Raw genomic sequence first — 55,725 nt, forward strand, 5'->3', positions numbered from 1 at the left:
GCAGGGGCAGGGGTTGGCGGCGAGCACCATCTGGAAGCGGGCGGGGAGTCGGACGACTCCGGCGCTGCGGGCGATGACGACGTGTCCGGATTCGAGTGGCTGGCGCAGGGCGTCGAGGGCTTTGCCGGTGAATTCGGGGGCTTCGTCGAGGAAGAGCACTCCTCGGTGGGCGACGGAGACCGCGCCGGGGCGGGGGAGGCCGTTGCCGCCGCCGACCAGGGATTGCATGGTGGCGGAGTGGTGTGGGGCGCAGTAGGGGGCGCGGCGGACGAGGGGTTCGCCGGGCGGGAGGATGCCGGCGACGGAGTGGACGGCGGTCACTTCGAGGGATTCCTGGCGGGTGAGGGGCGGCAGGATGCCGGGCAGGCGTTCGGCGAGCATGGTTTTTCCGGCGCCCGGGGGGCCGGAGAGGAGCAGGTGGTGGCCGCCTGCGGCGGCGATTTCGAGGGCGGCGCGGGCGGCGTGTTGGCCGGCGACGTCGGTGAGGTCGTGGTCGTGGTCGCCCAGGCCCGCGCTCAGGCCGGTGCCGGCTCCCGCGCCGGGCACCATGAGGCCGGCGAGCATGGCGTCGGGGCGGCCTTCTTCGGCGGGTTCTTCTTCGGGTACGGGTTCGTCGGTGAGGACGGCGACGAGTTGGCGCAGGCTGCGGACGCCGAGGACGGAGATGCCGGGGACGAGGGAGGCTTCTGCGGCGGTTTGTTCGGGCACGACGACGTGTTCGTAGCCCGCTTCGGCGGCGGCGAGTACGGCGGGCAGGATGCCGCGGACGGGCCGTACGCGTCCGTCCAGGCCGAGTTCGCCGATCATGACGAGGTCGGCGAGTTGTCGTGGGTCGATGCGTTCGGCGGCGCCGAGTACGGCGCAGGCGACAGCGAGGTCGAAGCCTGAGCCGCTTTTGGGGACGGAGGCGGGGCTGAGTCCGACGGTGAGTTTCTTCTGGGGCCAGGCGTCGCCGGAGTTCACGACGGCGGCGCGGACGCGGTCGCGGCTTTCGATGAGGCTTTTGTCGGGGAGTCCGACGAGGGTGAAGGCGGCGACGCCGGGTTCGAGGTCGGCCTGGACTTCGACGACGACTCCTTCGACGCCGACCAGGGCGACCGAGCAGGTGCGGGCGAATCCCATGTCAGGCCACCCCTCGCACGTGTTCGGCCTGGGGGGCGCCCTTGCGGGGCAGGACGACGCCGACGAGGTCGATGCGTACGCCGCCGGGCGGTGGTCCTCCGTGGTCGGCGAGCCAGTGGCCGGCGAGGCGTTTGAGCCGGTCGGCCTTGGCGGGGGTGATGGCGGCCATGGGGTGTTCGTAGGCGCCGGATCTGCGGGTCTTGACTTCGCAGAGTACGAGCACGGGTCCGCTGGGGGATGTGTCGTGGGCGACGATGTCGATCTCGCCGGTCCTGCCGCATCGCCAGTTGCGTTCCAGGACTGTCATTCCGGCTGCTTCCAGCAGTCGTACCGCCAGGTCTTCGCCGTATTTTCCGAGTGCTCCGCGAGCGTTCATCCGGCACCACCTCCGGCACCGACTGTCACGCATCGGCCGCCCGGAAGTGGATCTTGGTGGACAACTCCGGTGGTGTGGAAAACCCCGTCACCCGAAGGGGCCGTTCCGCCCCCGCCGCTCCTTGGAGCCCAGCCACTCCCCGGGGTTCAGCCGCTCCTGCGGGTTCAGCCGCCCGGCAGTTCGAGGTCGCTCTTGTTGAGCTCCTCGATGTTCACGTCCTTGAATGTGAGGACGCGTACCTGCTTGACGAACCGTGCCGGGCGGTACATGTCCCACACCCAGGCGTCCGCCATCGACACCTCGAAGAACACCTCACCCTGGACCGAGTGCACCTGCATCTCGTAGTCGTTCGTGAGGTAGAAACGACGCTCGGTCTCGATCACGTATTTGAACAGACCGACGACGTCGCGGTACTCCCGGTAGAGCTTCAGCTCCATCTCGGTCTCGTACTTTTCGAGGTCCTCGGCGCTCATGGCATGTTCCCCTTCAGCCGTGCGTCCCCCTATTGTGCGTCAGTCCCCCGGGCCCCTAGACGATTTCCGGGGCCAGGATCACCGGCGTATGCGGAGGACCGTCGTCGAGCAGCGTGCGCAGCAGCTCGGCGAGCTTGGTCGGGTACACCGTCTCACGCGCCGCCGACAGTTCGGCGGAGGTCCACCACCTCAGGCCCGTGGTACTGCGCAGCTCCAGCTCCGTCAGGTTGGTCGGGGCGGCCTCGGTCTGGGTGGTACGTGCCAGGTAGTACCACTCGTCCTGGTCCCAGCGGCGCCCGTCGAAGGGGAACGAACACTGGCGCTGCCACAGCACCGGGCCGAGTTCGACCTCTGTGATCCCGGTCTCCTCCGCGAGCTCGCGCAGGGCCGCCTCGGCGCGGGTCTCATCGCCCTCAAGACCGCCGCCCGGCGTGAACCACCAGCTGTCGGCGGGGTCTTCCGGCTCGTATCCGTGCATGAGCAGGATGCGGTCCTCAGGGTCCAGCAGTACGACTCGGGCAACCTTGCGCGGCTGGGTCACCGGCTCACCTCCCGGCGGGCACCGCGGCCCGGACCCGGCGACGGCGGGCGAGGGAGGCGATCGGCCCGTAGGCCGCGCCTGCCAGGATCAGCACCGCGCCGGCCACCACGGCGCCCACGACCAGTTTCAGCGGGCCGGGTTGCGAGGTGCCACCCGGCAGCGCCTCGAAGCCCGAGGGGCGCGCCAGCATGCCGCCCATGGGCCAGGCGATGGCGTCGACCCGGGCGGACACGGCGGACAGCGGGACGGAGCCGTGGGCGGCGTCCTCCATGTGGACGCGGGAGTCGAGCGAGACGAGGCGGTCGTCACCGAGGAGGAAGACCTGCCCGGCCGGGACCTTCGCGTCGAAGGGGGTGCCGGAGGCCGGGTTCGTGCCGTGCAGATACGGTTCGTCAACTGGAGTGCCGTTGACGGTCAGGCGGCCGTCCTTGCCGCAGCAGGCGACGCGGTCGCCGCCGATGCCGACGACCCGCTTGACCATGGGCACGTTGCCCCAGGCGTCGTCCTGGAAGACCACGACGTCGCCGCGCCGGACATCGCCCCCGGATATGCGCTGGGCCAGCACCCGGTCCCCGGCCTTGACGGTCGGCGACATGGACTGGGTGGGCACCGTGTACGGCTTGTACTGCACGGCGCCCCAGGCGAAGCCGCCGAGGAAGAGCACACAGCCGACGGCCACGGCCAGCCCCGACAGCACACTGCCGAGTCCGCGGCCGTGGCCGTCGTGGTCCAGTCCGTTACCGCTCATCGCTGCGCTCCCTTTCCGGCAGCGCCCCGGTGCGCGACGCACCCGGGCTCCGGAGATCGACGATCCGGGACCGCACCCTACCCGGCGGTACGGCCGCCGGTCAGCCCTTGGCGACCGGGCTTTCCGCCTTGACCTGGGCTTGAAGGAGCTTGCGGCGGCGCCACAGCACCATCGGCACCGCGCCGACGAGGCCCAGGGCCGCGGGCGCGGCCGTGCCCATGGCGCTCAGGCCCGGCTGGCCGAAGGTGTCGGGAACGCCGAGCCAGTCCATGCGGTTGAGCGGCCAGGCGATGGTGAAGGCGCGGCCGACGACCTCGTTGGTGGAGACCGTGCCGCCGCCGGTCAGTTCCTGGTGGTAGCGGGAGTCGAGCGAGTTCTGGCGGTGGTCGCCCATCACCCAGATCCGCCCGTCCGGCACCTTCAGCGGCCCGAACGGCATGTCGTCGCAGGCGCTGTCGCCGGGGAAGATGTACGGCTCCTTGAGGGCGTGGCCGTTGACCGTGACGGGCCCGCCCTTCTTGCACTCCACGGTGTCGCCGCCGACCGCGATGACGCGCTTGATCAGGTCCTTCTCCTCGGCCGATGGCATGAGGCCGATGAAGCTGAGGAACTTCTGCGCCGCGTTCGGGTTCGGCGTGGGCTCGCCGTCGAGCCAGCCGCCCGGGTCGTGGAAGACGACGACCTCGCCGCGCTGCGGCTCGGCGCCGAACCACGGGGTCAGCTTGTCGACGAGCACCCGGTCGCCGCGCTGCAGGGTGTCCTGCATCGAGTCCGAGGGGATGGAGAAGGCCTGCACCAGGAACGTCTTGATCAGCAGGGCCAGGACCAGGGCGATGCCGATGAGGAGCGGCAATTCCTTCCAGAACGAGCGCGGCGCCCTGGGGGCCCGGCGCTCCCCCTCACCGGTTGTGTCGCCGCCGGATCCACCGCCGCCCGGACCGCTGTCCTGCGTCGGCACCACGGGCGGAGTTCCGTCCGAGGGGCTGCTCGCGGGTGCCGCGACCGGGGCCGGGGAGGGATCGGCGAGCCCGCTCTCCGGCCGCTCCTCCGGCTCTTCGCGTCCGGATCGTGCGCCGACCGCCAAATCCCCCACATCCACTCCTTACTCTGTGCCACCGCCTGGCCCGTACGAGGCTCAGGCCCACCACTCCCATAACGAGCGGGAGTTCCGCAGGGCTCGGGGGCTGGGTCGCTCGGTCCGGCTCCACCGCCGGATCCCGGGACGACACCCTATTCGACGCGGGCAGGGCCGAACCGCCCGCCGCGGCGGGCACCGAGTCGAACGCGGGTGGCTCCTGGAGCCTGCGCCAGTGCGAGAAAGGCCAGGCTATGACCACTGCGCGGCCCACCACGCCCCCCTCCGAGACGGTGCCCTGATGGCCGTCGTCGAGGTGGTACCGGGAGTCCGCTGAGTTGGACCGGTGGTCGCCCATGACGAAGAGCCGGCCCCGGGGAACCTTTACCTCGAATTGGATAACGCCGGGCGGATCGCCGGGCGCCGTAAAGACATAGGGCTCGTCAAGGGGCACGCCGTTGACGCTGACCCTGCCCTTCGCGTCGCAGCACTTCACGGTGTCGCCGCCGACCCCTATGACGCGCTTGATCAGGTCCTGCTCGTCGTTGGAGGGCAGCAGCCCGATGAAGGTCAGCCCCTGTTTGACCTGTTTGACGACGACGGGGTCCTGGCCGGAGGCCGTCTTGTGCTCGTCCTTGAGCCAGCCGCCGGGGTCCTTGAACACCACGACATCGCCCCGCTGCGGCGTGGATCCGAACCAGGGGGTGAGCTTGTCGACGAGCACCCGGTCGCCGATGGTGATCGTCTGCTGCATCGAGCCGGAGGGGATCACGAAAGCCTGCACGAGGAAGGTCTTCAGTACGAGGGCGATGAGCACCGCCACCGTGATCAGGAGCGGTATTTCGCGGACCGCGGATCTGCGTCTGCGCCGCTTGACCTTGCGGGCGAGCCTGCGCCGCTCGGCGCGGCCGGTCTGGCCGCGCCTGCCAGGCGCGGGTGCGGTGCTCGTGGGGCGGGTGCCGGTGGGCAGCGGCTGGTCGGGGGCGGGGGCGCTGGAACGCGACCGCCCGCGGTTACCCATGGCCCCCGACCGGGCCGCGTACGCCTGCGAAGGCGTCGGAGGTGCCCACCGAGGTCCACCGGCCCAGCGGCCAGCCGATCCAGTCGGCGCGCCCGATCACCCGGTCCACCGGCACCATGCCGCCGCCCGGCTCACCGAGGTGGTCGCGGGAGTCGCTGGAGCGGGAGCGGTGGTCGCCGAGGACCCACAGGGTGCCGTCCGGTACCACGATGTCGAAGGGCACCTGAGAGGGGGCGTCGCCGGGGTGCAGATAGGGCTCGTCGACCGGCGTGCCGTTCACCTCGATCCTCCCCCGCTTGTCGCAGCAGACCACCCGGTCCCCGCCGACGCCGACTACGCGTTTGACGTAGTCGGTCTCGGCGGGCTCGGTCAGCCCTAGGGCTGCTCCTGCTGAACGCACGGCACGCCCCAGCGGGTTCCCCTCGTCGCCTTCCTGTACGAAGGAGCCGCGGCCGTCGAAGACGACGACGTCGCCGCGCCGCGGGGTGCCGCCGAGGTGGTAGGCGAGTTTGTTGACCAGGACCCGGTCGCCGACCTGGAGGGTGGGTTCCATGGAGCCGCTGGGGATGAGGAAGGGCTGTACGACGAAGTGGCTGAGCAGCAACAGGAAGACCACGCAGAGCGTGAGCAGCGCCGCCGCTTTGCGCCAGGGCCCTTCGAGGTGGCGGTAAAGGGCGGTCGAACGCGCGAAGCGCGACCTTTCCGCGGGCCCCGGCTGGGGGGTGGCGGAAGGGTCGCGCTCCGTGTGTTGTGCTTCGGTGTCCATCGGGGCCAGAGCTTATCCGGCCGCCGTGGGACCCGTACGCGGGTGTGAGCCGGGGCTCAGCGGTCGCGCTTCTCCTTGATCTTCGCGGCCTTGCCGCGCAGCTCACGGAGGTAGTAGAGCTTGGCGCGACGGACGTCACCGCGGGTCACAACCTCGATCTTCTCGAAGATCGGGGAGTTCACCGGGAAGGTGCGCTCGACGCCGACGGAGAAGGAGACCTTGCGGACCGTGAAGGTCTCGGAGACACCGGCGCCCTGGCGGCGGATGACTACGCCCTTGAACTGCTGGATACGGGAGCGGTTGCCCTCGATCACGCGGACGTGGACGTTGACGGTGTCACCCGGGCGGAAGGACGGGACGTCGCTGCGCAGCGTCGCGGCGTTGACGGAGTCGAGCAGGCTTGCCATGACTGACTACTTCCTCACTGATGCCACAGGTCATCAGCGGAATTCGAGATGAATGGGGTGCTGGGCGCGGAGGGCGGGCGTCGTTCCCCCTGTGGCAGGGGCGCCGGCTGGGCGTACAGCAGCGGCCTATTCTTCCACGGCCTTGGGCCTGCGCCAAAATCGGCCGCCGGGCTCGGGGGCCCAGCCGAGGATGGACAGGGTCTCGCGGTCCTTCTTGTCGAACGCCGAGGCGTCGCAGCGTTCGATCAGGTCCGGCCTGTTGAGGGCAGTGCGCTTGAACGCCTCGTCGCGCCGCCAGCGGGCGATCTTGCCGTGGTGACCGCTGAGGAGGACGTCCGGGATGCCGTGGCCGCGCCACTCGGGGGGCTTGGTGTAGACGGGCCCTTCGAGGAGGTTTGCCATGGCGCCGGGCGCGAAGGAGTCGTCGCGGTGGGACTCGGCGTTGCCGAGGACGCCGGGCAGCAGCCGGGCCACTGCTTCGGTGATCACGAGGACGGCCGCTTCGCCTCCGGCCAGGACGTAGTCGCCGATGGAGACCTCGTACACGGGCAGTCGGGTCGCGTACTCGTCCATGACGCGGCGGTCGATGCCCTCGTAACGGGCGGGCGTGAAGATCAGCCAGGGCCGCTGGGAGAGTTCGACGGCGAGTTCCTGGGTGAAGGGGCGGCCGCTGGGTGTGGGGACGACGAGGACCGGGCCGTGGGCTCCGGCTTCGTATCCGTCCGCGAGTGCGTCGTCCAGGCAGGCGCCCCACGGCTCGGTCTTCATGACCATGCCGGGCCCGCCGCCGTAGGGGGTGTCGTCGACCGTGTTGTGCCGGTCGTACGTCCAGTCCCGCAGGTCGTGAACGTGCACGTCCAACTGGCCGCGGGCCCTGGCCTTGCCGACCAGGGAGACGTTCAGCGGTTCGAGGTACTCGGGGAAGATCGTGACGACGTCGAGCCGCATCAGCCGGCGTCCTCGGCGTCGCGGCCGGAGGCGGTTTCGGCCTCGCCGGTCCCGTCGGCGTCTTCGGTGTCGCGCGCGGAGGCGATCACGGCCTCGCTGTCGTCGATGAGGCCGGGCGGCGGGTCGATGACCGCGCGCTGCTGCTCCAGGTCGATCTCGGTGACGATCTGCCCGACGAAGGGGATCATGACCTCGCTGCCGTCGGGCCGCTCCACGATGAAGAGGTCCTGCGAGGGCAGGTGGGTGATCTCCGTGATGCGGCCGATCTCGGTGCCGTCGGCGAGCACCACGTCGAGGTCCATGAGCTGGTGGTCGTAGTACTCGTCGGGTTCTTCCGGCAGTTCGGCCGGGTCGACGTCGGCGATGAGGAGGGTGTTGCGCAGGGCCTCGGCGGCGGTGCGGTCGCGTACGCCTTCGAAGCGCAGCAGCAGCCTGCCGCTGTGCACCCGGCCGGTCTCGATGGTCAGCGGGCCCGCCGACGCCGGGTCGGTGGTGAGGACGGCGCCGGGGCCGAGCCTCAGCTCCGGCTCGTCGGTGCGCACCTCGACGGTGACCTCGCCCTTGATGCCGTGGGCGCGGCCGATCCGCGCGACTACCAACTGCACGCTTGTTTCTCCTTCAGACAGCTGCGGCCTTGGTTCAACTATGGCCCGGGATACGACTGCGGGCCGGGGAGGGCCACTGGCCCTCCCCGGCCCGAGCCGGCGCATCCAACTAAAACGACCAACTGGTCAGCGGACCTGGTCCACGTCGACGAGGTCGACGCGGATGCCGCGGCCGCCGATGGCGCCCACGACGGTACGCAGGGCGCGGGCGGTGCGGCCACTGCGGCCGATCACCTTGCCGAGGTCGTCGGGGTGGACCCGGACCTCCAGCACGCGCCCCCGGCGCAGGTTGCGCGAGGCGACCTGCACGTCGTCGGGGTTGTCGACGATGCCCTTCACGAGGTGCTCGAGAGCCTCCTCGAGCATGCTCAGGCCTCGGTCGACTCGGCGGCGGCCTCGGCCTCGTCCGCCTTCTTCTCGGTCTTCTTCGCCTTCTGGGTGATGGCCTCGCCCTTGGCGTCGTCGCCCTCAAGAGTCTTGGCGAACGCCTCGAAGGTGGCGCGCTTGTCTTCCTTCGTCTCCGGCTGGAGCAGCGGCGCGGGGGCCGGGAGGCCCTTGTGCGCCTGCCAGTCGCCGGTGAGCTTCAGGATGGCGAGGACGGCCTCGGTCGGCTGGGCGCCGACGGAAAGCCAGTACTGCGCACGCTCGGCGTTGACCTCGATGCGCGAGGGGTTGTACGTCGGGTGGTACAGACCGATTTCCTCGATCGCGCGACCGTCACGGCGAGTGCGGGCGTCGGCGACGACGATGCGGTAGTGCGGCTGGCGAATCTTGCCGAGGCGCTTGAGCTTGATCTTGACTGCCACTGGAGTGGTGTCTCCTGGTCTTGACGTGGTTGGGCACATGAGATGCCACGTGGGGTTGCGGTACTCGGAGTGCCCGATGGACGCGTCAGCCGGAGGCGAGAGGGTTCCTGTGCGGCTGTCGAGTACAGCTAGCCATTGTGCCACACGCCCGGAGTGCGCACGCCGGGGGCCCGTGGGGCGCCCCCGGTGGGCGTCGCTCCCCCCGGGACCTGCGCCACCCCCGTCGGCGGCGGGTCCCGGGGCGGCTACGCCACGGCGACCACTTCCGCCCCCTCCGGGATGCGGAACGGCTTTCCGCAGCCGCCGCAGACGATCGGCGCCTGGGCGAGCACGGAGGGCACGACGCGCACGTTGCGCCCGCAGTCGCAGACGGCCTTGACCCGCACGCCGCCCCCGGAGGAGCCGTGCCGGGCGGCAGGTCCGCGGAAGGAGCGCTTGGTGTCGGCGGCCGTGGCGACCGTGTGCGCCTTGAGCGCGCGGTGCAGCCGTTCGATGGTGGGCCGGTAGCGGCGCCTTGCCTCGGCGTTCAGCGCGACCAGGGAGAAGCCGCTGCTGGGATGCGGTTCCTCCGTATGGTCGAGGCCGAGCTCCTCGGCGATCGCCAGGAATCTCCGGTTGTGGTAGCGGCCGGCGCGGGAGGTGTCGCGGACACCGCGGGCGGCGGCAATGCCGTGGACTGCCTCATGGAGCAGTCGCTCGAAGGAGAGCTCGGCGCCGCAGGCGGACGAGGACTCTCCGATCAGGGACTCGGGCGCGGCTAGGTCCGGCAGCTCGGGGTGGTACCGCTGAATGTCGGCCCACGCCTGTGCCAGCTCTGCGGCGAGAACAGGTGGTGTCGTGCTCACGTCGTGACAACGAGCCGCGGTGCCGCTGTGTTCCTATTCCGGGGCATCCCAAATAATTTGCTCGTACCCGTCAGTTGGCATTGATGCGTGCGGACGAGGGCGGGTGCGCTGATCTGCGGAGAAGGCTCACAGCTCACACCAAGGTATGACGTAGCGGCGCGTACGCCCCGGCGTGTAGAGGAAGTCTGCGCGCCGGGGCTGGTGATGTCAGCGCATGCGCAAGAGGTGTTTCGGCCGACTACGGGTGGCTGGTGCGCCACCTGCGCCGATACGGGATTGCCGTCAGTAGGCGCGGGCCACGATGGCGACCGTACCGGGTGCGTCGTCGGTGTCGGGCACCGACCCGTCCTCGGCGACCAGACACCGTACGGACACGGCCTGTTCGGCGAGCTTGGCCTCGCCCTCGGGGCCGAGCTCGGCCCACGGGATGCGTGCCCAGCCGCCGGCGACGGCCGCCTCGGCCGCTTCGGCGAGGGTGGCGACATCACTCGTACGGGACTCGCGCCGCTCGCGAGACTGCCGAAGGAGCGTCGCCTGGTCCTCTTCGAGGATGGTGGGCAGCAGTTCGGCGAGCGTGGCGGCGTCACTGGACACGGGCTCCTTGCCGCCGGGGATGCGGCGGGCCAGCATCGCGGTGCCGGCCTCCAGGTCGCGCGGGCCGATCTCGATGCGTACCGGTACGCCCTTGAGCTCCCAGTCCACGGCACGGCGGCCGAAGGGGGTGTCCACCCGGTCGTCCACCTGGACGCGCAGACCGGCGGCCTTGAGGCGGTCGCCCAGTTCGCGGACCTTGACGACGGCCTCGTCGCCCTTGATCGCCATGACGACGACCTGGACGGCGGCGAGTCGCGGCGGCACCCGCAGGCCGCTGTCGTCGCCGTGCGACATGATCAGGCCGCCGACCATGCGGGTGGAGACGCCCCAGGAGGTCTGCCAGACGAGTTCCTGCTTGCCGTCCTTGGAGAGGTACTGGGTGTTGAAGGCCTTGGCGAAGTTGGTGCCGAGCTCGTGGCTCGTGCCCATCTGGAGGGCCTTGCCGTCGCCCATCATCCCTTCGAGGGTAAGGGTGTTGATGGCTCCGGCGAAGCGCTCCCTGGCGGTCTTGCGGCCGAGCACCACGTCGATGCCGAGCACGTTGATCATGAAGTCGGCGTAGACGTCGCGGTGGATGCGCGCCGCGTAGTCGCGGGCGTCCTCGTAGGTGGCGTGGGCGGTGTGCCCTTCCTGCCACAGGAATTCGCTCGTACGGAGGAAGACCCGCGGGCGCATCTCCCAACGGACCACGTTGGCCCACTGGTTGATGAGCAGCGGCAGGTCGCGATAGCTCTGGACCCACTTCGAGAAGTAGTCGTTGATGATCGTCTCGGAGGTCGGGCGGACCACGACGGGCTCTTCGAGCTCCTTGCCGCCACCGTGCGTGACCACCGCGAGTTCGGGTGCGAAGCCCTCGACGTGCTGAGCTTCGCGAGTCAGGTAAGACTGGGGGATGAAGAGCGGGAAGTAGGCGTTCTGGGCGCCTGCGTCCTTGATACGTGCATCCATCTCCTGCTGCATCCGTTCCCAGAGGCCGTAGCCGTACGGTCGGATCACCATGGTGCCGCGCACCGGACCGTTGTCCGCGAGTTCGGCCTTGTTGATCAGGTCCTGGTACCAGCGGGGAAAGTCTTCCGCCCGGGGCGTGAGAACGGGTGCCTTAGCCATGGCGCGAATGGTACGGCGCAGGGGTGGCGGAGCGTGAATCGCCTTCCGGCCGCCCCGGTTCCGCATTTGCCATGGTTGCCGCGGTTCGTTTCGTTCCTTGCCTCCGCCCTCTGGACGCGGGGCGGGATGCGGAGTTCCCTGGCATACGGGGGAAGTGCGTACGGACATTCACGGGGGCTGTCAATCAGGGCACAGCTGACCTCTCGGCGGATTGGGGCGCTTTCCATGACACCAACGCTCGTCCGGCATCAGTCCCGTACGGCCTCGGCCCCCTTCGGGGACACGCCCGTGCGCGCGCGGGACTGGGCGGAGATCCAGGAACGGATGCTGGTCCCTCTCTTCGAGGCGGCGTACGAGCGCCTCGACGTGGGGCCGGCCACCCATCTGCTCGGCCTGGGCTGCGGCTCGGGTCTGGCGCTGCTGATGGCCGCCTCGCGCGGGGCCTCGGTGACCGGGGTCGACCGCCCCGAGCGCGCCGCGCGCCTGGCGCTCGCGAGGCAGCGGCTGCTACCCGAGTCCGGCAGGGGCGGTTCTGCGGGGATGGGCGCGAGGCGGCTGGTGGCCGGCGGGCCCGCGGACACCGCCGGGCCGGGCCGGGCCCCGTACGACTTGATCACGGCGTTCGAGCCGGTCGGCTGTGCGGCCGGTGATACGGAGTACCTGGTGTCCTCGCTGGAGTCGGCGAAGGCGCTCGCGGAGCGCGGCAGTGCGGTGGTGCTCGTCGGCTGGGGCCCACCGGAGCGGTGTGCCACGTCGGCGGTGCTGCGGGTGGCGACCCGGTTGACCGGCCGGGTGGGCGACGCGGCGCACTGGCGGCCAAGCGGGCGCGACGATCTGGAGGACGTGGCCGCGCGCGCCGGGCTCAAGCCGGACGGCTCGGGCCGGGTGGCGTGCCCCTTCGGCTACGCGGACCTGGACAGCGCGATGCGTGGTCTGTTGTCGACGGGTGCCTTCGACGCGGCGGCGCGGGCCACCGATCAGGCGCAGGTGGAGAAGGAGCTCGCCGAGGCGCTCCACGCGCATGTCCGCCGGGACGGGACGGTGTGGATGCCGAACGTCTTTCGCTATTTGATCGCCCGCACGCCGTAAACGTCCGTAACAGCGGCCTCTTACACGGTGGTTGAGAGGGTCAACCCCGCCTTTCCCAGGCGGGGGATGCCGGCCGCCCGGTAGACCGCCTCCTCCTCCAGCGTCTCGTTCGCCAGCAGGGCCTTGGCGAGCGCGTCCAGCTTGGCCGGTACGCGTCATTATTCGAGAGCGGCACACAGGGCGGATCCGACGGGTTCTCGCGGAGTCGTGCCCGGGGCCCGTGGGAGGTCGTCGCCGTACTGCCGCCCCATGGGCACACAACGTGTGGGGCGCCTTCCCGCCCGACCGGAAGGCGCCCCACACTGACCGCTGCGCGCGAATCAGCCCATGAACTTCTTGAACTCGTCGGGCAGCTCGAAGTTCTTCTGCTGCTCGGCGGCGGGCAGGCCGAGTGCGCCGCCCTGCGCCTTCGCTTCGGCGGCAGCGGCGGCGGCGGCCTCCTCGGCCTTGCGCTTCATCGGGTTGCCGCTCTTGCGCTTGCCCTTGGCCTGCTTGATCTGCTTCTTCTGCCGACCGGGGCCGCCGCCCATGCCCGGCATCCCCGGCATGCCCGGCATTCCGCCGCCCTGGGCCATCCGGGACATCATCTTGCGGGCGTCGAAGAACCGCTCGACCAGGTTCTTGACCGCGCTGACCTCGACGCCGGAACCCTTGGCGATACGGGCACGGCGCGAGCCGTTGATGATCGTCGGGTCGTGGCGCTCGCCCGGGGTCATCGACTTGATGATGGCCGCGGTGCGGTCCACGTCCCGCTCGTCGATGTTGTTGATCTGGTCCTTGATCTGCCCCATGCCGGGCAGCATCCCGAGCAGCTTGGAGATGGAGCCCATCTTGCGGACCTGCTCCATCTGAGCCAGGAAGTCGTCGAGCGTGAAGTCCTTGCCCTTGCTCGATGCCAGCTTGGAGGCCATCTTCTCGGCCTCTTCTTGGCTGAACGTCTTCTCCGCCTGCTCGATCAGGGTGAGCAGGTCACCCATGTCGAGGATGCGGGACGCCATACGGTCCGGGTGGAACGCGTCGAAGTCTTCCAGCTTCTCGCCGTTGGAGGCGAACATGATCTGCTTGCCGGTGACGTGCGCGATGGACAGCGCCGCGCCGCCGCGGGCGTCGCCGTCGAGCTTGGAGAGCACCACGCCGTCGAAGCCCACGCCGTCGCGGAAGGCTTCGGCGGTGTTGACCGCGTCCTGGCCGATCATCGCGTCGACGACGAAGAGGATCTCGTCGGGGCTGACGGCGTCGCGGATGTCCGCGGCCTGCTGCATCAGCTCCTGGTCGATGCCGAGGCGTCCGGCGGTGTCGACCACGACCACGTCGTACTGCTTGGACCGGGCGAACTCGATGGAGTCCTGGGCGACCTTGACCGGGTCGCCCACGCCGTTGCCCGGCTCGGGCGCGTAGACCGCGACGCCCGCGCGCTCGGCGACGACGCTCAGCTGGTTGACGGCGTTGGGGCGCTGGAGGTCACAGGCCACCAGGAGCGGGGAGTGGCCCTGCCCCTTCAGCCACTTGCCGAGCTTTCCGGCGAGGGTGGTCTTACCGGCACCCTGGAGACCCGCGAGCATGATGACGGTCGGGGGGTTCTTGGCGAACCGCAGACGCCGGGTCTCGCCGCCGAGGATGCCGATGAGCTCCTCGTTGACGATCTTGATGACCTGCTGGGCGGGGTTGAGGGCCTGGGAGACCTCGATGCCGGACGCGCGTTCCTTGACCTGCTTGATGAAGGCGCGGACTACGGGCAGCGCGACGTCGGCCTCGAGCAGCGCGATGCGGATCTCGCGCGCGGTGGCGTCGATGTCCGCCTCGGACAGGCGGCCCTTGCCCCGGAGGTTCTTGAATGTCGCGGCAAGGCGGTCGGAGAGGGTGTCGAACACGGTGGTCGCGGGTCCTCGGCGTCGTGGGGCGGTCGGGTGAACGTCCCCCAGGGTATCCCGGGCGGCGGTGGCGCCGGGGGGTGCCTGCGGGGCTTTCCCCCGCCCGGTCTTTCCCGAACCGGGGCTGCGCCCCGGACCCCGCTCCTACCCCGGCTCCCCCAGTGCCGACTCCAGCCCCCGCGCCACCTCGGCCGCCCGCTCCGGGGACAGCGGGACGCCTTCCGCGTCGGTGACGTAGAACGCGTCCACCGCGTTCGCCCCCAGCGTCGAGACATGGGAACTGCGCACCCGCACCCCGGCGGCCTCCAGGGCACGCCCGATGCGGTGCAGCAATCCCGGCGCGTCCTGGGCCCGGACCTCGATGACCGTGGCGTGGTGGGAGGCCGAGGGCGCGACCGTCACCCGCGGCGGTGGCGCCTGGACGCCCCGGCGCCGGGGGTAGGCGGCCTCGCGTTCGGCGAGGCGGCCCTCGATGTCGAGGGAGCCTTCCAGCGCCCGCACCAGGTCGGCCCGCAGCCGGGCCGCCTGCGGCAGCGAGCCGTACTCCGCGGCCACCCGCCAGTCCAGCAGCAGTACGGACCCGCCGAACGGCTCCGGGAGTTCGACGGCGCGCAGTTCGGCGGCGCGCACGGTGAGGCGGTGCAGCGCGAGGACGCCGGCCGTCGCGGGCAGCACGTGCGGCTGGTCGGGGACGGCGATGAGGAGTTCCACGCCGAGGGGTTCCTGTTCGGCGGATCCGTCGGCCGCCTCGAAGCTTTCGGCGCTGTCGGCGCGGGCGCGCAGGGCGAGGACCGGCCCGCCGGTGCGGTGCGCCTCCACGGCGAGGCGTTCCTGTTCGGCGGTGGTCGCGGCGGGTTCGGGGTCGACGGGCTCGCCCGCGAGGACCGCCGAGGCCCGTTTCACCAGGTCAGCGACGAGCGTGCCGCGCCAGGACGACCATGCGGCGGGCCCGGTGGCCAGCGCGTCCGCCTCGGTGAGGGCGTGCAGCAGTTCGAGGGTGCCGATCGAACCGACGGCCTCGGCGACCGCGCGCACGGTCGCCGGGTCGTCCAGGTCGCGCCGGGTCGCGGTCTCGATGAGCAGCAGGTGGTGGCGTACGAGGGTGGCGATGACGGCCACGTCGTCGGCGGGGAAGCCGATCCGCGTGGCCATGTCGCGGGCGATGGTCTCGCCGGCCACCGAGTGGTCGCCGGGCCAGCCCTTGCCGATGTCGTGCAGGAGGGCGGCGACCAGCAGCAGGTCGGGGCGGCCGACCCGGCGGGTCAGGTACGAGGCGCGCACGGCGGTCTCCACCAGATGGCGGTCGACGGTCCAGGTGTGCACGGCGTTGCGCTGCGGGCGGCAGCGGACCCGTTCCCAGTCGGGCAGCAGCCCGGTGATGAGGCCTTCCGCTTCCAGGGCCTCCCATACGGGGACGGTCGGCTCCCCCGCGCCGAGCAGCGTGACGAGTTGCTCGCGGGCCTCGGCGGGCCAGGGCGAGGGGAGGGGTTGGGCCACGCTCGCCAGGCGTCGTACCGCGTGCCGGGAGACGGGCAGGGCGGACTGGGCGGCCGCGGCGGCGGCGCGCAGTGCGAGCACCGGGTCCTTCTCGGGGCGGGCGGCGAGCGCGAGCACGACCTCGCCGTCCTGTTCCACGACGCCTTCGGCCAGCGGGGTCCGTCCCGGCGGCCCCGAGCGGCCGCCCAGGAGGCCGCGCAGGCGGGGCCGGGCGGACCGGGCCCGCAGCACCCGGCCCACCTCGCGCCAGGTGACGTCGCCCGCGTAGGAGATGACGCGCGCCGACTCCGATACCTGACGGAGCATCACATCTGCGTCCAGGAGCCCGAGTTGGTCGGCGACGGCGTCCTGTTCCTGGAGGGCGAGGCGGTCGGTGGCCCGGCCGGTGCACAGGTGGAGCGCGTCGCGCACGTCCAGGAGCGTGCGCCGGGCCTCGCCGAGTCCTTCCCTGGGCGCGTCCGCCAGCCAGGACGCGGCGACCGCCCGCAGCGCGGTGGCGTCCCGCAGTCCGCCGCGGGCCTCCTTGAGGTCGCCTTCGAGGAGGTACTGCAACTCACCCTGGCGCTCGGCCCGTTCGCGGCACAGCTCGTCGAGTTCCGGGAGCCGTTTGGGGGCGAGGTTGCGCCAGTCGGCGAGGACCGCGCTGCGCAGGGCGGCCGTCATGGCGAGGTCGCCCGCGACATGGCGGGCGTCCAGGAGGCCGAGCTGGACCTTGAGGTCCTCGCCCGCGGTCTTGCGGGCCTGGGCCGGGGTGCGCACGGAGTGGTCGAGGGCGAGGCCCAGGTCCCACACCGGGTACCAGAGCCGGTCGGCGAGGGAGGCGAGGGTCGCGGCGTCCGCGCGCCCGTCGTGCAGGAGAAGCAGGTCAAGGTCGCTGCGCGGGGAGAGTTCGCCGCGCCCGTATCCGCCGACGGCGACCAGGGCCGCGCCGGACACCCCGGCCGCTTCGGCGGCGCCGGCGAACATCCTGGCCAGCCACTCGTCGGTCAGCTCGGCCAGGGCGGCCCGGCGCGGCGGGCCCGGCTGCGCCTTCTCGTTGAGAAGACGCAGCCGGGCCGCCGCGTAGCCGCCGGGCTCCGAGTCGTCGTCAGAGGATTCGGTACTCACGTCAACGCTCGTCACCCAGCAGCTCCTTGCCGTCTCTTCTACAGTGCGTCGGGTCCGCGCTCGCCGGTCCGCACCCGGACCGCCGACTCGACCGGCACGCTCCACACCTTGCCGTCGCCGATCTTTCCGGTGCGGGCGGCCTTGACCACGACGTCGATGAGTTCCTCGGCGTCGTCGTCCTCGACCAGCACCTCTATGCGGATCTTGGGGACGAGGTCGACGGTGTACTCGGCGCCCCGGTAGACCTCGGTGTGGCCGCGCTGGCGCCCGTATCCGCTGGCCTCGGTGACGGTCAGGCCGTGGACACCGAAGGCCTGGAGGGCCTGCTTGATCTCGTCCAGCCGGTGCGGCTTGACCACCGCGGTGATGAGCTTCATGCGTCCACCTTCTTGTTCGCTGCCACTGCGCCCGGTGCCGCCGCGGTGCGGGGCGCCGTGCCGCCGCCCGCGCCGCTGAAGTCGTACGCCGTCTCGGCGTGCTCGACCTGGTCGATGCCCAGGACCTCGTCGTCCTCGGGGACCCGCATGCCGATGGTCTTGTCGAGGGCGAAGGCGAGGACGGCCGAGACGACCAGCGAGTAGCCGAGGACCGCGCCGACGCCGATGGCCTGCTTGCCGAGCTGGTCCAGGCCGCCTCCGTAGAAGAGGCCCTTCGCGGTGGACTGTACGCCGCCGGTGGCGAAGAGGCCGACGAGCAGCGAGCCGGTGATGCCGCCGACCATGTGGACGCCGACCACGTCGAGCGAGTCGTCGAAGCCGAAGCGGTACTTGAGGCCGATGGCCATGGCGCACAGGACGCCCGCGATGAGGCCGATGGCGATCGCGCCGAGCGGGCTGACGCAGCCGCCGGACGGGGTGATGGCGACGAGGCCCGCGACCGCGCCGGAGGCGGCGCCGAGCGTGGTGAAGGAGCCGTGGCGGAGCTTCTCGTACAGCAGCCAGGCGAGCATCGCGGCGGCCGTGGCGACCTGGGTGTTGACGAACATGACGGCGCCCACGCCGTCGTCGTTGCCGAGCCAGGAGCCGGCGTTGAAGCCGAACCAGCCGAACCACAGCAGGCCCGCGCCGAGCATGACGAGCGGCAGGCTGTGCGGCCGCATCGGGTCCTTCTTGAAGCCGACGCGCTTGCCGATGACCAGGATCACGCCGAGGGCGGCCGCGCCCGCGTTGATGTGGACGGCGGTGCCGCCGGCGAAGTCGATGACGCCCTTCTTGAAGAGCCAGCCGTCCGAGGCCCACACCCAGTGCGCGACCGGGAAGTAGACGACGGTGACCCACAGGGCGGTGAACAGCGACCAGGCGGTGAACTTGACACGGTCCGCGAGCGCTCCGCTTATGAGCGCGGGCGTGATGACCGCGAACATCAGCTGGAAGACGGCGAAGACGTAGATCGGGATGGTGTATCCGGGCCAGAGCTGGACCAGGCCGATGCCGCTGAGCCCGAAGTAGGCCTTGCTCCAGCCGATGAAGCCGTTGCTCTCGCCGAAGGTCAGGCTGAATCCGTAGAGCACCCAGAGGATCGTGACGATTCCGAGGCTGATGAAGCTCATCATGAGCATGTTCAGGGTGCTCTTGACGCGGACCATGCCTCCGTAGAAGAAGGCGAGCCCCGGGGTCATGATCATCACCAGCGCTGAGCAGATCAGCATGAATCCGGTGTTGGCGCTGGACAGCTGCGGAGCGTCAGCTGCGAGCGTGATGCCTGGGGGCATCGGCGTCTCCTCGTCGTCGGTACGGCCCGTGCGGGGGCGTTACTCGGGCGGGAACTGGCTGGGAGCCGGTTATGCGCCATGAGGTTGTCCCAGCGCGGTTTCCGTCGATGCCGCTCGATGTTTCGCCGCAGTGACGAAGGAGGCGGGCGTGTTACGCGCCCGTGAACTGCCGGATCAGGAGGGGGTCCGGCGACTACCATCCGCGTACGTTCCCGCACGCCGGACCGACCGCGACGTCACCCGCTCGACCTGGCGTGGGGGAGCCGAGTCGTGCTGAAAGGGGTGCGAAGTCGCGGCCGGGGTTCTGGGGCCGCTGCTCAGACGGCCTCGGCCGTCTCGGGCAGCTCCCTGCTGAGGAGGTCGGTCATCTGGACGACTTCGGCGACGTCCCCGAAGTCGCGGGCCGCGGTGTCGACGGTCTTGCGCAGCCGGGTGTTGACCCGCTCCGAGCGGACCCGCTTGGCGACCCGCAGGGCCTGCTCGGCCAGCACCGTGGACTGCTCGGGCTCGCGTTTGAGCAGGTGCACGGTGGCCATGCCGATCAGGTTGAGCGCATACGACCTCTGGTGCTCCTCATCCTTGCCGAACAGGGCGACGGCCTGTTCCATCACGGGCTCGGCGAGCGAGGCGTAGGTGGGGCTGCGGCCGGCCACGTAGGCGAGGTCGCGGTAGGAGTGGGCGTTCTCGCCGTTGAGCTCCGCCTCGGAGAAGAAGCGGATCCAGTCGGGCTCCGGCTCGCCGTCGAGCCCGGCGTCGCCGAAGGTGTCCTCGGCCATCCGGACGGCGCGTTTGGTCTTGCTGGGCTGGCCCATGTTGGCGTAGGCGCGGGCCTCCATCGCATACAGCATGGCCTGGGTGCGCGGGGTGGCGCAGTCACGGCTGCCGTACTGGGCGAGGTGGATGAGCTCCAGGGCGTCGTCGGGGCGCCCGAGGTGGATCATCTGGCGGCTCATCGAGGACAGGATGTACGAGCCGAGCGGCTTGTCGCCCGCTTCCTTGGAGGCGTGCAGGGCGAGCACGAAGTACTTCTGGGCGGTGGGCTGGAGGCCCACGTCGTAGCTCATCCAGCCGGCCAGCTCGGCGAGTTCGGCCGCGCATTTGAAGAGGCGTTTGGCGGTGGCGGCGGGCTGGGGTTCCTGGAGCAGGTCGGTGACCTCGTGGAGCTGGCCGACCACGGCCTTGCGGCGCAGTCCGCCGCCGCACTGGGCGTCCCACTGGCGGAACATCGCGGTGGTGGATTCGAGGAGTTCCAGTTCGGGCCTCGACAGCCGGGAGGGGCGGCGGGCGCTCGCGGCGGTCTCCGGGGTGCCGGGTTCGCTCGCGGGCGACGGCACCAGCCAGCGCTGCATGGGTTCGATCAGGGAGGGGCCCGCGGCCAGCATCAGCGAGGTGCCGAGGAAGCCGCGCCGGGCGAGCATGAGGTCGCTGCGGGAGAACTCGCTGAGCAGCGAGACCGTTTGAGGCCCGGCCCAGGGCAGGTCGACGCCGGCCACGGACGGTGACTGGTGGGCCTGGCGCAGGCCGAGGTCCTCGATGGCGACGACGCTGCCGAACCGCTCGGAGAACAGCTCGGAGAGGATCCGGGGAATCGGCTCGCGAGGCATTTCGCCGTCGAGCCAGCGCCGCACCCTGGAGGTGTCGGTGCTGATGTGGTGCGCGCCCATCTGGCGTGCCCGCCGGTTCACTTGGCGCGCCAGCTCACCCTTCGACCAGCCGCTGCGCACGAACCACGAACTCAGCTGCTCGTTGGGGCGCTTGCCGGCGCTCGTACCGCTAGCCCCACTGCCGCCCACGGGAACGCCCCCATTCCGTTGAAGCCTGTGTGTGTCGGTCGTGCGTCGATCGCGCGAACCCCTATCAGGATGCCGCTAGTTGGGCCTCCTGTCTTACGGTTGCGCCCGCTCGGGGGGTGAACCGGCTTGCCTCCGGCATACCCGCGAGCGACCTCGACCCCAGGGTTCATCTACCGACGGTAATCCTACGATCACCGGTCCAGCCATGGCGATTCCGCAATCGCCACCATTCGCCACCCCTTCGAATGAACTCGCCTGCCGCCGGGCGCGATTCACTTGACACATGACGATCAGCATCGGATGGAGCGGAGTGAGCCGGGGCGCGCGCGGCGCATCGCACCACCCCCCGCACGACCCCGACCGACCTGGCGGAAACGGAACGTGAGGGGAAGACTCCGCATCGTCACGACCACGTCACCGGCGTCGTAACCACCGGCGCGGCAGACCCGTTGGAGGGGGCATGGGCTTCACGATCGGCGGCGGCCGGGGGATCAAGGAGACCCGGCCCGGCTCCTGGCGCCTGGGCCGTTCGGCGCGCACGACCCGCACGAGCGAGGTCACCGCGGTCGCCGAGTACACCGGCCTGTGGGGCTGGGACGTCGCAGCGGGCACCCGGGAGCTGAACGGGCAGTGCTCCTGCGGCAGTTCGGCGTGCGGCTCGCCGGGCGCGCATCCGCTCGGCTTCGTGCCGGAGGTCCCGGCGGGCGCCACCCTGGACGACGTGACCAAGGCGTGGTCCCAGTGTCCGGGAGCGGCGGTGCTGCTGCCGGTCGGGCGGACCTTCGACGTCCTTGACGTGGCGGCGCCGGTGGGGCGGCGGGCGCTGGTGCGGCTGGAGCGGATGGGACTCCCGCTGGGCCCGGTGTCCACGACCCCGACCGGCCGCACCCACTTCTACGTTGCCCCGGGCGCCTTTGCCGAACTCCCCCGGCTGCTCTACCGGATGGGCTGGGACGACGCCGGACTCGACTTGTGCTGCCCGCCGCGCGGCAGTTACGTACCGGCTCCACCGTCGGGCGAGGTGCACTGGCTGCGCCCGCCGTCCCTGGACACGGCGACCCGTCCGCCCGAGGCCCGGCTGCTGCTCGGCACCCTGGCGTACATCTGCCACCGCTCGGCAGCGTAGCCCGAAAACGGGACCGCCCCGCCGCACCTGTTCCGGTGCGGCGGGGCGGTCGTGCAGGCGGGGGCGGGCTGCGCCCTGAAGAGGTGCGGGGAACCGCGCGACGAGCCACGGACGGCTCGCCTACGGATGCCCGCACCCCCAGCGGAGCGCCTACTCGCCGATGAGGGCGTCCACGAACGCCTCCGGCTCGAACGGGGCGAGGTCGTCCGCGCCCTCGCCGAGCCCGACGAGCTTGACGGGCACGCCCAGTTCACGCTGGACGGCGATGACGATGCCGCCCTTGGCGGTGCCGTCGAGCTTGGTGAGGACGATGCCGGTGATGTCCACGACCTCGGCGAACACCCGGGCCTGGACCAGACCGTTCTGGCCGGTGGTGGCGTCCAGGACGAGCAGGATCTCGTCCAGCGGGCCGTGCTTCTCCACGACCCGCTTGACCTTGCCGAGTTCGTCCATGAGCCCGGTCTTGGTGTGCAGCCGGCCCGCGGTGTCGATGAGGACGACGTCGGCACCCTCGGCGATGCCTTCCTTGACGGCGTCGAACGCGATCGAGGCGGGGTCGCCGCCCTCGGGGCCGCGCACGGTGCGGGCGCCGACCCGCTCGCCCCAGGTCTGCAACTGGTCGGCGGCGGCGGCGCGGAAGGTGTCGGCGGCGCCCAGCACCACGGACTTGCCGTCGGCGACCAGGACGCGGGCGAGCTTGCCGGTGGTGGTGGTCTTGCCGGTGCCGTTGACGCCGACGACCATGACGACGCCGGGCACCGTCTCGCCGCCCTCGGTCTTCACCTCGCGGTCGAAGTCGGGGCCGAGCAGCGCGAGGAGCTCCTCGCGCAGCAGGGTGCGCAGCTCCTCGGGGGTGCGGGTGCCGAGCACCCTGACGCGCTCGCGGAGCCGGTCGACCAGCTCCTGGGTCGGTGCGACGCCGACGTCGGCGGTCAGCAGGGTGTCCTCGATCTCCTCCCAGGTGTCCTCGTCGAGGTGCTCGCGGGAGAGCAGGGTGAGCAGTCCCTTGCCGAGGGCGTTCTGCGAGCGGGCGAGGCGGGCACGCAGCCGGACGAGGCGGCCGGCGGTGGGTTCGGGGACCTCCAGCGCCGGGATCTCGGGTGCGGCCGGCTCCTCGATGACGACCGGCGCGGCGGACGCCTCGGGGAGGCCGACCTCCTCGATGGTGCGGCGCGGTTCCTCAGCCGTCTCCGCGGCGTCCTCACCGACCTGAGGTTCGGCGGGCGGGGCTGTGATGGTCGGCGTGCTCGGCGGGGCGGTGGGCGGCAGCTGCTTCTTCTTGCGGCTGCTGACCACGAGCCCGCTGATCGCGCCGACCGCGACCAGGGCGATGACTACAGCAAGGATGACGAATTCCATAACCGTCCCAGTATCGGGTATGGGCCCGGCCAGGGCCCAGATTGTGGCTTCCTCCGAGAACGGAAGGGAATTATGGGGCAGGTGTCAGATTAAAGTACGATAGAAGTAGACCTATCAACGCGCGTAGAGTCCCCTTCGACCACCCCCCACCGGCTCAGCGCCGAGCCGAGCGAGAGGCACGGAACTCCACCCCCATGAGCACTAGCACCCCTGACGAAGCGCAGAGCGCCCTGGAAACACGCGGCCTGGAGCCGGTGCCGGACGCGGAGCGCACCGCGAGAACCCGCGAACTCTTCCCCACCTGGGTCGCCGCCAACATCAGCGTGCTGCTGCTCACGATGGGCGCGAGTCTCGTCGTCGCGTACAAGCTCAACTTCTGGCAGGCGATCGTGGTCGCCGTGTGCGCCCCGATCGTCTCCTACGGCCTGGTCGGCCTCATCGGCATCGCGGGCAAGCGCGGCGGCGCCCCCGGCATGGCGCTCTCGCGCGCGGTGTTCGGCCAGCGCGGCAACCTGCTGCCCGGTTCGCTGATCTGGGTGGCGCGCTGGGGCTGGGAGACCATCAACGCGGTGACCGGCGCCTATGCGGTGCTGACCGTGCTCGACATCCTCTTCGGCATCAAGAGCAACACGTTCCTGATCATCGTCACGCTCGCCGTCTTCGTGGTCATCACCTTCGCGATATCCGGCCTGGGCATCCACGTCGTGCAGAAGTGCAACAAGTACGCGACGTACCTGTTCGGCGCCTTCTCGGTCCTGGTGCTCGTCTACCTCGTCATGAACACCAACTGGTCCGCGGTCTTCGCCCAGCCGGCCGGCAAGACCTCGCTGATGGTCGCGGGCACCGGCATGATCGCCGCCGGGGGGGTCAGCTGGATCCCGTCCGCCCCCGACTTCGCCCGCTACCTGCCGCGCACCGCCTCCGCCAAGGCGATCGTCGGCAACTCCGTCGGCGGCGCCGGCATCGTCGTGCTGCCGATGGTCCTGATGGGCGCGGTCATGGCGGTCTCCACCCCGGACCTGGCCTCGGCCACCGACCCGGTGTCCTTCCTCGGCGAGATCCTGCCGATGTGGATCGCGGTGCCGTACCTGCTGATCGCGCTGGTCGGCATGCTGCTGATCAACTCGATGTCGATGTACTCGGCGGGCTTCACCGCGCAAACCCTCGGCTTCAAGATCCCGCGCCACTGGGCCGTCTCGGTGAACGCGGTGATCTCGCTGGTCTTCGGCGGTGTCCTGATGCTGGTCGCCACCAGCTTCATGGGCTCGTTCATCGCCTTCCTTTCGCTGCTCGCCGTCGCCTTCTCGGCCTGGGTCGGCGTGTTCGGCGCGGACATGCTGCGCCGCACCGAGTACGACGCCAAGGCGCTGCTCGACACCACCCGCACCAGCGCCTACTGGTACAAGGGCGGCTTCTCCCCCGCCGCGGTCATCGCCTGGGCGGTCGGCCTGCTCGGCGGCCTGATGTTCACCAAGTCCGACTGGTTCACCGGCCCGCTGGCCGCGAACAACCCGGTCGGCGAGTACGGCCTCGGCTGGGTCGCCACCATCGTGATCTCCGGCCTGCTCTACGTGGTGCTGCCCAAGCCCGCCGTGGTGGCCCCGGAGCCGTCCGAGGAAGTCAAGTCGCCCGAGACACTGGCCGTCTGACGTAGCGTCAGCTACCGTCCCCCTTCGCCCGGGGTTCTCCGCAAGCCTCCCGGCCAAGGGGGATTTCCCATGCCGTTCACGGTCGTACGCATGAATCTGGTGGACCCGGCCGCCACCTCGCAGACGCTGTCCGCCCGCTACCGGGCGGCCCTGGAGATGGCGGCGTACGCCGACGACCGGGGCATCGACACCGTCCAGACCGAGGAGCACCACGGCGCGGACAACAACTGGCTCCCGTCGCCCTTCACCTTCGCGGGCGCGGTCTTCGGCGCCACCCGCCGCATCGCGGTGACGGTCTCCGCGATCATCGGCCCGCTCTACGACCCGCTGCGGCTCGCCGAGGACGTCGCGGTCCTCGACCTGGTGAGCGGCGGCCGCCTGGTGACGGTGGCGGGGATCGGCTACCGGCCCGCCGAGTACGAGCAGCAGGGCGTCGAGTGGGGCCGGCGCGGCAGGCTCCAGGACGAGTTGCTCGAGACCCTCCTGAAGGCGTGGACGGGTGAGGAGTTCACCTTCCGGGGGCGCCGGGTCCGGGTCACACCGCGGCCGTTCACCGAGCCGCATCCGATGCTGCTGGTGGGCGGCTCCTCGCGGGCCGCGGCCCGCCGCGCGGCCCGGCTCGGGCTGCCGTTCTTCCCGAGCGCGCATCTGCCGGAGATCGAGGCGTACTACAACGAGAAGCTCGCCGAGTACGGCACCGAGGGCTTCTGCATGATGCCGGCGGCGACGACGACGCTGCTGCACGTCGCCGAGGACCCGGACCGGACGTGGGCCGAGTACGGCGAGCACTTCCTGCACGAGGCGCGGATGTACGCGTCCTGGCAGTCCAAGGACATCCGCTCGGCGGTGAGGTCGGCGGCCACCACCGTGGACGAGCTGCGTGCCGAGGGCGTCTACCGGATCGTGACCCCCGAGCAGTGCGCGGCGCTGGCCGCCGACAGTCTCGTCCTGCATCCGCTGTGCGGCGGGATGCCGGTGGACGAGGGCTGGCGCAGCCTGCACCTGTTCTGCGAACGGGTGCTGCCCGCGCTGTGACGACAGCACACTGCCCCGGCTCGATGGCGAGCCGGGGCAGTGTGCTGTGCGAGGAGCGGGGCAGCGGGGTTTAGCCCATCTCCTCCAGCGCCTTGCCCTTGGTCTCCTTGACGTACCTGAGCACGAAGGGGATCGAGAGCGCGGCGAAGACCGCGTAGATGACGTACGTGCCCGACAGGTTCCAGTCCGCCAGGCTCGGGAAGCTGGCGGTAATGGCCCAGTTGGCGATCCACTGGGCGGCCGCGGCGACGCCGAGGGCGGCGGCGCGGATCTTGTTCGGGAACATCTCGCCGAGGAAGACCCACACCACCACGCCCCACGACAGGGCGAAGAAGAGCACGAAGACGTGGGCGGCGATCAGGGCCACGACGCCCTGGGTGTTGGGGAGCTTGCCGTCGACGAGGTGGGCGGAGAAGGCCCAGGCCTCGACGGCCAGCGCGATCGCCATGCCGATGGATCCGACCAGCGCGAGCGGCTTGCGGCCCACCCGGTCGACCAGGACCATCGCGATCACGGTGCCGATGATGTTGATGATCGACGTGGTGAACGAGTAGAGGAACGAGCTCGACGGGTCGATGCCGACGGACTGCCACAGCGTCGAGGAGTAGTAGAACGCGACGTTGATGCCGACGAGCTGCTGGAAGACCGAGAGGCCGATGCCGACCCAGACGATGGGCAGGAAGCCGAACTTGGAGCCGAGCAGGTCCTTGAAGGTCGACTTGTGCTCGGAGCGCATGGCGTGCTCGATCTCGGCGACGCGGGCGTCCAGGTCGACGTCCTTGCCCTCGACGTCGGCGAGGACCTTCTTGGCGTCGCTGTCGCGGCCGACCGAGATGAGGAAGCGCGGCGACTCGGGGATGGCGAAGGAGAGCAGGCCGTACAGGACGGCCGGGATCACCATGACGCCGAGCATGACCTGCCAGGCCTCGATGCCGATGATCTTGCCGCGCTGGTTGCCGCCGGCAGCGTTGAGGATGCCCCAGTTGACGAGCTGGGAGATCGCGATGCCGATGACGATGGCGGCCTGCTGGAAGGAGCCGAGCCGGCCGCGGTAGGCGGGCGGGGCGACCTCGGCGATGTAGGCGGGGCCGATGACCGAGGCCATGCCGATGGCGAAGCCGCCGATGATCCGCCAGAAGGCCAGGTCCCAGAGCGCGAAGGGCAGCGCGGAGCCGATGGCGCTGATGGTGAACAGCACCGCCGCGATCTGCATGCAGCGGATGCGCCCGATGCGGTCGGCGATCCGGCCCGCGGTGGCGGCGCCGATCGCGCAGCCGATCAGGGCGACGGCGATGACCTGGGCGAGCGTCCCCGAGCCGATGGAGTACCGGTCGCGGATCGCCTCTACGGCGCCGTTGATCACGGAACTGTCGTAGCCGAAGAGGAAGCCGCCCATCGCGGCCGCCGCCGTGATGAAGATGACATGGCCGAGGTGGTCCGGCGCGGTCTTGCCGCCTCCGGACGCCTGCGCCTGCGCGGTAGTGGTCACGTGTACTCCTGGAGCCGCCCCGCAGCGTCGCGGGGCGTGGGGGACTCCTTCAAGTGGCGCATAGCTTCCCGCCACCCACCACTTGAAGGTAAAAGCAACGTTGCAGAGACTATGCCTTCAAGTTTCGAAGTCAATACCTGCTTGGGTGTGAATTTACAGGCACGACATGCCGCCAATTGTTCAAGTCTTGAAGAAGTGCTGTCACGCTCGGCCGTCGTCCCAGGTCAGCGCAGTCGCTGGCTGATGACCTTGGAAACGCCGTCGCCCTGCATCGAGACGCCGTACAGGGCGTCGGCGACCTCCATGGTCCGCTTCTGGTGCGTGATCACGATCAGTTGCGAGGCCTCCTGGAGCTCCTGCATGATCCGGATCAGCCGCTGGAGGTTGGTGTCGTCGAGTGCCGCCTCGACCTCGTCCATCACGTAGAACGGGCTGGGCCTGGCCTTGAAGATGGAGACGAGCAGCGCCACGGCGGTCAGCGAGCGCTCTCCGCCCGACAGCAGCGAGAGCCGCTTGACCTTCTTGCCCGGCGGGCGCGCCTCGACGTCGACGCCGGTGGCGAGCATGTTGCCGGGGTCGGTCAGGATCAGCCGGCCCTCGCCGCCCGGGAAGAGCCGCGAGAACACGCCCTCGAACTCCCTGGCCGTGTCCCGGTAGGCCTCCGTGAAGACCTGCTCGACCCGCTCGTCCACCTCCTTCACGACGTGAAGGAGATCGGTGCGGGTCTTCTTGAGGTCCTCCAGCTGCTCGGAGAGGAACTTGTGGCGCTCCTCAAGCGCCGCGAACTCCTCCAGGGCGAGCGGGTTGACCTTGCCCAGCTGCTGATGGGCCCGTTCGGCGGCCCGCAGCCGCTTCTCCTGCTCGGCGCGCACATAGGGGACCGGCTGGTTGCGCGGGTGATGAGGATCATCCGGCAGTTCCTCTCCCTCGGCGGGCGGCGAGGGGGCCACCAGCTGGTCGGGCCCGTATTCGGCCACGAGTCCGGCCGGCTCGACCCCCAGCTCCTCCAGCGCCCTGGTCTCCAGCTGCTCGATCCGCAGCCGCTTCTCGGCACCGAGTACCTCGCCGCGGTGAACCGAATCCGTCAGCTTGTCGAGTTCCGCCTTGAGATCGCGCCCGGCGAGCCGGGCCGCGGTCAGCTCCTGCTCCCGCCCGGCCTTGGCGGCCTCGGCGCCGGCCCGCTCCCGCTCGGCCCGCGCCAGCGACACCTCGACGTGGGCGAGCAGGGTGCGGGCGCCGGACGCGACGGCCCCGGCCACCGCCGCCTCGTGGCGCAGCCGGGCGCGGCGCTTCTCGGCGCGGGCGCGCGCCTCGCGTTCGGCGCGGGCCCCGCGATCCAGCGCCTCGGCCCGCCCGGCGAGCGCCTTGACCCGCTCCTCGTGGGTACGGGCCTGGAGCCGGGCCTCCATTTCGGTCTGGCGGGCGTTGGCCCCGTCGGCCGCGAGCCGGTCCCGCACCGAGGTGTCGGGCTCCTCCTCGACCGGCATCTCCTGCGCCACGAGCAGCCGCTCGGCCAGTTCCTCGGCCTCCTCGGTGGCCTTCTCCAGGGCTTCCTGGGCGCGGGCGGCGGCCGCTTCGGTGCGCTCGGCCTCGCCGGCCGCGCCCCGGGCCTGCCCCGCGAGCCGCCCGAGCTGCTGGGCGACGGACGACTTCGCCTTCTCGGCGGCGCGCCGCCGCTCCCCCAACTCCTCTACTTGAACGGCCAGTTCACCGCGTCGCTGCTGCGCCGTGCGCTGCGCATCGCCGAGCTCCGCGCACCGCACGGCGAGCTCGGCGAGTTCGGCGGCTGCCTCGTCGACGGAGGCCTGCACCTCCAGGAGGCTGGGCGCCCCGGCCGATCCTCCGTGCGCGAAGTGCGCGCCGAGTACGTCACCGTCGGCGGTGACGGCGATCAGGTGGGGCTGCGCGTAGACGAGGTCCTCGGCGTCCTCCAGCGTGCCGACGACTACGACGCCGCGCAGCAGACGCCGCACGGCGGCCATCAGCTCATCGGGCCCGCGCACGAGATCGGCGGCCCGGGGCGGGGCGTCGCCGCGTCCAGGCACTCTGTCGTCTTCCGGCTCGGGGGCGCCGCTCACGAGGAGTGCGGCGCGGCCCGCGTCCTGTTTGCGGAGCAGGCGGATGGCCTCGGCGGCCGTCGAGGGGCCGCTCACCGCGAGTGCGTCGGCGGCGGCGCCCAGCGCGGCGGCGAGGGGCACCTCGTGGCCGGGGGTCACGGTGAGCAGTTCGGCGGCGGGGCCGAGCAGCCCGGTGAGCGCGTCGCGGGCACCGAGCAGCGCGCCCGTGCCGTCCTTGCGGCGCAGCCCGAGCGCCAGGGCGTCGTGCCGGGCGGCGACGGCGGCACGTTTTTGCTCGGCGGCGGTCGCCTCCTCGCGGGCGGCGCCGAGCGCGGCCTCGGCCTCCGCGAGCCCCCGTTTGGCGGTGTCATGCGCCTCGGCGAGCTCGTGGTCGTCCGCGTCGAGGCCGTCCACCTCGGCCTTGAGTTCCTCGTACTCCTCCTGGGCCAGGGCCGCGCGCTCCCTCGCCTCGTCGCGCGCCGCGGCCAGCCGGTCGATCTCGGCCTGTGCGGAACCCGCCCTGCTCCGCGCCGCGTTGACCTGACCGTGCAGCCGGGCCAGGCCCTCGCGCCGGTCGGCGATGGCCCGTGCCACATCCTTCAAACGGCGTTCCTCGGCGGCGAGTTCCCGCTCCAGGTCGGCGCGGTGGCGGGCGGTGTCCTCCAGGGCGTGCTCGGCCGCTTCGAGCGCGGCCTCCAGCTCGGCCTCCTGCTCGCGGATGCGGGCGGCCTCGCGCTCCATGTCCTCGGGGTCACGACCGCGCCGCTCCTCGGAGGGCTGCGCCCGCGCGCTCGTGACCCGTGCGTCGGCGAGCGAGATCGTGCCCCGTACCCGTTCGGCGAGCTGGGACAGCTCGTACCAGGTCTGCTGGGCCCGCTGGAGCCGGGGCGACAACTGCCGTACCTGGTCCTCCAGTTGGGCCTCGCGGTTCAGCGCCGCCTTGAGGTCGGCCGCCGCGCTCTCCTTGCGGCGCAGCAGCTCGGCCTCGTCGGCGATCTCGGCGCTGAGCGCTTCCCGCATCCGTACGAGATCGTCGGCGAGCAGCCGCAGCCGGGCATCTCGCAGGTCGGCCTGGATGACGGCGGCCCGGCGGGCGACCGCGGCCTGCCGGCCGAGCGGCTTGAGCTGGCGGCGCAGTTCGTCGGTGAGGTCCTGCACGCGGGCGAGGTTCGCCTTCATCGCGTCCAGCTTCCGCAGCGCCTTCTCCTTGCGCTTGCGGTGCTTGAGTACGCCCGCGGCCTCCTCGATGAAGGCCCGGCGCCCCATCGGATCGGCGTGCAGAACGGAGTCGAGCTGGCCCTGGCCGACGATGACGTGCATCTCGCGGCCGATGCCGGAGTCGGAGAGCAGCTCCTGGATGTCGAGCAGCCGGCAGGTGTCGCCGTTGATCTGGTATTCGCTGCCGCCGTTGCGGAACATGATCCGCGTGATGGTGACCTCGGCGTACTCGATGGGCAGTGCGCCGTCGGAGTTGTCGATGGTGAGGGACACTTCGGCGCGGCCGAGCGGCGGGCGGCCGGTGGTCCCGGCGAAGATGACGTCCTCCATCTTGCCGCCGCGCAGCGACTTGGCGCCCTGCTCCCCCATGACCCAGCTCAGCGCGTCCACGACGTTGGACTTGCCGGAGCCGTTGGGGCCCACCACGCAGGTGATGCCCGGCTCGAACTTCAGCGTGGTCGCGGACGCGAACGATTTGAATCCGCGCAGGGTGAGGGCCTTGAGGTGCACGCCGCCGGACTCTACCTCTCGCTTCGCTCCGACCGCCGGACCTCCCCGGCTCGGGCCTGCCACGGGGTTTTCGGCCGGTCACGCGGGGACGGCGCCCCGGAAAGACAAGTCGTTGACGGTTTCACCCAGGAAGGTGCAGGGCACATCAGACGGTGAGGAACGGCGACCGGCCCACGGCCCGCCGGATCGGTGACAAGGCGGAAAGAAAGAAGGGACGCCGGGGGCGTCCCTTGCAATACCTTGCAGGTGTTTGCGGATCTCTCGATCTCGACGAGAGCGACGGAAGCCTCTCTCACCCCGCGATCAGGTGAGTGCGGGTTCCGCCTGCGGGACGTCGATGTCGATGCCTTCGAGCAGCGAATCTCCGCGGTGCGAAGCGGCGGCAGCCGACAGCACGTCGTTCTCGGACTGAATCCGGTTCAGCTCGGACTCAAGGTCCTGGACGCGCTGCTGGAGCCGTCGCATCTCGGCGAGGAGTCGCGGGTCGGAACCGCCGACGTAACCGAGAAGCGCCTTTGCCATGATGGATGGTCCTCCACAATGAGTGACCGACCGAAGCGGTGTGGGTCGTGAGGGAATCGCACCCGCGGTGCTTGGACTTCACTGCGGTTCTCATGCCAAACAGCTAAGGTGCGCGGGGCTTCCAGAGTCTCACCAAAAAGTTTGACGGTCAACACGATCACGCCCCGTATCCATGGGCAATCCGGGGGCGCGCGGCCGCTGGAACGTGCGGCGCTGCCTCTTCTCGGAGCCCTGGGGGCGTGGAGATCATCCTTACCTCCGCAGCCTTCCACGCCGAGCGCGCGTTGGCAACAGGCAGATCGTTCGAGGTCAGCGCGGGGTTGCGAGCCGGACGCGGGGTGTCACCGCGGCCGGCTCCCGTTCGTATACGAGTGAGTGCTCAGCGGATCGCGAAGCTGTCGTAACCGCCCCGCACCGTGTCCCAGATCTCGGTCACACCGTCGACGCGCCCCGGTGTGTCGTCGGAGCGGAGCCACTCCAGCAGACGGTGGCAATTCTCACGCGGGCCCTCCGCGACGACCTGCACGCGCCCGTCGTCCAGATTGAGGGCGAACCCGGTGAGGCCACCGATTTCCAGCGCGTTTGCCCTGGTGAACCAGCGGAAGCCGACTTGTTGCACTTGCCCGCGCACCCAGGCCGTGAGTCGAACATCTCCGTGCGCATCTTCGTTCATAGGTGCACGCTAACCGGCCAATTGCTCACGTAGCACTTCGACCCCATGCGTCATGGCGTACAGTCGCGACGAAATGAGCCTCACCCGAATGGGTTAGTGCGCATTTGATCATCCGGGCCGATCACCGGCCCTCGCATTGCGACCAGGCATTGCCCAGGCATTGAGGAAGGCACAGCAGATGGGACGCCATCGACGCTCCGCCGCCGAACCCGCGCCCGCAGATCTCGCGGAGGGCTCGGACGGCCGGTCCCAGGGTGGATCACGCCGCAAGAAGCGGGCCTTCGTGCCCGTGCGTACCGGGCTGCTCGGCGTCTCCGCCGCGGTGGCGGTGGGCGCCGTGGCCGTCGCCTCGGGGCTGCTGCCCGGTGGCGGTACGTACAAGGTGAGCGGCGACACCATGGCCGGTGGCGAGCTCCACCCGAGCGGTACGCCCAATGTGCAGGCGCAGGGCGGTGAGTCGCAGAAGCCGAGCAGCGCGGCGCCGACGCCCAGCGCGACGGCCAAGGCCGCGCACCTGCCGTCGACCGCCCCCTCCCCCAGCGCTTCGGCCACGCCGCAGGCGCCGTCCTCCGCGCCGCCCGCCCCGCGCAAGCCCTCGACGCCCCCCGCGTCGAAACCGGCCGCCCGGCCCGTCGTGCCGCCGGTCGCGCCCTCGGCCGTCGTCCCCCAGCAGCGCGTGCAGGCGCCGTCGGCCGATGTGCCGTCCGCCGAGGTGCCGTCCGCCGAGGTGTCGGCCGCCGCCACGGTGGTGTCGCTGGTCAACCAGCAGCGGGCGCAGGTCGGCTGCATGCCGGTGCAGGCGGATGCCGCGCTGGCGTCGCTGGCCACCGCGTTCAGCGACGACATGGCGGCCCGCGGGTTCTTCGACCACACCGACCCGGACGGTAAGACGCCGTGGGATCGGGCGGCGAAGGCCGGCATCCAGGGTCTCGGCGGCGAGAACATCGCCCGCGGTCAGGCCGACGCCAAGGCCGTGATGGACGCCTGGATGAACAGTCCGGGCCACCGCGCGAACATCCTCAACTGCGAGTACAAGTCGCTGGGCGTCGGAGTCCACTTCGGCCCCGGCGGCCCCTGGTGGACGCAGGACTTCGGCTTTTGATCATTTGCCCGGACACCGCCCCGTCCGGGTAATCGTTCATTCCTGAACGCATACGCAACACTGCGGAACGCCTTTTGCTCGTACGCGCACGAAAGGGCCCCCTTCGTTACGAACGAAGGGGGCCCTTTCGTATGTGCGGAATCGGATCACGCGGCCGGTCAATCGCCCATCAGGCGCTGACGGCGGCCTTGCCCGCGACGAAAATGCGCGCGGTCTCGGCGATGCGGCGGCCCAGGTGCTCAGCGGTCGCTATGTCGGCCTTGTGGACGGCCTCGGGGCCTTGGTCGGCGTTGGTCTGGGCGCCCGCGCCCGAGAAGAAGCCGAGGCGGTTGAGGTCCTGCTCGGAGGCCGTGCTCGTATTCCAGCCCGGCTTCAGGCCGAGGTTGACCCAGTGCATGCCGTGCTGGGCGGCCAGCGTCTGGAAGAACTGAAGGGTGTGGCCCTTGTCGCCGCTCTTGGCGCCGGAGTTGGTGAAACCGGCAGCCAGCTTGTCCTGCCACGCGTCGCCGAACCAGCGCTTGGAGGTGGCCTCGGCGAAGACGTGGAAGGCGCCGGACGCGGTGCCCATGTAGGTGGGCGAGCCGAACACGACGGCGTCGGAGGCGTCGAGCAGATCCCACTCGGCGTCGGTGATGGTGTCCACAGCGATGACGTGGACGGTGGCGCCGGCCTCGGCGGCACCGTTGCGCACGGCCTCGGCGACGACGGCGGTGTGGCCGTATCCGGAGTGGTAGGCGATCGAGACGACGGGAGTGGTCACGGCAGGAATCTCCTCATGAGGACGGTCAAGCGGCGGGGCAGGCGCGGCGGCCGGTGTTCCGGCCTCGCGGCAGCTGCCCGCTGCGGCGCTGCACCCAGGTAAGCACTAACTTTTGGTTAGCGCAACCCTTGAGCTTGCGCTGTGCGGGAGTATCGTTGCGGCATGGCCGAGAACTCCTGTACCGCCGCTCTCATCGCCGCCGCCGACCTGCCGTTCGACGTGTTCTCCAAGAACTGCCCGTCCCGGGGCACGCTGGAGGACGTCACGGGGCGCTGGGGCAGCCTGACCCTGGGTGCTCTGTACGAGGGGAGCTTCCGGTTCAACGAGCTGCGTCGCCGGATCGACGGCGTGAGCGAGAAGATGCTCTCCCAGACGCTGCACTCCCTGGAGCGCGACGGACTCGTACACCGCGAGGCACAGCCGACGAACCCGCCGCGGGTCGACTACGAACTGACGCCGCTGGGCCAGGAGGTGGCCGAGCGGCTGCTGGCGCTCATCCACTTCGTGCAGGAGCGGATGCCCACGGTCCTCGCGGCGCAGCAGACCTACGACGTGGCACGCGGGACCCTCTGACACTTCGGGCAGAAGTAGCTGGAGCGGTTCATCCAGGGGCGCCTGCGCATCGGGGTCCCGCACCGTCGGCACGGCTCGCCCTCGCGTCCGTACGCGTCGAGTGAGCGCTCGAAGTATCCGGATTCGCCGTTGACGTTGACGTAGAGGCTGTCGAAGCTGGTGCCGCCGACGGCGAGCGCCGCGTTCATCACGTCCCGTGCGTGGCCCAGGAGTTCGGCCGCCTTGGGTCGGGTGAGAGTCGCGGTCGGGCGGTCGTAGTGCAGCCGGGCTCGCCAGAGTGCCTCGTCGGCGTAGATGTTGCCGACGCCGCTGATGAGCGATTGATCGAGCAGTGCTCGTTTGACCGTGGTGCGGCGCAGCCGGAGCGCGGCGAAGAAGAGCTCGTCGTCGAACTCGGGGTCCAGCGGGTCCCGGGCGATGTGCGCGATGACGTCGGGCAGCCCGTCGGGGGTGTTGTCGTGCAGCGAAAGGCCGCCGAATGTCCGCTGGTCGACGAAACGCAGCTCTGTGCCCGCCGCGTCCTGAAACCTGATCCGGATGCGCAGATGCTTCTCGTCGGGGGCGTCCTCCGGCTGGACGAGCAGCTGGCCGCTCATGCCGAGGTGGCCGAGTACGGAGGCGTCGGTGTCGGCGAGGGGCAGCCACAGGTACTTACCGCGCCGCCGCGCGATGCCGATCCGGTGGCCTTTGAGCCGCGCCGCGAAGTCCTCGCCGCCGGCGAGGTGGCGGCGCACGGCGCGCGGGTGCAGCACCTCGACGTCCGCCACGATGCGCCCGGCCACCCAGCGTTCGAGTCCGCGGCGGACCACTTCGACTTCAGGCAGCTCAGGCATGGGCGCAGAATACCCGTCGGCCCAGCGGGAGTTGTCGCGGACCCCGGTCGTGGGGGGGCCACGCCCGGCGGGAAAAGGCTGAGCCCCCGCCCGGCACCGGAGTGCGCTGGGCGGGGGCTCGAAGGAAGGGGGCGTCAGGCCGCCGATCCGCCGGCGGCGGGGGTCGGCGACCCGCCATCGGCCTCGACCACGACGGGGGCCTCGGCCGCCGTCTTGGCCCGCTCGTCGGCGGCGGCCCGAATGGCCCGCCATGCCGACTCCGCGGCCTGCTGCTCCGCTTCCTTCTTGCTGCGGCCGGTGCCGGTGCCGTACGAGACACCACCGACGCGGGCGGCAGCAGTGAAGGTCTTCTCGTGGTCAGGACCGGTTTCGGAGACCAGGTACTCGGGCACGCCGAGCCCTTCGGCCGCCGTCAGCTCCTGGAGACTGGTCTTCCAGTCCAGGCCGGCCCCGAGGTTCGAGGACTTCTCGATCAGGGGGTCGAACAGCTTGTGGACGAGCGCGGACGCCGCCCCAAGACCCTGGTCGAGATAGACCGCGCCGATCACCGCTTCAAGGGTGTCGGCGAGGATGGACGCCTTGTCCCGGCCGCCCGTGCCCTCTTCACCCCGGCCGAGCCGGATGAAGGAGCCGAGTTCGAGCCCGCGGCCCACCTCCGCGAGCGCACGAGAATTGACCACCGCGGCCCGGAGTTTGGCCAGTTGGCCTTCCGGGAGATCGGGGTGGGTGCGGTACAGCGTGTCGGTGACGACCAGACCGAGCACCGAGTCCCCGAGGAACTCGAGCCGCTCATTGGTCGGCAGACCGCCGTTCTCGTACGCGTACGAACGGTGGGTGAGCGCACGCACCAGAAGGGCGGACTCGAGCTGATACCCGAGCCGCCCTTCCAGAAGCGTGTGGGACGAGGCCGTGTTATTGTCCGCCTTTTTGGCGTTGGACTCAGACATCGGGCCTCTCACCAGCCGCTCAGACCTCGAGGACCTGGCGCTTGTTGTAGGTGCCGCAGCTCGGGCACGCGATGTGCTGGAGCTTCGGCTCATGGCAGCGCTCGCACGCAACCAGGGTGGGGACCGCAGCCTTCCACTGCGACCGGCGGTGGCGCGTGTTGCTGCGCGACATCTTCCGCTTCGGAACAGCCACGGCTACTTCTCCTGCTTCTCGGCGGCATCCTGCACGTCAGACGCAGTGCCGCTCATGTTGTCCTTCTCGCCGTCCTGGATGGTCCCGGCGAGTCCCTGCAGTGCCGCCCAACGAATGTCGACGGCGTCGTGGTGGTGGTCCGGGTCGTCCGCCAGGCGCGCTCCGCATTCGGAACACAGCCCGGGGCAGTCCTCCCGGCACACCGGCTGCATCGGCAGTGCGAGCACCACCGCATCACGCAGCAAAGGCTCGAGGTCGAACATGCCGTCCTCAAGCGGAATCATGTCCTCGTCGTCCTCGGCATCGTCGTCCGCGGCTGCCTTGCGGCGGCCCCGGTCGTCGGTGTCGGGGTACGAGAACATTTCCTGGAAGTCCACTTCAACGTCCTGCTGAAGCGGCTCCAGACACCTTACGCACTCCCCCTCGGCCGATGCACGGGCGGTGCCTGTGACAAGCACCCCTTCCATGACCGACTCCAGGCGGAGCTCGATTTCCACGGGCCTACCCTCGGGCACGTGGATGACCTCGGGGATCCCGAGTTCCCTCGGGGCTTCCACGGTGCGGGAGAGCCGCTGGAGCGCACCGGGACGCCGACCCAGCTCGTGTGTGTCGAACACGAGGGGATCGCGGTGGTCAAGGCGCGTGCTCAGGGCTCTTCCTGCTTTCGAGGTCGTGGAGTGGCTGCCACCGGCTTCGCAGAGCGAATCGGGCAGCTTGGATCGCGGACGTACGCGCGACCGAAGAGCCAGGATACTGGACCGGCCGCGATAGGCCCAATCCGGCCCGGATCCCCCCGGCCGCACACCCCCCGGCCGGATCCAGCGCCCGTAGCGCTACGGGCGTCCCTGCCCGTGGTCCTGCTCGTAGGCGCGGAGCTGGTCCAGGTTGATCATGCTGGTGTCGAACAGGCTGGTCTCGTCGAGCGCGGCCTGCTGCGGCTGGTGCTGGGGCTGCGGCGGCGCGTAGTGCTGCTGGGTCTGGTCGTAGGCGTACGGGTCCTGCTGGACGTAGCCGTACTGCTGTTCCTGCTGGGGCTGCTGTTGGTAGGCGTACGGGTCCTGCTGCGGCTGCTGGTAGCCGTACGGGTCGTAGACCTGGGGCTGCTGCTGGGCGGGGATGTGCGGCTCGGCCGCGAGGGCGTGGGCGGCGGCCGGGTCGGGCCCGGCGAGCTCGGCGAGGCCGGCCAGGTAGTCGGCGTCGCTGGTGTGCCGGCCCGGTTCGCCCGCCGCGTCCTGGGCGGCCATGTGGTCGGCGAGGTCGTCGGAGGCGGTCCGGCCGTGCAGCTTCTGGCGGCCGCGGCCGACCGCTTCGAGGGTCTTGGCGAGCACCGCCTCGAAGGCGCCCAGCTTGGCGTCGACGTATTCGTCGGCCCGGTGGATCAGCGTCTGCGGGTCGGAGCTGTACTCGGGGGCGTCCTCGTCCGTGCGGCCCTGCTCGTCCAGGCCGGGGCCGCGACCGAGCAGCTTCTCGCGGCCGCGGTCCACCGAGCCGATGGTCTTGGTGAGGACGACTTCGAAGTTCGCCAGCTTGGAGTCGACGTAGTCGTCGGCCTCGGCGCGGATCTCCTCCGCCTCCCGGCGGGCCTCGCCGAGGATCCGGTCGGCCTCGTCCTGGGACTGGCGGGCGACCGCGGTGTCGGAGATCAGCGTGCCGCGCTGGGCGTGCGCGGACTCGATGATCCGCTCGGCCTCCTGGCGGGCCTGCTCGACCATCTGCTCGCGGCCACCGATCAGCTCCTGGGCCTGGGCGAGCGAGCCGGGCAGGGCCTGGCGCACCTCTTCCAGCATCGCGAGCAGCTCGGCGCGGTTGACCACGCACGAGGCCGACATGGGCATGGACCGGGCGCTGCCGACCACCTCGACGATCTCGTCGAGCTTCTTCTGCACGTCCACCGGTGATCGCCACTCTTCTAACGGATTGGAGACGGACGGGACGACTGTAAGGCCAGTCGGCGCCCGCCCGACACCGGGTGACGGACTGTCAGCGCTTCACTTCTTGGCGAGCCGGGCGACCAGGGCTTCGTGGACGGTGGCGGGCAGCAGGTGGGAGACGTCTCCGCCCCAGGTCGCGACCTCCTTGACCAGCGAGGACGACAGGAAGCTGTACGTCGGGTTGGTGGGGACGAACAGGGTCTCCACGCCTGAGAGCCCGTTGTTCATCTGGGCCATCTGCAGCTCGTAGTCGAAGTCGCTGACGGCGCGCAGCCCCTTCACGATGGCGGGGATGTCGCGCTGCTTGCAGAAGTCCACGAGCAGGCCGTGGAAGGACTCGACCTCCACGTTGCCGAAGTCGGCGGTCACCTCACGGATCATCTCGATCCGCTCCTCGACGGTGAACAGGCCCTGCTTCGACTGGTTGATCATCACCGCGACGTGCACGACGTCGTACAGCCGGGAGGCGCGGGCGATGATGTCGAGATGTCCGTTGGTGATGGGGTCAAAGGACCCCGGACATACGGCGCGGCGCAACTGATGTCCCTCGCTCTCCGGTCCGGTCATGGGGTGTCTCCGGGTGCGTCTTGGCACGTGGAGGCGGCGCGACCGTACCAAAGCGTGCCCTCGCCGTAGCGACGGGCCCGCAGTGCTTCAAATCCTTCGGGCCATCCGAATTCCCCGCCTCTGGTGCTGCGCTCCACGGTGACGAGGCAGTCGTCCGCTAGCCAGCCCCCGCGGCGGAGTGTGAGCAGGATCTCGCGAAGATCGTCGTCGGTGACGGCGTACGGAGGGTCCAGGAACACCACGTCGTACGGGTCGGCCGGCGCCGGGCCTGTCACGATCTGTTCCGCTTTGCCGGTACGCACTTCGGCGCCCGGCAGCTTGAGCGCCGCCACGTTGTCGCGGACGGTGCGGGCCGCGCGGCCGTCGGCCTCGACCAGCAGGGCGTGCGCGGCGCCGCGCGAGAGCGCCTCCAGGCCCACGGCTCCGGAGCCCGCGTACAGATCGGCGATCCGGATGCCGTCGAGCGTGCCGAGCAGCGCCTCCCAGGTGGAGAAGAGGCCTTCGCGCGCCCGGTCGGAGGTGGGGCGGGTGCCGGTGCCCGGCGGTACGGCCAGGCGGCGTCCACCGGCCCGGCCGGCGATCACGCGGGTCATCTCAGTCCTTGTCCGTGTACGTACGTGAGTCTTGCTCCCCTCAGTCTGTCAGCCCTTGTCGAGGTACTGCTCGCGGTCCTTGTCGAGCAGTGCGTCCAGGGCGGTGCGCAGCCCCGGCAGCCGCTCCAGGTCCGGGTCGTCGGCGACGACCGTGACCGCCTCCTCGCGGGCGGCGGCGATGATCTCCTCGTCGTCGATGACGGTGAGCATCCGCAGCGAGGAGCGCACTCCGGACTGGGCCTGGCCGAGCACGTCGCCCTCGCGGCGCTGTTCGAGGTCGATGCGGGAGAGCTCGAAGCCGTCGAGTGTGGAGGCGACGGCGTCGAGCCGGGCGCGGGCGGCGGCCGCCTCCGGCATGTCGGTGACCAGCAGGCACAGGCCCGGCGCCGAGCCGCGGCCGACCCGGCCGCGCAGCTGGTGGAGCTGGGAGACGCCGAACCGGTCGGCGTCCATGATCACCATCGCGGTGGCGTTCGGCACGTTCACGCCGACCTCGATGACGGTGGTGGCGACCAGGACGTCCACCTCGCCCGCCGCGTACCGGCGCATCACGTCGTCCTTGTCGTCGGGCTGCATGCGCCCGTGCAGGATCTCGATGCGCAGGCCCTGGAGGGGGCCCCCGCGCAGCTGGTCGGCGATCTCGGTCACCGCGAGCGGCGGCCGCTTGTCGGCGGTCTCGGCCTCCTCCGCCTTCTTCCTGCCCTTGGCGGTCTTCGCCTCCTCCTCGTCGTCGCCGATGCGCGGGCACACCACGTACGCCTGGTGTCCCTTGTCGACCTCCTCGCGCACCCGCTCCCAGGCGCGGGCCAGGAAGTGGGGCTTGTCCTGGGCGGGGACGACATGGCTGGCGATGGGCGAGCGCCCGGCCGGGAGCTGGTCCAGGACCGAGGTCTCCAGGTCGCCGAAGACGGTCATGGCGACGGTGCGGGGAATGGGCGTGGCCGTCATGACGAGCAGGTGCGGGGGCTGCTTGCCCTTGCCGCGCAGGGCGTCGCGCTGCTCGACGCCGAAGCGGTGCTGCTCGTCCACCACGACCAGGCCCAGGTCGTGGAACTGCACCTTGTCCTCGATCAGGGCGTGCGTGCCGATGACGATGCCGGCCTCGCCGGTCACCAGGTCGAGCAGCGCCTGGCGCCGGGCGGGCATCCCCATGGAGCCGGTGAGCAGCACCACCTTGGTGCCCTGCTCGGACCCGCCGAGCATGCCGCCCTCGGCCAGCTCGCCCATCATCTCGGTGATGGAGCGGTGGTGTTGCTGGGCCAGTACTTCGGTGGGTGCCAGCATCGCGGCCTGCCCGCCCGAGTCGACGACGGCGAGCATCGCGCGCAGCGCGACCATCGTCTTGCCCGAACCGACCTCGCCCTGGAGGAGGCGGTGCATCGGGTGTTCGGTGGCGAGGTCGTCGAAGATCTCCCCGGACACCTTCCGCTGGCCTTCGGTGAGGGTGAAGGGCAGCTTGGCGTCGAAGGAGTCGAGCACGCCGCCGGGGGCCGGTTTCCTTGCCACGGCGGGGAGTTGGGTGTCGGCGAAGCGACGGCGGGCGAGCGCCACCTGGAGGACGAACGCCTCGTCCCACTTGAGTCGCCGGCGCGCGTCCTCGATGTCGGCCTTCGTCTGCGGCCGGTGGACCTTGAGCAGCGCCTCGGGCAGCGGGACGAAGCCGCGGCCTTCACGCAGGGTGGCCGGTAGCGGGTCGATGGCCTCCTGGGCGCTGGGCAGCACCGTGTCGACCGCCTTGGCGATCTTCCAGGACTCAAGTCCCTTGCAGGCGGGGTAGATCGGGATGAGGGCACCCGCCCAGGAGTCGATGTCGCTCTCGTCGTCCGCGTCGGCGCCCAGCTTCGCGTAGGTGGGGTGCGCGAGCTGGAGGCGGCGGTTGAACATCGACACCTTGCCGGCGAACATCGCCCGGCTGCCGGGCAGCAGCTCCTTGTGCGGCTTGTGGATGCCGCGCCCGAAGAACACCAGCTGGAGCCGGCCACTGCCGTCGGTGATGGTGATCTCCAGGCGCTGGCCACGGCCGCCGTTGAAGGTGTGCACCCGGGCGTCGGCGACCTGGGCGACGACGGTGACGTCCTCGTCCAGGGGCAGCTCGGCCAGCTTGGTGAGCTGGCCGCGCTCCTCGTACCGCCGCGGATAGTGGTGCAGCAGGTCACCGACCGTGTGCAGGTCGAGGTGCTCGGCCATCACCTTCGCGGTGGGTCCGCCGAGCAGCTTCTTCAGTGGTTCTTCGAGCGCAGGCACGCGATCCATTGCACACCACCGGACTGACAGCCCGCCAAAACCTGTGGATAACCGCTGGTCACACCCGCGCCGCCGACCCCGCAGCGCCGGTCGCCGGGGCCCGCCGCGCTCGGCCCGTGGCGAAGATGCTGCGCGCCCACCGGCCCGGGCCGGTTCGGCTACTCCACGCCGATCAGCAGTGGCACCGCCTGGTGGCCGCCCTCGTACACCACTGTGTCCACGGCCAGGTGGCTCTCGCGGACGTGGGACTCCAGGGTCGCGGCCAGGCCCGGCGGGGTGTCGGTGGCGAGGACCAGGGTGACGAGTTCGCCGCCCGCCGCGAGCATCCGGTCGAGCACGGTGCGGGCGGTGTGGGCGAGGTCGTGGCCGATGACCGCCACATCGCCGTCGATGAGGCCGAGGACGTCCCCGGCCTGGCAGATGCCGGCCGTCGTCCACGACTGCCGTTCGGCGACGGCGAGTTCGGCGTGCCGGGTGGCGCCGGCCGCCGAGGTCATCGCGACCACGTCCTCGTCGAAGCGCCGCTCGGGTGCGTGCACGGCGAGCGCGGCGATGCCCTGGACGGCGGACCGGGTCGGGATGAGCGCGACCCGGATGCCCTCCGCGCGCGCCTGCTCGACGGCGGCCGCGGCCGTGTGGCGCAACTCGGCGTCGTTCGGCAGCAGCACGACCTCGCGGGCGTGCGCGCGCCTGATCGCTTCGACCAGTTCGCCACTGGCCGGGGCCTCGCCGGGCCGGGCGAGCACGGTCGTCGCACCGGCCTCGGCACAGAGCCCGGCGAGGCCTTCGCCGGGTACGACGGCGACGACGGCCCGCTGGACCTGTTCCCTGGGCGGCGCGACGGTGGCCGGCTGCTCGAAGTGCGTGATCCGGATCCGGTGCGGGCGGCCCGCCTCGACCCCGGCCTCCACGGCCGCGCCCGCGTCGTCGACGTGTACGTGGACGTTCCACAGCCCGTCACCGCCGACCACCACCAGGCTGTCGCCGAGCCGGTCGAGCCGGTCCCGCAGCCGGTCCACGGCGGCGTCGTCCGCGTCCAGGAGGTAGATCACCTCGAAGGCGGGCCCCACCCCCGCAACCTCGGCCGCGCAGTCCTGCACGGGCACCGGCACCCGGGCTTCGTGCCGTACGACCGGGGCCTCGCCGGAGAGGGCCTCCACCAGGGCGCCGAGCACGGTGACCAGGCCGCGCCCGCCCGCGTCGACGACGCCCGCGCGGCCCAGGACGGCGAGCTGGGCGGGCGTCGCGTCCAGGGCGTCCCGGGCACCCGCGTACGCGGCCTGGGCCACCGCGGCTGCGTTCCCGCCGGCGTTCTCGCTCGCGTTCTCGGCGGCCTCGGCGGCCGCGGTGGCCACCGAGAGAACGGTGCCCTCGACGGGGTGGGCGACCGCCAGATAGGCGGCGGAGGCGGCCCTGCGCAGCGCCGGTGCGAGCTCCGCGTCGCCCTTCGCGACGACCTCGGCCATGCCCCGCAGGAGCTGGGCCAGGATCGTCCCCGAGTTCCCGCGGGCGCCGAGCAGCGCGCCGTGCGCCATGGCCCGTACGACGTCGGCGGTGTCCGGGACGCCCGCGTACACGGGGGGCTGGGGGTAGGCGGCGAACACCGCCTCGACCGCCTGGGCCGCAGACTCCATCGTCAGGTAGAGGTTGGTGCCGGTGTCCCCGTCCGCGACCGGATACACGTTGATCGCGTCGATCGCCTCACGGTCCCGGCCCAGCGCCTCGAGCGCCAGTGCGCACCAGCTGCGTACCGCGACGGCATCGAGGGTCTGCGGCACCTGGTGGTCCTCCTTGAGAGCCTGTGTGTGAACCCGCAGGGTAGACCCGGTGTGGGCCGGGGCCCGGGGCGGGGGCGGCCGGGACCGTGGTAGTTTCGTATCTCGGGAGCAGCCGTTGTATGCTGCTTCGGTTGCCCGACGAGAGTCGGGCCGATTCCCCCGGCAAGCCACTTCAGATATCTGATTCCGGTGCGCCGGTTTTCACTGTAAGTGCATTTAATGCATCTGAAGCTTTTGGAGTGACCCGTGGCTGCCAACTGCGACGTCTGCGGCAAGGGGCCGAGCTTCGGCAACAACATTTCGCACTCGCACCGCCGTACGTCTCGTCGCTGGAACCCGAACATCCAGCGCGTGCGTGCCGTGGTCGGTCGGACGCCGAAGCGGCTCAACGTCTGCACCTCGTGCATCAAGGCCGGCAAGGTCTCGCGCTAATTGCGACGTCTGTCGTAGCGCAGCCCCTGCGGTTGCCTTGAAAAGCCGGTCCACCTCGGTGGACCGGCTTTTTGCCGTACCCGCTACCTGAAGCGCCAGCCGTGGTCGACGGGGCCGATGCCCGCGCCCAGCGCGAATCCCGCGGCGATGGCGCCCGTGACGTACTCCTTGGCCGCCCGGACCGCCTCCGGGACCGTGCTGCCAAGCGCGAGGTACGAGGCGACGGCGGAGGCGAGCGTGCAGCCCGTGCCGTGGGTGTGCCGGTTGTCCAGGCGCGGCGCCCGCAGCCAGTGCTCCTCGGCGCCGTCGGTGAGCAGGTCGAGGGCGTCGCCGGGCAGGTGGCCGCCCTTGATGAGCGCCCACCGCGGTCCGAACTCCAAGATCGCCTGCGCGGCCCGCCGCATCCCGTCCTCGTCCTCGACGTGTACGCCGGTGAGCTGGGCCACCTCGTCCAGGTTGGGGGTGGCGACGGTCGCGGTCGGCAGCAGCCTGGTGCGTACGGCGTCGAGGGCTTCGGCGGCGAGCAGCGGGTCGCCGTGCTTGGAGACGCCCACCGGGTCCACGACGACGGGCGCGTCGGTCGCGGCGAGCAGGTCGGCCACGGCCTCCACCAGCGCCGCTGAGGACAACATGCCGGTCTTGACGGCCTGTACGCCGATGTCCTCGGCGACGGCCCGGTACTGGGCCCGCACCGCCTCGACCGGGAGTTCCCAGGCGCCCTGGACGCCGAGCGAGTTCTGGGCGGTCACGGCGGTGATCACGCTCATGCCGTGTACGCCGAGCGCCAGCATCGTCTTGAGGTCGGCCTGGATGCCCGCGCCGCCGCCGGAGTCGGATCCGGCGACGGTCAGCACGCGAGGGATCATGCGGGGTCGTCCCCGAAGTGGTCCCAGCCGCCCTTGCTGGTCCAGGGTGCGCCGTCCACGGTGACGGTGGGCAGCGCGGAGGGGTTGAGGACCTCGCCGATGACCTTCCAGCGGGCGGGCAGCTTCACGTCGGGCGGGAACGTCGCGACGATCGCGTGGTCCTCGCCCCCGGTGAGCACCCATTGCAGCGGGTCGACGCCGACGGCCTGGCCGATGTCGCTCATCTGCGTCGGGATGTCGATGAGGCCGGACCGCAGGTCGATGCGGACCTTGCTCGCCTCGGCGATGTGGCCGAGGTCGGCGACCAGACCGTCGCTGACGTCGGTCATGGCGGTGGCACCGAGCCCGGCGGCGGCGGGGCCCGCGTGGTACGGGGGCTCCGGACGGCGGTGGGCCTCGACGAAGGCGCGCGGTGAGCGGAACCCGCGCGACAGGACCGCGTAGCCCGCCGCCGACCAGCCGAGCCAGCCCGTCACCGCGACCACGTCGCCGGGCTGGGCGCCGGCCCGGGTCACCGGCTCGTGGTTGCGCAGGTCGCCGAGTGCGGTGATGGCGACGGTGATGGTGTCCCCGCGCACGACGTCGCCGCCGACCACGGCCGCGCCCGCGACCTGGCACTCGTCGCGGATGCCGTCCATCAGCTCGGTGGGCCAGGTGACCGGCAGTTCGGCCGGTACGACCAGGCCGAGCAGGATCGCGGTCGGCACGGCGCCCATGGCGGCGATGTCGGCCAGGTTCTGCGCGGCCGCCTTGCGGCCCACGTCGTACGCCGTCGACCAGTCGCGCCGGAAGTGCCGCCCCTCCAGGAGGATGTCCGTGCTGGCGACCACCCTGCGGTCGGGTGCGGTGACGACCGCGGCGTCGTCGCCGGGCCCCAGCCGTACCGCGGGGGTGGAGGTGAGCCGGGAGGTCAGCTCCCTGATGAGCCCGAATTCCCCCAACTCGCCCACAGTGCCTTTCACCGTGTCCCACCTCTCATTTTCGTACCCCCCGGGCCCCGGCCGGCTTGCGGTCGCGAGCGGTCCCGGCCGTGGGTACCGTCAACACATACGTCAACTTCATGTCCGTCTTCGCCTGTCGGTGTGAGCGGCCGGGCGCGCGGGTCTCCCCGTCGCGCGGGGCGACGCGGTACCGTGGCGTCTCTTTCTCTCCCCCACATGATCCTCGTGGCCGCCCTGGAGGTTCCGTGGTACAGGCGTACATCCTCATTCAGACCGAGGTGGGCAAGGCGTCGACAGTCGCCGAGGCCATCGGAAAGCTCACGGGGGTGATCCAGGCCGAAGACGTGACCGGACCGTACGACGTGATCGTGCGGGCGCAGGCCGAGACGGTTGACGAACTCGGTCGCATGGTGGTCGCCAAAGTCCAGCAAGTGGACGGCATCACCCGAACCCTGACCTGCCCGGTCGTTCATCTGTAGCCCCCGCTTACCCTGGGCCGGTGACTTTCTCTCGCCGCCGGCCGCTTCTCGTCCTGTCCGCGGTCGCCGTCCTGGCGGCCGCGGGCTGTTCTTCGTCCGACGCCACCGCGAAGGTGGCGGTTCCCACCCCGTCCGCGAAGGACGCGGCCGCCTGCGCGGCGCTGGACAAGCTTCTGCCCGACACCGTGGCCGGGCAGAAGCGGCACGACCCCACCCCAAAGTCGCCGCTGACGGCCCGGTGGGGGGACGGGGACGCGGAGATCGTACTGCGCTGCGGGATTCCGCGGGGTGACGAGATGAACGACCCCAAGTCCAACGGAGTTCAGGTGAACGGGGTCTGGTGGGTCGTGTTCCCGCGCTCCGAGGGCCCCCGGTTCGTCACCGCCTACCGGGAGCCCTACATCGAGCTCCTGACGGGGACGCGGTACGCGCACGACGCGTCCGTGCTCCAGGCGTTCGGCGCCCCCGTCGTCAAGGCCACCAAGAGCCTCTAGCGCAGCCCCGTCGGCCTGCGCAGCGCCGCCTGGAGGAGGCGGTCGACGAGCTCGGCGTAGTCGACGCCGCTCTCCTGCCACATCCGCGGGTACATCGAGATCGGCGTGAACCCCGGCATCGTGTTGATCTCGTTGATGACGAACTCGCCGTTGTCCTGGAGGAAGAAGTCCGCGCGGACCAGCCCCTCGCAGGACGCCGCCTCGAAGGCCTCGACGGCCAGGCGCCGCACCTCGGCGGTGGCTTCCTCGCCGATCGGGGCGGGCACGATCCCGGCCGCCGAGTCGATGTACTTGGCCTCGAAGTCGTAGAAGTCGTGGGCGGTCACCGGCGGGATCTCGGCGGGCACGCTGGCTCGCGGTCCGTCCTCGAACTCCAGCACCCCGCACTCGATCTCGCGGCCGCGCAGCAGCGACTCGACGAGGAACTTGGGGTCGTGGCGGCGGGCCTCGGCGATCGCCTCGTCCAGGCCGTCGAAGGAGTCCACCTTGGTGATGCCGAACGAGGAGCCGGCCCGGGACGGCTTGATGAACAGCGGCCAGCCGTGCTCGCCTGCGAAGTCCGCGATCCGCTGGCGGGCGCTCTTCTCGTCCTGCTCCCACTCGCGCGGGCGCACCACGAGGTAGGGCCCCACGGGCAGCCCGAAGGAGGTGAAGACGCGCTTCATGTACTCCTTGTCCTGGCCGACGGCCGAGGCGAGCACGCCCGCACCGACGTAGGGGATGCCGGAGAGCTCCAGGAGGCCCTGGAGGGTGCCGTCCTCGCCGTAGGGGCCGTGCAGCACGGGGAAGACCACGTCGACCTCGCCCAGTGCCTTGGGCACCGTTCCGGGCTCGCTGTAGACGACTTCGCGGCTGGCCGGGTCCACGGGGAGGATCACGCCGCCCTCGGAGGACTCGGCGAGGTCCTCGACGCTGGGCGTGCGGCGGTCGGTGATCGCCATCCGCTCGGGTTCGTCGGCGGTGAGCGCCCAGCGGCCGTCCGTCGTGATGCCGATGGGCAGCACGTCGTACTTCGTACGGTCGATGGCGCGCAGCACGGCACCGGCGGTGACGACCGAGATGCCGTGTTCGGAGCTGCGGCCGCCGAACACTACGGCCACCCGCGGCTTGCGGAGCTGCTTCTCAGGGCTCTGGGGGAGGTTCTCGCTGCTCATATCGCGTTGAGAGTACCCGTTCGAAGCCCCGCGGCCACTGCCGCGGGGCCCGGCGCGGTCAGCGCCGCTCGGCCTTGGCGCTGCGCGACATCAGCTCCTTGAGGGCGACGACCGGCGGCTTCCCCTCGTGGACGATGTCGACGACGGTCTCCGTGATGGGCATGTCCACCCCGTGCCTGCGGGCCAGATCCCGTACGGATTCGCAGGACTTGACGCCCTCGGCGGTCTGCTTGGTGACGGCGATCGTCTCCTGCAGGGTCATGCCCTTGCCGAGGTTGGTGCCGAAGGTGTGGTTGCGCGAGAGCGGCGAGGAGCAGGTGGCGACGAGGTCGCCGAGGCCGGCGAGGCCGGAGAACGTCAGCGGGTCCGCGCCCATCGCGAGGCCGAGCCGGGTCGTTTCGGCGAGGCCGCGGGTGATGAGCGAGCCCTTGGCGTTGTCGCCGAGCCCCATGCCGTCGGCGATGCCGACGGCGAGACCGATGACGTTCTTGACGGCGCCGCCCAGTTCGCAGCCCACGACGTCGGTGTTGGTGTACGGGCGGAAGTACGGGGTGTGGCAGGCGGCCTGGAGGCGCTGGGCGACCAACTCGTCGCGGCAGGCGACGACGGCCGCGGCCGGCATCCGCTTGGCGATCTCCTTGGCGAGGTTGGGCCCGGTGACCACCGCGACGCGGTCCTCGGAGACCTTGGCGACCTCGGCGATGACCTCGCTCATCCGCTTGGCGGTGCCGAGTTCCACGCCCTTCATCAGGGAGACGAGCACGGTGTCGGGGGCCAGCAGGGGCGCCCAGGCGGCGAGGTTGTCGCGCAGCGTCTGGGAGGGCACGGCGAGGACGGTGAAGTCGGCGCCGGCCGCGGCCTCGGCCGGATCGGTCGTGGCCCGTACGGACGCGGGCAGTTCGATGCCCGGCAGGTAGTCCGGGTTGGTGCGCGTGGAGTTGACCGCTTCGACGAGCTCGGGCCGGCGGGCCCAGAGGGTCACCTCGCAGCCCGCGTCGGCGAGGACGATGGCGAACGCCGTGCCCCACGAACCGGTCCCGAACACCGCTGCCTTGGTGGTGCCGTGTGTCACTTGGTGCCCTCCCCGGCGGCCTCGCGGCGCTGCCGCGCGCGGACTTCGCGCAGATCGTACGGCTTCTCGGGGGCCTTCTCGCCCCGCAACTCCTCCAGGAGGCCGGTGATCGAGGCCATGATGACCTCGGTGACCTCCTTGAGGACCTCCGGCGTCGGCTCCTTGTCGTAGAACCGGTCCAGGTCCACCGGCGGACCGGCCTTCACCTGGAGCGTCTTGCGCGGGAAGAAGCGGACCTTGTTCTCCTTGGCGTACGGCGGCATCGCCAAGTTGGCGCCCCACTGGGCGATCGGGATGACGGGTGCCCTCGTCATCAGCGCGGCCCGCGCGACTCCGGTCTTCGCGGTCATCGGCCACTGGCCCGGGTCGCGGGTGAGGGTGCCTTCGGGGTAGAAGGCGACGCATTCACCGCGCTCCACGGCGTCAACGGCGGCGCGGAAGGCGCCGACGGCGTTGGTCGACTCGCGGTAGACGGGAATCTGGGCGGTACCGCGCAGCAGGATCCCGACACCCGGCGTCTTGAAAAGCGCGGCCTTCGCCAGGAATCGGGGCACGCGGCCGGTGTTGTATTGGAAATGCCCGTAGGAGAACATGTCCAGATACGAGTTGTGATTGATGGCGGTGATGAATCCGCCGTCGGCCGGAATGTTCTCCATTCCCTGCCAGTCCCGCTTGAACAGAACGACCAGCGGCGGTTTTGAGATGACCGCCGCCAGGCGGTACCAGAAGCCGATTCTGCGGCGGGACACTCGGACACCTTCCTCTGTGGACCCGGCCGGGCCGCTGCGGACCCGGGGGGCGAACTGACCCTGCGCGGCTGCTGGTGGCAAGTGTCGCCCCGGGCCCCTGGTCTGTCGAGAACACCGTACGCCCCGGCCCGGACAGCGGCCCTGCTGGCGGGTGACAATGAAACCCGCCGCCGCCCGGCCCGATCAAGGCGGCGCCCGGACGGAGGGGACGCCACGAACACCGCCACAGCTGCCCGCTGGTCCCTCGTCATACCGCTGAAGCCCTTGGCGCTGGCCAAGAGCAGACTGGCGGCCGCCGTCGGCGGTGAGCTGCGGCCGCGGCTCGCCCTCGCGTTCGCGCTCGACACGGTGGCGGCCGCGCTCGACTGCCCGGTGGTGCGTGATGTGGCGGTCGTCACCAACGACCCGCTGGCCGGGGCGCAACTGGCCGCGCTCGGCGCGCGCGTCGTGCCCGACTCCCCCGGGGCGGGCCTCAACCCCGCGCTGGCGTACGGGGCGTACCGGGTGCGCGCCCGGCGCCCGGCGGCCCCGGTGGCGGCGTTGAACGCGGATCTGCCCGCGCTGCGCCCCGCGGACCTGGGCCGGGTGCTCGCCGCGGCGGCCGCATTTCCGCGGGCATTTCTCGCGGACGCGGCGGGAATCGGCACGACTTTTCTTTCGGCCCTGCCCGGCGTCGATTTGAATCCGTATTTCGGCGGTCCTTCCCGGGCCGCCCATTCGGCGTCGGGGGCCGCGGAAATCCTGCTCGACGGCGTCGATTCGGTGCGCGGTGACGTGGACACCGGCGCGGATCTGCGCGCCGCCCTGGCCCTGGGCGTGGGCCCGGCCACCGCCGCGCTGCGCCAGGCTCTGGCCTCCGTACCGGGGCACTAGGCTGGCGGTATGCAGGCGACCGCGTACACATACGACCCCGAGACCCGCAGCGGCAGTGTGCTGCTCGACGACGGCACCCCGGTGGACTTCGGCGCCCCGGCGTTCGACGCGGGCGGTCTGCGGCTGCTGCGGCCCGGACAGCGGGTCCGCATCGAGACCGAGGCGGGCGGCACCGGGCTGCACATCACTCTGGTGACGTTGCAGACCTTCTGAGGCGGCGGCGCCCTGTGAAACTGGCCGAAAACGGCCGCGGGCCGGGTCTCCCCGAAGGGAGCCCGGCCCGGCGCATGCACCTTGCCGCGTGAGAGCCGCGTACTACTTGCGAGCGGTGGCCTTCTTGGCGGTGGTCTTGCGCGCCGTGGCCTTCTTCGCGGGCGCCTTCTTCGCGACGGCCTTCTTGGCCGGCGCGGTCTTCTTGGCGGTGGCCTTCTTGGCGGTCGTCTTCTTCGCCGCCGTGGTCTTCGCGGCGGTGGCCGTGGTCTTCTTGGCGGTGGCCTTCTTGGCGGTGGTCTTCTTCGCCGCCGTGGTCTTCGCGGCGGTGGTCTTCTTCACCGCGGTGGCCTTCTTGGCGGCCGTCGTCTTCTTGGCGGTGGCCTTCTTGGCCGCGGCCTTCTTGACGGTGGTACGGGTGGAAGCGCCGCCCGAGAGGCTGCCCTTGGGGGCCTTCTTGACGGCCACGTCGTTCTTCGGGAGCTTCTTCGAGCCCGCGACGAGGTCCTTGAAGCCCTGGCCCGCGCGGAAGCGCGGAACCGAGGTCTTCTTGACCCGTACACGCTCACCCGTCTGCGGGTTGCGGGCGTACCGGGCCGGGCGGTCGACCTTCTCGAACGAGCCGAAACCGGTGACCGAGACGCGGTCGCCGGCGACGACTGCGCGGACGATCGCGTCCAGCACCGCGTCAACCGCGTCCGCGGCCTGCTGACGGCCGCCGACCTTGTCGGCAATCGCTTCTACGAGCTGCGCCTTGTTCACGTCTTCCCCTTCGGAGACATTGCCTGAGCGAAAGTGTCCAGGCCTTTTCGCACGTTAGGCAGATATATACCGCAAATCAAACACGAAACGGGCTAATCACCCTAGTGCCGCAACGAAGTCGGCTCTCACCGAGTTCCTTGCGGCTCAGTCGCCTTCGGGGAATCGGCCCTCGTCGAGGTCCTTCATCAACCGGTCCAGACGCCTTGCCGCATCGGCGAGATCGTGTTTGGCCGCCGCCGTGATGACCAGCAGCTTCCGGGACAGCGCCATCCGTACGCCCTCCGGGACTTGCAGTTCGCGCACCCTTGTGTGCGCTTCTTTGAGTTGGTCCGCCACCATCCCGTAGAGCCCGAGTTGGCTGTCGCGTTCCATGCGTCGATTGTGCCATCTGAGGCGAGTTGTCACCTCCGGCGGGGGCAACTGAGCGAATCCAGCGACCACCGGACGTCCGTACGCACCCCCGATCGCGCAAGCGACTATCCAGCCATCTGCCCTGCGCGCAAGGCTAGTTGACGTCACCCCCGGAGCCCAAAACGCGACGCGCCCCCTGCCCGGAAACCAATCCGGAAATCAGGGGGCGCGATGCAGCCGAAGGGGGGTCAATAGGCGGTTCAGGCCTGGATCGTGCTGGGCTTGAAGGAGGGCCGGCGCCCCTCGTAGGTGGCGATGTCGGGCTCGTTCTGGAGCGTGATCGAGATGTCGTCCAGGCCGTTCAGAAGCCGCCAGCGGGCGTTTTCGTCGAGTTCGAAGTCGGCCGTGACGCCTTCCGCGCGAACCTGGCGGTCCTGCAGGTCAACGGTGATTTCGGCGCTCGGGTCGCGCTCGGTCAGCTCCCACAGCGCGTCCACGACTTTCTGGTCGAGAACTACGGTGAGCAGCCCGTTCTTCAGCGAGTTGCCGCGGAAGATGTCGGCGAAGCGGGACGAGATCACGGTTTTGAAGCCGTAGTTCTGCAGCGCCCACACCGCGTGCTCGCGGGAGGAGCCGGTACCGAAGTCCGGTCCGGCCACCAAAACCGTGGCGCCCTTGCGCTCGGGCTTGTTCAGGACGAACTCGGGGTCCTTGCGCCAGGCCTCGAAGAGCCCGTCCTCGAAGCCGTCCCGGGTGACCTTCTTCAGCCAGTGGGCCGGGATGATCTGGTCGGTGTCGACGTTGGAGCGCCGCAGCGGTACCGCCCGGCCGGTGTGCGTGGTGAATGCTTCCATGGCTGATCAGACTCCAGCGGGCGTACGGGCGTCGGAGAGGTCGGCAGGCGAGGCCAGATGGCCGAGAACCGCGGTCGCGGCGGCGACCTGGGGCGAAACCAGGTGGGTGCGGCCGCCCTTGCCCTGCCTGCCCTCGAAGTTGCGGTTGGAGGTGGACGCGGAGCGCTCACCGGGGGCCAGCTGGTCCGGGTTCATGCCCAGGCACATCGAGCAGCCCGCGTGCCGCCATTCGGCGCCGGCGGCCGTGAACACCTTGTCCAGGCCCTCGTCCATGGCTTGCAGGGCGACTCGGACCGAGCCCGGGACGACCAGCATCCGTACGCCGTCGGCGACTTTGCGGCCCTCGATGACGGCGGCCGCGTTGCGCAGGTCCTCGATGCGGCCGTTGGTGCACGAACCTACGAAGACGGTGTCGACGTTGATGTCGCGCAGCGGCTGCCCGGCGGTCAACCCCATGTATTCCAGGGCCTTTTCGGCGGCCAGGCGCTCCGAAGCGTCCTCGTACGAAGCAGGGTCGGGGACCTCGGCCGACAGCGGGGCGCCCTGGCCGGGGTTGGTGCCCCAGGTGACGAACGGCGAGAGCTCGTCGGCCTTGATGACGACCTCGGCGTCGAAGACCGCGTCCTCGTCCGTCTTCAGGGTCTTCCAGTAGGCGACCGCCGCGTCCCAGTCCGCGCCCTTGGGGGCGTGGGCGCGGCCCTCCAGGTAGTCGAACGTGGTGCGGTCCGGGGCGATCATGCCCGCGCGGGCACCGGCCTCGATCGACATGTTGCAGATGGTCATGCGGGCTTCCATCGACAGCTTCTCGATGGCGGAGCCGCGGTACTCCAGGACGTAGCCCTGGCCGCCGCCGGTGCCGATCCGCGCGATGATGGCGAGGATCAGGTCCTTGGCGGTGACGCCGTCGGGCAGTTCGCCGTCGACGGTGATGGCCATCGTCTTGAACGGGGCCAGCGGCAGCGTCTGGGTGGCGAGCACGTGCTCGACCTGCGAGGTGCCGATGCCGAAGGCCAGCGCGCCGAAGGCGCCGTGGGTGGAGGTGTGCGAGTCGCCACAGACCACGGTGGTGCCGGGCTGGGTCAGGCCCAGCTGCGGTCCCACCACGTGGACGACGCCCTGCTCGACATCGCCCAGCGGGTGCAGCCGCACCCCGAACTCGGCGCAGTTCTTGCGCAGCGTCTCCAGCTGGACGCGCGAGACCGGGTCGGCAATCGGCTTGTCGATGTCGATGGTCGGGGTGTTGTGGTCCTCGGTGGCGATGGTGAGGTCGAGCCTGCGCACCTGGCGGCCGTTCTTGCGCAGACCGTCGAAGGCCTGCGGGCTGGTCACCTCGTGCAGCAGGTGGAGATCGATGAAGAGGAGGTCGGGCTCGCCCTCGGCTCGCCTGACGACATGGTCGTCCCAGACCTTCTCCGCGAGTGTCCTACCCATCGCCTTCCCTCCGGCCGGCGTCGTCGCCGGCACTACTAGAGATCGATTGCCCATGCCCGTACCGCACGCCCCGGGCGAAGGCCGGATCCGTTGTACGGATCGCCAGTACAGCTTGACGACTTCCGGAGAAAATTGAACTTGCGTTTCACAGAGTGAGACGCGAATATCGTTGCATGGACAACTCTAGCGGCGTAGGCGTTCTGGACAAGGCTGCCCTTGTCCTGAGCGCTCTGGAGTCCGGTCCGGCCACCCTCGCAGGTCTGGTCGCGGCCACTGGGCTCGCACGACCCACGGCACACCGCCTCGCCGTGGCACTGGAACACCACCGGATGGTGGCTCGGGACATGCAGGGCCGTTTCATTCTCGGCCCCCGGCTCGCGGAGCTCGCGGCAGCGGCGGGCGAGGACCGCCTGCTGGCCACGGCCGGGCCCGTACTGACGCATCTGCGCGATGTGACGGGCGAGAGCGCCCAGCTCTATCGCCGGCAGGGCGACATGCGGATCTGCGTGGCGGCCGCCGAGCGCCTCTCCGGCCTGCGCGACACCGTGCCGGTCGGCTCCACGCTGACGATGAAGGCCGGCTCGTCCGCCCAGATCCTGATGGCCTGGGAGGAGCCGGAGCGCCTGCACCGCGGCCTCCAGGGCGCCCGCTTCACGGCGACGGCCCTCTCCGGCGTGCGCCGCAGGGGCTGGGCCCAGTCGATCGGCGAGCGCGAGCCGGGCGTGGCCTCGGTGTCGGCGCCGGTGCGCGGCCCGTCGAACCGGGTGGTGGCCGCCGTATCGGTCTCCGGCCCCATCGAGCGCCTGACCCGGCACCCGGGCCGGATGCACGCCCAGGCTGTCATCGACGCCGCCGGGCGCCTGTCCGAGGCCCTGCGCCGCAACGGCTGAGTCCCTACTTCCACTTTCCGGCCCACCGCTTCAACGCCGCAGCGGTGGGCCGGAGGTGTGTCCGGGGCCCGCCCCGCTCAACCGACCGCGCACAACCGGTGGTTCGGGGTCGGATTCACCGGCATACGGCACGGTGGTCGGCGCGGTCGGGCGCTGCCCCGGCTCGGATACCCGTGCGCGGTCGAGGACTTGCTGCCCTCCATGCGCAGGCGACCGCCGAACTGGCCGTGACCGAGCGGGAGTTGGTGGAGCGTTACGACTCCCGCGCCGCGCAGGCAGAGAGGTACGGAGACACGAAAAGGCCCTCCGCATGAAGCGGAGGGCCAATTCTCTGTGCGTACCCCCGACCGGATTCGAACCGGCGCTACCGCCTTGAGAGGGCGGCGTGCTAGGCCGCTACACAACGGGGGCCTATCTGCATTTCGGACCTTCGATGAAGATCCAGGATCTTGTAATGACCCGCTGGGCTACCAGGACTCGAACCTAGAATGACGGTACCAGAAACC

General features: G+C 70.7%; 55 protein-coding genes, 2 tRNA genes and 1 pseudogene (2 of these 58 only partly in view). 12 read left to right on the plus strand and 46 right to left on the minus strand.

What is annotated here, in order from left to right:
* The 15 genes and pseudogenes from OG522_RS10965 to proS form a co-directional block, all read right to left on the minus strand.
* A protein-coding gene (locus tag OG522_RS10965; RefSeq protein WP_329462774.1) for a YifB family Mg chelatase-like AAA ATPase crosses the window boundary here: on the minus strand, positions 1-1,122 show its 5' portion. 495 nt of this gene lie to the left of the window's left edge; the window shows 1,122 of its 1,617 coding nt (coding positions 1-1,122); its start codon is at positions 1,120-1,122; its stop codon lies beyond the left edge, outside the window.
* A gap of 1 nt (position 1,123) precedes the next feature.
* A complete protein-coding gene (locus OG522_RS10970; protein ID WP_329462775.1) occupies positions 1,124-1,498 on the minus strand; it encodes a YraN family protein in 375 nt (124 codons plus the stop codon).
* A 164-nt stretch (positions 1,499-1,662) separates the two neighbouring features.
* Entirely contained in the window at positions 1,663-1,971 is a 309-nt protein-coding gene (locus OG522_RS10975) for a DUF2469 domain-containing protein (RefSeq protein WP_003965949.1), read from the minus strand.
* A 55-nt stretch (positions 1,972-2,026) separates the two neighbouring features.
* A complete protein-coding gene (locus OG522_RS10980) occupies positions 2,027-2,512 on the minus strand; it encodes an NUDIX hydrolase (RefSeq protein ID WP_329462776.1) in 486 nt (161 codons plus the stop codon).
* Positions 2,513-2,516: 4 nt separating this feature from the next.
* Positions 2,517-3,260, minus strand: coding sequence for a signal peptidase I (lepB, locus tag OG522_RS10985; RefSeq protein ID WP_329462777.1), 744 nt, complete (start codon positions 3,258-3,260; stop codon positions 2,517-2,519).
* A gap of 100 nt (positions 3,261-3,360) precedes the next feature.
* Positions 3,361-4,344, minus strand: coding sequence for a signal peptidase I (lepB, locus tag OG522_RS10990; RefSeq protein WP_443074827.1), 984 nt, complete (start codon positions 4,342-4,344; stop codon positions 3,361-3,363).
* Positions 4,256-5,356, minus strand: a pseudogene (gene lepB, locus OG522_RS10995) (signal peptidase I); the annotation flags it as partial. The pseudogene lepB (OG522_RS10995) and the gene lepB (OG522_RS10990), both read right to left, overlap by 89 nt.
* Complete coding sequence (lepB, locus tag OG522_RS11000; RefSeq protein WP_329462780.1) at positions 5,349-6,122, minus strand: signal peptidase I; 774 nt, start codon at positions 6,120-6,122, stop codon at positions 5,349-5,351. The gene lepB (OG522_RS11000) and the pseudogene lepB (OG522_RS10995), both read right to left, overlap by 8 nt.
* A 56-nt stretch (positions 6,123-6,178) precedes the next feature.
* The gene (gene rplS / locus OG522_RS11005; RefSeq protein ID WP_100577961.1) at positions 6,179-6,529 is read right to left on the minus strand and encodes a 50S ribosomal protein L19; all 351 of its coding nucleotides are present in this window, start codon (positions 6,527-6,529) and stop codon (positions 6,179-6,181) included.
* Between the two features lie 126 nt (positions 6,530-6,655).
* Complete coding sequence (trmD, locus tag OG522_RS11010) at positions 6,656-7,477, minus strand: tRNA (guanosine(37)-N1)-methyltransferase TrmD (protein WP_329462781.1); 822 nt, start codon at positions 7,475-7,477, stop codon at positions 6,656-6,658.
* Positions 7,477-8,082 carry a ribosome maturation factor RimM gene (gene rimM, locus OG522_RS11015; protein WP_329462782.1) on the minus strand — a complete coding sequence of 202 codons (606 nt, stop codon included), beginning with the start codon at positions 8,080-8,082 and terminating at the stop codon, positions 7,477-7,479. The genes trmD and rimM overlap by 1 nt, the downstream gene beginning before the upstream one ends.
* Before the next feature lie 126 nt (positions 8,083-8,208).
* Positions 8,209-8,448: an RNA-binding protein gene (locus OG522_RS11020; protein WP_329462783.1), complete on the minus strand. Its 240-nt coding sequence runs from the start codon at positions 8,446-8,448 to the stop codon at positions 8,209-8,211.
* Between the two features lie 2 nt (positions 8,449-8,450).
* Entirely contained in the window at positions 8,451-8,888 is a 438-nt protein-coding gene (gene rpsP, locus OG522_RS11025; RefSeq protein ID WP_329462784.1) for a 30S ribosomal protein S16, read from the minus strand.
* A gap of 245 nt (positions 8,889-9,133) precedes the next feature.
* Positions 9,134-9,733, minus strand: a complete 600-nt coding sequence (locus tag OG522_RS11030; protein ID WP_329462785.1) for a hypothetical protein — start codon at positions 9,731-9,733, stop codon at positions 9,134-9,136.
* Between the two features lie 282 nt (positions 9,734-10,015).
* A complete protein-coding gene (gene proS, locus OG522_RS11035) occupies positions 10,016-11,434 on the minus strand; it encodes a proline--tRNA ligase (RefSeq protein WP_329462786.1) in 1,419 nt (472 codons plus the stop codon).
* A gap of 225 nt (positions 11,435-11,659) precedes the next feature.
* On the opposite strand from proS, the gene OG522_RS11040 reads away from it, so the two are divergent.
* Entirely contained in the window at positions 11,660-12,523 is an 864-nt protein-coding gene (locus OG522_RS11040) for an SAM-dependent methyltransferase (protein WP_329462787.1), read from the plus strand.
* 320 nt (positions 12,524-12,843) lie between these two features.
* Here the strand turns inward: OG522_RS11040 and ffh are convergent, their stop codons facing one another.
* The 5 genes from ffh to nsdA form a co-directional block, all read right to left on the minus strand.
* A complete protein-coding gene (ffh, locus tag OG522_RS11045; protein ID WP_329462788.1) occupies positions 12,844-14,394 on the minus strand; it encodes a signal recognition particle protein in 1,551 nt (516 codons plus the stop codon).
* Positions 14,395-14,538: 144 nt separating this feature from the next.
* Positions 14,539-17,013, minus strand: coding sequence for a [protein-PII] uridylyltransferase (locus OG522_RS11050; RefSeq protein ID WP_329462789.1), 2,475 nt, complete (start codon positions 17,011-17,013; stop codon positions 14,539-14,541).
* A gap of 23 nt (positions 17,014-17,036) precedes the next feature.
* Positions 17,037-17,375 (minus strand): P-II family nitrogen regulator, encoded by a 339-nt coding sequence (locus OG522_RS11055; RefSeq protein ID WP_329462790.1) that lies wholly within the window; start codon positions 17,373-17,375, stop codon positions 17,037-17,039.
* On the minus strand, positions 17,372-18,709 hold the full coding sequence (locus OG522_RS11060) for an ammonium transporter (RefSeq protein WP_329462791.1): 1,338 nt from the start codon (positions 18,707-18,709) through the stop codon (positions 17,372-17,374). Before OG522_RS11060 ends, OG522_RS11055 begins: the two co-directional genes overlap by 4 nt.
* Before the next feature lie 317 nt (positions 18,710-19,026).
* Positions 19,027-20,502, minus strand: coding sequence for a transcriptional repressor NsdA (gene nsdA, locus OG522_RS11065; RefSeq protein WP_329462792.1), 1,476 nt, complete (start codon positions 20,500-20,502; stop codon positions 19,027-19,029).
* Positions 20,503-20,962: 460 nt separating this feature from the next.
* Here nsdA and OG522_RS11070 point away from each other — a divergent pair, with 460 nt between their 5' ends.
* Positions 20,963-21,628, plus strand: coding sequence for a bifunctional DNA primase/polymerase (locus OG522_RS11070; protein ID WP_329462793.1), 666 nt, complete (start codon positions 20,963-20,965; stop codon positions 21,626-21,628).
* A 150-nt stretch (positions 21,629-21,778) separates the two neighbouring features.
* On the opposite strand, the gene ftsY is transcribed toward OG522_RS11070, so the two are convergent.
* Positions 21,779-22,987, minus strand: coding sequence for a signal recognition particle-docking protein FtsY (gene ftsY / locus OG522_RS11075; protein WP_329462794.1), 1,209 nt, complete (start codon positions 22,985-22,987; stop codon positions 21,779-21,781).
* A gap of 194 nt (positions 22,988-23,181) precedes the next feature.
* On the opposite strand from ftsY, the gene OG522_RS11080 reads away from it, so the two are divergent.
* On the plus strand, positions 23,182-24,636 hold the full coding sequence (locus OG522_RS11080; RefSeq protein WP_329462795.1) for a cytosine permease: 1,455 nt from the start codon (positions 23,182-23,184) through the stop codon (positions 24,634-24,636).
* A 69-nt stretch (positions 24,637-24,705) separates the two neighbouring features.
* On the plus strand, positions 24,706-25,671 hold the full coding sequence (locus OG522_RS11085; protein WP_329462796.1) for an LLM class flavin-dependent oxidoreductase: 966 nt from the start codon (positions 24,706-24,708) through the stop codon (positions 25,669-25,671).
* Between the two features lie 70 nt (positions 25,672-25,741).
* On the opposite strand, the gene OG522_RS11090 is transcribed toward OG522_RS11085, so the two are convergent.
* The 4 genes from OG522_RS11090 to OG522_RS11105 form a co-directional block, all read right to left on the minus strand.
* The gene (locus OG522_RS11090; RefSeq protein WP_329462797.1) at positions 25,742-27,160 is read right to left on the minus strand and encodes a sugar porter family MFS transporter; all 1,419 of its coding nucleotides are present in this window, start codon (positions 27,158-27,160) and stop codon (positions 25,742-25,744) included.
* Positions 27,161-27,384: 224 nt separating this feature from the next.
* Complete coding sequence (gene smc, locus OG522_RS11095) at positions 27,385-30,945, minus strand: chromosome segregation protein SMC (RefSeq protein WP_329462798.1); 3,561 nt, start codon at positions 30,943-30,945, stop codon at positions 27,385-27,387.
* Positions 30,946-31,248: 303 nt separating this feature from the next.
* Positions 31,249-31,467, minus strand: coding sequence for a hypothetical protein (locus tag OG522_RS11100; protein ID WP_053727915.1), 219 nt, complete (start codon positions 31,465-31,467; stop codon positions 31,249-31,251).
* Between the two features lie 379 nt (positions 31,468-31,846).
* The gene (locus tag OG522_RS11105; protein WP_329462799.1) at positions 31,847-32,140 is read right to left on the minus strand and encodes an acylphosphatase; all 294 of its coding nucleotides are present in this window, start codon (positions 32,138-32,140) and stop codon (positions 31,847-31,849) included.
* Between the two features lie 178 nt (positions 32,141-32,318).
* Here OG522_RS11105 and OG522_RS11110 point away from each other — a divergent pair, with 178 nt between their 5' ends.
* Positions 32,319-33,242 carry a CAP domain-containing protein gene (locus OG522_RS11110; protein WP_329462800.1) on the plus strand — a complete coding sequence of 308 codons (924 nt, stop codon included), beginning with the start codon at positions 32,319-32,321 and terminating at the stop codon, positions 33,240-33,242.
* Positions 33,243-33,411: 169 nt separating this feature from the next.
* Here the strand turns inward: OG522_RS11110 and OG522_RS11115 are convergent, their stop codons facing one another.
* Positions 33,412-34,002, minus strand: a complete 591-nt coding sequence (locus OG522_RS11115; protein ID WP_329462801.1) for a flavodoxin family protein — start codon at positions 34,000-34,002, stop codon at positions 33,412-33,414.
* Positions 34,003-34,164: 162 nt separating this feature from the next.
* Here OG522_RS11115 and OG522_RS11120 point away from each other — a divergent pair, with 162 nt between their 5' ends.
* Positions 34,165-34,575, plus strand: a complete 411-nt coding sequence (locus OG522_RS11120; RefSeq protein WP_329462802.1) for a winged helix-turn-helix transcriptional regulator — start codon at positions 34,165-34,167, stop codon at positions 34,573-34,575.
* On the opposite strand, the gene mutM is transcribed toward OG522_RS11120, so the two are convergent.
* The 9 genes from mutM to OG522_RS11165 form a co-directional block, all read right to left on the minus strand.
* Complete coding sequence (mutM, locus tag OG522_RS11125; RefSeq protein WP_329462804.1) at positions 34,548-35,408, minus strand: bifunctional DNA-formamidopyrimidine glycosylase/DNA-(apurinic or apyrimidinic site) lyase; 861 nt, start codon at positions 35,406-35,408, stop codon at positions 34,548-34,550. The genes OG522_RS11120 and mutM overlap by 28 nt on opposite strands.
* A gap of 134 nt (positions 35,409-35,542) precedes the next feature.
* A complete protein-coding gene (gene rnc / locus OG522_RS11130) occupies positions 35,543-36,355 on the minus strand; it encodes a ribonuclease III (RefSeq protein ID WP_329462805.1) in 813 nt (270 codons plus the stop codon).
* Positions 36,356-36,374: 19 nt separating this feature from the next.
* Complete coding sequence (gene rpmF, locus OG522_RS11135) at positions 36,375-36,548, minus strand: 50S ribosomal protein L32 (protein WP_007493396.1); 174 nt, start codon at positions 36,546-36,548, stop codon at positions 36,375-36,377.
* A 2-nt stretch (positions 36,549-36,550) separates the two neighbouring features.
* Positions 36,551-37,198 (minus strand): YceD family protein, encoded by a 648-nt coding sequence (locus OG522_RS11140; RefSeq protein WP_329467541.1) that lies wholly within the window; start codon positions 37,196-37,198, stop codon positions 36,551-36,553.
* A 183-nt stretch (positions 37,199-37,381) separates the two neighbouring features.
* The gene (locus tag OG522_RS11145; RefSeq protein ID WP_329462806.1) at positions 37,382-38,440 is read right to left on the minus strand and encodes an ATP synthase F0 subunit B; all 1,059 of its coding nucleotides are present in this window, start codon (positions 38,438-38,440) and stop codon (positions 37,382-37,384) included.
* A gap of 96 nt (positions 38,441-38,536) precedes the next feature.
* Positions 38,537-39,016: a pantetheine-phosphate adenylyltransferase gene (gene coaD, locus OG522_RS11150; protein WP_329467542.1), complete on the minus strand. Its 480-nt coding sequence runs from the start codon at positions 39,014-39,016 to the stop codon at positions 38,537-38,539.
* A 26-nt stretch (positions 39,017-39,042) separates the two neighbouring features.
* Positions 39,043-39,639 carry a 16S rRNA (guanine(966)-N(2))-methyltransferase RsmD gene (gene rsmD, locus OG522_RS11155; RefSeq protein WP_329462807.1) on the minus strand — a complete coding sequence of 199 codons (597 nt, stop codon included), beginning with the start codon at positions 39,637-39,639 and terminating at the stop codon, positions 39,043-39,045.
* A 48-nt stretch (positions 39,640-39,687) separates the two neighbouring features.
* Positions 39,688-41,892, minus strand: a complete 2,205-nt coding sequence (gene recG, locus OG522_RS11160) for an ATP-dependent DNA helicase RecG (protein WP_329462808.1) — start codon at positions 41,890-41,892, stop codon at positions 39,688-39,690.
* A 149-nt stretch (positions 41,893-42,041) separates the two neighbouring features.
* Positions 42,042-43,661 carry a DAK2 domain-containing protein gene (locus OG522_RS11165; protein ID WP_329462809.1) on the minus strand — a complete coding sequence of 540 codons (1,620 nt, stop codon included), beginning with the start codon at positions 43,659-43,661 and terminating at the stop codon, positions 42,042-42,044.
* Positions 43,662-43,907: 246 nt separating this feature from the next.
* Between OG522_RS11165 and rpmB the strand changes: the two genes are divergently transcribed.
* Positions 43,908-44,093 (plus strand): 50S ribosomal protein L28, encoded by a 186-nt coding sequence (rpmB, locus tag OG522_RS11170; RefSeq protein WP_003951095.1) that lies wholly within the window; start codon positions 43,908-43,910, stop codon positions 44,091-44,093.
* Positions 44,094-44,176: 83 nt separating this feature from the next.
* On the opposite strand, the gene thiD is transcribed toward rpmB, so the two are convergent.
* Together thiD and OG522_RS11180 are read right to left on the minus strand one after the other, a co-directional pair.
* A complete protein-coding gene (gene thiD / locus OG522_RS11175; protein ID WP_329462810.1) occupies positions 44,177-44,959 on the minus strand; it encodes a bifunctional hydroxymethylpyrimidine kinase/phosphomethylpyrimidine kinase in 783 nt (260 codons plus the stop codon).
* Entirely contained in the window at positions 44,956-45,921 is a 966-nt protein-coding gene (locus OG522_RS11180; protein WP_329462811.1) for a thiamine-phosphate kinase, read from the minus strand. Before OG522_RS11180 ends, thiD begins: the two co-directional genes overlap by 4 nt.
* A gap of 224 nt (positions 45,922-46,145) precedes the next feature.
* Between OG522_RS11180 and OG522_RS11185 the strand changes: the two genes are divergently transcribed.
* Entirely contained in the window at positions 46,146-46,379 is a 234-nt protein-coding gene (locus OG522_RS11185) for an Lrp/AsnC ligand binding domain-containing protein (protein ID WP_329462812.1), read from the plus strand.
* 20 nt (positions 46,380-46,399) lie between these two features.
* Positions 46,400-46,873: a DUF3515 family protein gene (locus OG522_RS11190; protein ID WP_329462813.1), complete on the plus strand. Its 474-nt coding sequence runs from the start codon at positions 46,400-46,402 to the stop codon at positions 46,871-46,873.
* Here the strand turns inward: OG522_RS11190 and OG522_RS11195 are convergent.
* Genes OG522_RS11195 through OG522_RS11205 form a run of 3 tightly spaced genes read right to left on the minus strand, consistent with a single transcriptional unit; the run spans position 46,870 to position 49,848 of the window.
* On the minus strand, positions 46,870-48,027 hold the full coding sequence (locus OG522_RS11195; protein ID WP_329462814.1) for a D-alanine--D-alanine ligase family protein: 1,158 nt from the start codon (positions 48,025-48,027) through the stop codon (positions 46,870-46,872). The two genes, OG522_RS11190 and OG522_RS11195, sit on opposite strands and share 4 nt — an antisense overlap.
* Before the next feature lie 58 nt (positions 48,028-48,085).
* Entirely contained in the window at positions 48,086-49,099 is a 1,014-nt protein-coding gene (locus OG522_RS11200; RefSeq protein ID WP_329462815.1) for an NAD(P)H-dependent glycerol-3-phosphate dehydrogenase, read from the minus strand.
* Positions 49,096-49,848, minus strand: a complete 753-nt coding sequence (locus OG522_RS11205) for a lysophospholipid acyltransferase family protein (RefSeq protein ID WP_329462816.1) — start codon at positions 49,846-49,848, stop codon at positions 49,096-49,098. Before OG522_RS11205 ends, OG522_RS11200 begins: the two co-directional genes overlap by 4 nt.
* A gap of 144 nt (positions 49,849-49,992) precedes the next feature.
* On the opposite strand from OG522_RS11205, the gene cofC reads away from it, so the two are divergent.
* Both cofC and OG522_RS11215 read left to right on the plus strand, forming a co-directional pair.
* A complete protein-coding gene (gene cofC, locus OG522_RS11210) occupies positions 49,993-50,721 on the plus strand; it encodes a 2-phospho-L-lactate guanylyltransferase (protein ID WP_443074828.1) in 729 nt (242 codons plus the stop codon).
* Between the two features lie 9 nt (positions 50,722-50,730).
* Complete coding sequence (locus OG522_RS11215) at positions 50,731-50,934, plus strand: hypothetical protein (protein WP_329462817.1); 204 nt, start codon at positions 50,731-50,733, stop codon at positions 50,932-50,934.
* 102 nt (positions 50,935-51,036) lie between these two features.
* Here the strand turns inward: OG522_RS11215 and OG522_RS11220 are convergent, their stop codons facing one another.
* The 4 genes from OG522_RS11220 to leuC form a co-directional block, all read right to left on the minus strand.
* Positions 51,037-51,693, minus strand: coding sequence for an HU family DNA-binding protein (locus OG522_RS11220; protein ID WP_329462818.1), 657 nt, complete (start codon positions 51,691-51,693; stop codon positions 51,037-51,039).
* A gap of 144 nt (positions 51,694-51,837) precedes the next feature.
* On the minus strand, positions 51,838-52,065 hold the full coding sequence (locus OG522_RS11225) for a hypothetical protein (RefSeq protein WP_329462819.1): 228 nt from the start codon (positions 52,063-52,065) through the stop codon (positions 51,838-51,840).
* A 239-nt stretch (positions 52,066-52,304) separates the two neighbouring features.
* Positions 52,305-52,898: a 3-isopropylmalate dehydratase small subunit gene (gene leuD / locus OG522_RS11230; protein WP_329462820.1), complete on the minus strand. Its 594-nt coding sequence runs from the start codon at positions 52,896-52,898 to the stop codon at positions 52,305-52,307.
* A gap of 6 nt (positions 52,899-52,904) precedes the next feature.
* Positions 52,905-54,329 carry a 3-isopropylmalate dehydratase large subunit gene (gene leuC / locus OG522_RS11235; RefSeq protein ID WP_329462821.1) on the minus strand — a complete coding sequence of 475 codons (1,425 nt, stop codon included), beginning with the start codon at positions 54,327-54,329 and terminating at the stop codon, positions 52,905-52,907.
* 173 nt (positions 54,330-54,502) lie between these two features.
* Here leuC and ndgR point away from each other — a divergent pair, with 173 nt between their 5' ends.
* A complete protein-coding gene (gene ndgR, locus OG522_RS11240) occupies positions 54,503-55,219 on the plus strand; it encodes an IclR family transcriptional regulator NdgR (protein ID WP_329462822.1) in 717 nt (238 codons plus the stop codon).
* A 338-nt stretch (positions 55,220-55,557) separates the two neighbouring features.
* Here the strand turns inward: ndgR and OG522_RS11245 are convergent.
* Positions 55,558-55,630 (minus strand) — tRNA-Glu (locus OG522_RS11245).
* Positions 55,631-55,681: 51 nt separating this feature from the next.
* Positions 55,682-55,725: transfer RNA gene (locus tag OG522_RS11250), tRNA-Gln, on the minus strand (it continues 28 nt past the right edge of the window).

Source organism: Streptomyces sp. NBC_01431, assembly GCF_036231355.1.
Classification (GTDB): domain Bacteria; phylum Actinomycetota; class Actinomycetes; order Streptomycetales; family Streptomycetaceae; genus Streptomyces.

Coding starts and splice junctions, on each gene's coding strand:
- OG522_RS10970 (WP_329462775.1), bottom strand. CDS start 1,498: ATGAACGCTCGCGGAGCACTCGGAAAATACGGCGAAGACCTGGCGGTA.
- OG522_RS10975 (WP_003965949.1), bottom strand. CDS start 1,971: ATGAGCGCCGAGGACCTCGAAAAGTACGAGACCGAGATGGAGCTGAAG.
- lepB (WP_329462777.1), bottom strand. CDS start 3,260: ATGAGCGGTAACGGACTGGACCACGACGGCCACGGCCGCGGACTCGGC.
- lepB (WP_329462780.1), bottom strand. CDS start 6,122: ATGGACACCGAAGCACAACACACGGAGCGCGACCCTTCCGCCACCCCC.
- rplS (WP_100577961.1), bottom strand. CDS start 6,529: ATGGCAAGCCTGCTCGACTCCGTCAACGCCGCGACGCTGCGCAGCGAC.
- trmD (WP_329462781.1), bottom strand. CDS start 7,477: ATGCGGCTCGACGTCGTCACGATCTTCCCCGAGTACCTCGAACCGCTG.
- OG522_RS11020 (WP_329462783.1), bottom strand. CDS start 8,448: ATGCTCGAGGAGGCTCTCGAGCACCTCGTGAAGGGCATCGTCGACAAC.
- proS (WP_329462786.1), bottom strand. CDS start 11,434: ATGGCTAAGGCACCCGTTCTCACGCCCCGGGCGGAAGACTTTCCCCGC.
- OG522_RS11040 (WP_329462787.1), top strand. CDS start 11,660: ATGACACCAACGCTCGTCCGGCATCAGTCCCGTACGGCCTCGGCCCCC.
- OG522_RS11055 (WP_329462790.1), bottom strand. CDS start 17,375: ATGAAGCTCATCACCGCGGTGGTCAAGCCGCACCGGCTGGACGAGATC.
- OG522_RS11060 (WP_329462791.1), bottom strand. CDS start 18,709: ATGCCCCCAGGCATCACGCTCGCAGCTGACGCTCCGCAGCTGTCCAGC.
- OG522_RS11070 (WP_329462793.1), top strand. CDS start 20,963: ATGGGCTTCACGATCGGCGGCGGCCGGGGGATCAAGGAGACCCGGCCC.
- ftsY (WP_329462794.1), bottom strand. CDS start 22,987: ATGGAATTCGTCATCCTTGCTGTAGTCATCGCCCTGGTCGCGGTCGGC.
- OG522_RS11080 (WP_329462795.1), top strand. CDS start 23,182: ATGAGCACTAGCACCCCTGACGAAGCGCAGAGCGCCCTGGAAACACGC.
- OG522_RS11085 (WP_329462796.1), top strand. CDS start 24,706: ATGCCGTTCACGGTCGTACGCATGAATCTGGTGGACCCGGCCGCCACC.
- OG522_RS11100 (WP_053727915.1), bottom strand. CDS start 31,467: ATGGCAAAGGCGCTTCTCGGTTACGTCGGCGGTTCCGACCCGCGACTC.
- OG522_RS11105 (WP_329462799.1), bottom strand. CDS start 32,140: ATGAACGAAGATGCGCACGGAGATGTTCGACTCACGGCCTGGGTGCGC.
- OG522_RS11110 (WP_329462800.1), top strand. CDS start 32,319: ATGGGACGCCATCGACGCTCCGCCGCCGAACCCGCGCCCGCAGATCTC.
- OG522_RS11120 (WP_329462802.1), top strand. CDS start 34,165: ATGGCCGAGAACTCCTGTACCGCCGCTCTCATCGCCGCCGCCGACCTG.
- mutM (WP_329462804.1), bottom strand. CDS start 35,408: ATGCCTGAGCTGCCTGAAGTCGAAGTGGTCCGCCGCGGACTCGAACGC.
- rnc (WP_329462805.1), bottom strand. CDS start 36,355: ATGTCTGAGTCCAACGCCAAAAAGGCGGACAATAACACGGCCTCGTCC.
- rsmD (WP_329462807.1), bottom strand. CDS start 39,639: ATGACCCGCGTGATCGCCGGCCGGGCCGGTGGACGCCGCCTGGCCGTA.
- recG (WP_329462808.1), bottom strand. CDS start 41,892: ATGGATCGCGTGCCTGCGCTCGAAGAACCACTGAAGAAGCTGCTCGGC.
- thiD (WP_329462810.1), bottom strand. CDS start 44,959: ATGATCCCTCGCGTGCTGACCGTCGCCGGATCCGACTCCGGCGGCGGC.
- OG522_RS11195 (WP_329462814.1), bottom strand. CDS start 48,027: ATGAGCAGCGAGAACCTCCCCCAGAGCCCTGAGAAGCAGCTCCGCAAG.
- OG522_RS11215 (WP_329462817.1), top strand. CDS start 50,731: ATGCAGGCGACCGCGTACACATACGACCCCGAGACCCGCAGCGGCAGT.
- OG522_RS11225 (WP_329462819.1), bottom strand. CDS start 52,065: ATGGAACGCGACAGCCAACTCGGGCTCTACGGGATGGTGGCGGACCAA.
- leuD (WP_329462820.1), bottom strand. CDS start 52,898: ATGGAAGCATTCACCACGCACACCGGCCGGGCGGTACCGCTGCGGCGC.
- leuC (WP_329462821.1), bottom strand. CDS start 54,329: ATGGGTAGGACACTCGCGGAGAAGGTCTGGGACGACCATGTCGTCAGG.
- ndgR (WP_329462822.1), top strand. CDS start 54,503: ATGGACAACTCTAGCGGCGTAGGCGTTCTGGACAAGGCTGCCCTTGTC.